49 protein-coding genes and 1 rRNA gene (1 of these 50 running past the window's edge) are annotated in these 57671 nt (G+C 63.0%); 23 read left to right on the forward strand and 27 right to left on the reverse strand.

Annotated elements, in window-relative coordinates:
- Window positions 1–67 (reverse strand): 16S ribosomal RNA (locus CD932_RS23630); the annotation flags it as partial.
- 631 nt (window positions 68–698) lie between these two features.
- Here CD932_RS23630 and CD932_RS23635 point away from each other — a divergent pair.
- The 3 genes from CD932_RS23635 to CD932_RS23645 all read left to right on the forward strand — a co-directional run bounded on the left by CD932_RS23635 (window position 699) and on the right by CD932_RS23645 (window position 4148).
- Entirely contained in the window at window positions 699–2015 is a 1317-nt protein-coding gene (locus tag CD932_RS23635) for a sensor histidine kinase (protein ID WP_094445362.1), read from the forward strand.
- A gap of 71 nt (window positions 2016–2086) precedes the next feature.
- Window positions 2087–2845: a LytTR family DNA-binding domain-containing protein gene (locus tag CD932_RS23640; RefSeq protein WP_094445832.1), complete on the forward strand. Its 759-nt coding sequence runs from the start codon at window positions 2087–2089 to the stop codon at window positions 2843–2845.
- 160 nt (window positions 2846–3005) lie between these two features.
- On the forward strand, window positions 3006–4148 hold the full coding sequence (locus tag CD932_RS23645) for a PAS domain-containing sensor histidine kinase (RefSeq protein WP_094445363.1): 1143 nt from the start codon (window positions 3006–3008) through the stop codon (window positions 4146–4148).
- 50 nt (window positions 4149–4198) lie between these two features.
- On the opposite strand, the gene CD932_RS23650 is transcribed toward CD932_RS23645, so the two are convergent.
- From CD932_RS23650 to CD932_RS23660, 3 genes are all read right to left on the reverse strand, one after another.
- Window positions 4199–5197: a porin gene (locus CD932_RS23650; RefSeq protein WP_094445364.1), complete on the reverse strand. Its 999-nt coding sequence runs from the start codon at window positions 5195–5197 to the stop codon at window positions 4199–4201.
- A gap of 169 nt (window positions 5198–5366) precedes the next feature.
- Entirely contained in the window at window positions 5367–6017 is a 651-nt protein-coding gene (locus tag CD932_RS23655; RefSeq protein WP_094445365.1) for a class I SAM-dependent methyltransferase, read from the reverse strand.
- Between the two features lie 55 nt (window positions 6018–6072).
- Window positions 6073–7014: a CysB family HTH-type transcriptional regulator gene (locus CD932_RS23660; RefSeq protein ID WP_094445366.1), complete on the reverse strand. Its 942-nt coding sequence runs from the start codon at window positions 7012–7014 to the stop codon at window positions 6073–6075.
- 154 nt (window positions 7015–7168) lie between these two features.
- Between CD932_RS23660 and CD932_RS23665 the strand changes: the two genes are divergently transcribed.
- From CD932_RS23665 to CD932_RS23700, 8 genes are all read left to right on the forward strand, one after another.
- Window positions 7169–7942, forward strand: coding sequence for a sulfite exporter TauE/SafE family protein (locus tag CD932_RS23665; protein ID WP_094445367.1), 774 nt, complete (start codon window positions 7169–7171; stop codon window positions 7940–7942).
- 52 nt (window positions 7943–7994) lie between these two features.
- A complete protein-coding gene (locus CD932_RS23670) occupies window positions 7995–9683 on the forward strand; it encodes a nitrite/sulfite reductase (RefSeq protein WP_094445368.1) in 1689 nt (562 codons plus the stop codon).
- On the forward strand, window positions 9676–10236 hold the full coding sequence (locus CD932_RS23675; RefSeq protein WP_094445369.1) for a DUF934 domain-containing protein: 561 nt from the start codon (window positions 9676–9678) through the stop codon (window positions 10234–10236). Before CD932_RS23670 ends, CD932_RS23675 begins: the two co-directional genes overlap by 8 nt.
- A 19-nt stretch (window positions 10237–10255) precedes the next feature.
- Window positions 10256–10972, forward strand: coding sequence for a phosphoadenylyl-sulfate reductase (locus CD932_RS23680; protein ID WP_094445370.1), 717 nt, complete (start codon window positions 10256–10258; stop codon window positions 10970–10972).
- A 44-nt stretch (window positions 10973–11016) separates the two neighbouring features.
- Complete coding sequence (gene cysD, locus CD932_RS23685; protein ID WP_065306711.1) at window positions 11017–11928, forward strand: sulfate adenylyltransferase subunit CysD; 912 nt, start codon at window positions 11017–11019, stop codon at window positions 11926–11928.
- The gene (locus tag CD932_RS23690; protein ID WP_094445371.1) at window positions 11928–13247 is read left to right on the forward strand and encodes a sulfate adenylyltransferase subunit 1; all 1320 of its coding nucleotides are present in this window, start codon (window positions 11928–11930) and stop codon (window positions 13245–13247) included. The genes cysD and CD932_RS23690 overlap by 1 nt, the downstream gene beginning before the upstream one ends.
- Before the next feature lie 26 nt (window positions 13248–13273).
- On the forward strand, window positions 13274–14038 hold the full coding sequence (gene cobA / locus CD932_RS23695) for a uroporphyrinogen-III C-methyltransferase (protein WP_094445372.1): 765 nt from the start codon (window positions 13274–13276) through the stop codon (window positions 14036–14038).
- 118 nt (window positions 14039–14156) lie between these two features.
- Window positions 14157–14804: a hypothetical protein gene (locus CD932_RS23700; RefSeq protein ID WP_094445373.1), complete on the forward strand. Its 648-nt coding sequence runs from the start codon at window positions 14157–14159 to the stop codon at window positions 14802–14804.
- Here CD932_RS23700 and CD932_RS23705 read toward each other — a convergent pair.
- Genes CD932_RS23705 through lptF form a run of 4 tightly spaced genes read right to left on the reverse strand, consistent with a single transcriptional unit; the run spans window position 14776 to window position 18477 of the window.
- Window positions 14776–15762: a Stealth CR1 domain-containing protein gene (locus CD932_RS23705; protein WP_254926745.1), complete on the reverse strand. Its 987-nt coding sequence runs from the start codon at window positions 15760–15762 to the stop codon at window positions 14776–14778. The genes CD932_RS23700 and CD932_RS23705 overlap by 29 nt on opposite strands.
- Window positions 15759–16166, reverse strand: coding sequence for a sirohydrochlorin chelatase (locus tag CD932_RS23710; protein WP_094445375.1), 408 nt, complete (start codon window positions 16164–16166; stop codon window positions 15759–15761). The genes CD932_RS23705 and CD932_RS23710 overlap by 4 nt, the downstream gene beginning before the upstream one ends.
- Window positions 16166–17335: an LPS export ABC transporter permease LptG gene (gene lptG / locus CD932_RS23715; protein ID WP_094445376.1), complete on the reverse strand. Its 1170-nt coding sequence runs from the start codon at window positions 17333–17335 to the stop codon at window positions 16166–16168. The genes CD932_RS23710 and lptG overlap by 1 nt, the downstream gene beginning before the upstream one ends.
- Window positions 17332–18477 (reverse strand): LPS export ABC transporter permease LptF, encoded by a 1146-nt coding sequence (lptF, locus tag CD932_RS23720; protein ID WP_094445377.1) that lies wholly within the window; start codon window positions 18475–18477, stop codon window positions 17332–17334. The genes lptG and lptF overlap by 4 nt, the downstream gene beginning before the upstream one ends.
- A 67-nt stretch (window positions 18478–18544) precedes the next feature.
- On the opposite strand from lptF, the gene CD932_RS23725 reads away from it, so the two are divergent.
- Window positions 18545–20041, forward strand: a complete 1497-nt coding sequence (locus tag CD932_RS23725) for a leucyl aminopeptidase (RefSeq protein ID WP_094445378.1) — start codon at window positions 18545–18547, stop codon at window positions 20039–20041.
- A gap of 80 nt (window positions 20042–20121) precedes the next feature.
- Here CD932_RS23725 and CD932_RS23730 read toward each other — a convergent pair whose 3' ends face one another.
- From CD932_RS23730 to CD932_RS23745, 4 genes are all read right to left on the reverse strand, one after another.
- Window positions 20122–20655 carry a hypothetical protein gene (locus tag CD932_RS23730; RefSeq protein ID WP_176461119.1) on the reverse strand — a complete coding sequence of 178 codons (534 nt, stop codon included), beginning with the start codon at window positions 20653–20655 and terminating at the stop codon, window positions 20122–20124.
- Between the two features lie 10 nt (window positions 20656–20665).
- A complete protein-coding gene (locus CD932_RS23735; RefSeq protein WP_094445379.1) occupies window positions 20666–21133 on the reverse strand; it encodes a CreA family protein in 468 nt (155 codons plus the stop codon).
- A 62-nt stretch (window positions 21134–21195) separates the two neighbouring features.
- Complete coding sequence (locus tag CD932_RS23740) at window positions 21196–21384, reverse strand: DUF1653 domain-containing protein (RefSeq protein WP_094445380.1); 189 nt, start codon at window positions 21382–21384, stop codon at window positions 21196–21198.
- 10 nt (window positions 21385–21394) lie between these two features.
- Window positions 21395–21766 carry a hypothetical protein gene (locus CD932_RS23745; protein ID WP_094445381.1) on the reverse strand — a complete coding sequence of 124 codons (372 nt, stop codon included), beginning with the start codon at window positions 21764–21766 and terminating at the stop codon, window positions 21395–21397.
- Window positions 21767–22319: 553 nt separating this feature from the next.
- On the opposite strand from CD932_RS23745, the gene xth reads away from it, so the two are divergent.
- Entirely contained in the window at window positions 22320–23084 is a 765-nt protein-coding gene (gene xth, locus CD932_RS23750) for an exodeoxyribonuclease III (RefSeq protein WP_094445382.1), read from the forward strand.
- Here the strand turns inward: xth and CD932_RS23755 are convergent.
- Window positions 23081–26371: an EAL domain-containing protein gene (locus CD932_RS23755; RefSeq protein WP_094445833.1), complete on the reverse strand. Its 3291-nt coding sequence runs from the start codon at window positions 26369–26371 to the stop codon at window positions 23081–23083. The genes xth and CD932_RS23755 overlap by 4 nt on opposite strands.
- Before the next feature lie 198 nt (window positions 26372–26569).
- Between CD932_RS23755 and prpR the strand changes: the two genes are divergently transcribed.
- The 5 genes from prpR to CD932_RS23780 all read left to right on the forward strand — a co-directional run bounded on the left by prpR (window position 26570) and on the right by CD932_RS23780 (window position 31884).
- Complete coding sequence (prpR, locus tag CD932_RS23760) at window positions 26570–28201, forward strand: propionate catabolism operon regulatory protein PrpR (RefSeq protein WP_094445383.1); 1632 nt, start codon at window positions 26570–26572, stop codon at window positions 28199–28201.
- Between the two features lie 9 nt (window positions 28202–28210).
- Window positions 28211–29128 (forward strand): phytanoyl-CoA dioxygenase family protein, encoded by a 918-nt coding sequence (locus CD932_RS23765; protein ID WP_094445384.1) that lies wholly within the window; start codon window positions 28211–28213, stop codon window positions 29126–29128.
- Window positions 29129–29236: 108 nt separating this feature from the next.
- Window positions 29237–30124 (forward strand): alpha/beta fold hydrolase, encoded by an 888-nt coding sequence (locus CD932_RS23770; protein WP_094445385.1) that lies wholly within the window; start codon window positions 29237–29239, stop codon window positions 30122–30124.
- Window positions 30125–30142: 18 nt separating this feature from the next.
- Window positions 30143–31180 carry a sensor histidine kinase gene (locus tag CD932_RS23775; RefSeq protein ID WP_094445386.1) on the forward strand — a complete coding sequence of 346 codons (1038 nt, stop codon included), beginning with the start codon at window positions 30143–30145 and terminating at the stop codon, window positions 31178–31180.
- Entirely contained in the window at window positions 31177–31884 is a 708-nt protein-coding gene (locus tag CD932_RS23780; RefSeq protein ID WP_254926746.1) for a LytTR family DNA-binding domain-containing protein, read from the forward strand. Before CD932_RS23775 ends, CD932_RS23780 begins: the two co-directional genes overlap by 4 nt.
- Here CD932_RS23780 and CD932_RS23785 read toward each other — a convergent pair.
- From CD932_RS23785 to clpS, 3 genes are all read right to left on the reverse strand, one after another.
- Complete coding sequence (locus CD932_RS23785; protein ID WP_094445387.1) at window positions 31881–35243, reverse strand: S41 family peptidase; 3363 nt, start codon at window positions 35241–35243, stop codon at window positions 31881–31883. The two genes, CD932_RS23780 and CD932_RS23785, sit on opposite strands and share 4 nt — an antisense overlap.
- A gap of 168 nt (window positions 35244–35411) precedes the next feature.
- A complete protein-coding gene (clpA, locus tag CD932_RS23790) occupies window positions 35412–37718 on the reverse strand; it encodes an ATP-dependent Clp protease ATP-binding subunit ClpA (RefSeq protein WP_094445388.1) in 2307 nt (768 codons plus the stop codon).
- Window positions 37715–38017, reverse strand: a complete 303-nt coding sequence (gene clpS / locus CD932_RS23795) for an ATP-dependent Clp protease adapter ClpS (protein WP_094445389.1) — start codon at window positions 38015–38017, stop codon at window positions 37715–37717. Before clpS ends, clpA begins: the two co-directional genes overlap by 4 nt.
- Before the next feature lie 323 nt (window positions 38018–38340).
- Here clpS and CD932_RS23800 point away from each other — a divergent pair, with 323 nt between their 5' ends.
- A complete protein-coding gene (locus CD932_RS23800) occupies window positions 38341–38544 on the forward strand; it encodes a cold-shock protein (protein WP_008446468.1) in 204 nt (67 codons plus the stop codon).
- A gap of 73 nt (window positions 38545–38617) precedes the next feature.
- Here the strand turns inward: CD932_RS23800 and icd are convergent, their stop codons facing one another.
- Window positions 38618–39871, reverse strand: a complete 1254-nt coding sequence (gene icd / locus CD932_RS23805; RefSeq protein ID WP_094445390.1) for an NADP-dependent isocitrate dehydrogenase — start codon at window positions 39869–39871, stop codon at window positions 38618–38620.
- A gap of 168 nt (window positions 39872–40039) precedes the next feature.
- Here icd and CD932_RS23810 point away from each other — a divergent pair, with 168 nt between their 5' ends.
- Window positions 40040–40600, forward strand: a complete 561-nt coding sequence (locus CD932_RS23810) for a pseudouridine synthase (protein ID WP_094445391.1) — start codon at window positions 40040–40042, stop codon at window positions 40598–40600.
- 68 nt (window positions 40601–40668) lie between these two features.
- On the forward strand, window positions 40669–41106 hold the full coding sequence (locus CD932_RS23815; protein WP_094445392.1) for a DUF192 domain-containing protein: 438 nt from the start codon (window positions 40669–40671) through the stop codon (window positions 41104–41106).
- Window positions 41107–41193: 87 nt separating this feature from the next.
- On the opposite strand, the gene rpsT is transcribed toward CD932_RS23815, so the two are convergent.
- On the reverse strand, window positions 41194–41460 hold the full coding sequence (gene rpsT / locus CD932_RS23820) for a 30S ribosomal protein S20 (RefSeq protein WP_010395935.1): 267 nt from the start codon (window positions 41458–41460) through the stop codon (window positions 41194–41196).
- 297 nt (window positions 41461–41757) lie between these two features.
- On the opposite strand from rpsT, the gene murJ reads away from it, so the two are divergent.
- Together murJ and CD932_RS23830 are read left to right on the forward strand one after the other, a co-directional pair.
- Window positions 41758–43305, forward strand: coding sequence for a murein biosynthesis integral membrane protein MurJ (murJ, locus tag CD932_RS23825; RefSeq protein ID WP_094445393.1), 1548 nt, complete (start codon window positions 41758–41760; stop codon window positions 43303–43305).
- Between the two features lie 304 nt (window positions 43306–43609).
- Window positions 43610–44311 (forward strand): PEP-CTERM sorting domain-containing protein, encoded by a 702-nt coding sequence (locus CD932_RS23830; RefSeq protein ID WP_254926747.1) that lies wholly within the window; start codon window positions 43610–43612, stop codon window positions 44309–44311.
- A 49-nt stretch (window positions 44312–44360) separates the two neighbouring features.
- Here CD932_RS23830 and CD932_RS23835 read toward each other — a convergent pair whose 3' ends face one another.
- From CD932_RS23835 to CD932_RS23875, 9 genes are all read right to left on the reverse strand, one after another.
- Complete coding sequence (locus CD932_RS23835) at window positions 44361–45392, reverse strand: TIGR03790 family protein (protein WP_094445395.1); 1032 nt, start codon at window positions 45390–45392, stop codon at window positions 44361–44363.
- A 15-nt stretch (window positions 45393–45407) separates the two neighbouring features.
- Window positions 45408–46640 carry a glycosyltransferase family 4 protein gene (locus CD932_RS23840; RefSeq protein WP_094445396.1) on the reverse strand — a complete coding sequence of 411 codons (1233 nt, stop codon included), beginning with the start codon at window positions 46638–46640 and terminating at the stop codon, window positions 45408–45410.
- On the reverse strand, window positions 46621–47931 hold the full coding sequence (locus tag CD932_RS23845) for a nucleotide sugar dehydrogenase (RefSeq protein ID WP_094445397.1): 1311 nt from the start codon (window positions 47929–47931) through the stop codon (window positions 46621–46623). Before CD932_RS23845 ends, CD932_RS23840 begins: the two co-directional genes overlap by 20 nt.
- 19 nt (window positions 47932–47950) lie before the next feature.
- Window positions 47951–49939 (reverse strand): alginate lyase family protein, encoded by a 1989-nt coding sequence (locus CD932_RS23850; protein ID WP_094445398.1) that lies wholly within the window; start codon window positions 49937–49939, stop codon window positions 47951–47953.
- A 9-nt stretch (window positions 49940–49948) separates the two neighbouring features.
- On the reverse strand, window positions 49949–51817 hold the full coding sequence (asnB, locus tag CD932_RS23855; protein ID WP_094445399.1) for an asparagine synthase (glutamine-hydrolyzing): 1869 nt from the start codon (window positions 51815–51817) through the stop codon (window positions 49949–49951).
- Between the two features lie 23 nt (window positions 51818–51840).
- Window positions 51841–52932 carry a glycosyltransferase family 4 protein gene (locus CD932_RS23860; protein ID WP_094445400.1) on the reverse strand — a complete coding sequence of 364 codons (1092 nt, stop codon included), beginning with the start codon at window positions 52930–52932 and terminating at the stop codon, window positions 51841–51843.
- A gap of 56 nt (window positions 52933–52988) precedes the next feature.
- A complete protein-coding gene (locus CD932_RS23865) occupies window positions 52989–54203 on the reverse strand; it encodes a glycosyltransferase (RefSeq protein ID WP_176461120.1) in 1215 nt (404 codons plus the stop codon).
- A gap of 122 nt (window positions 54204–54325) precedes the next feature.
- Window positions 54326–56581 (reverse strand): heparinase II/III family protein, encoded by a 2256-nt coding sequence (locus tag CD932_RS23870; protein ID WP_094445402.1) that lies wholly within the window; start codon window positions 56579–56581, stop codon window positions 54326–54328.
- A 185-nt stretch (window positions 56582–56766) separates the two neighbouring features.
- Window positions 56767–57671, reverse strand: partial view of a glycosyltransferase family A protein gene (locus tag CD932_RS23875; protein WP_094445403.1) — the 3' portion only. Its footprint extends 40 nt past the window's final position; the window shows 905 of its 945 coding nt (coding positions 41–945); its start codon lies beyond the right edge, outside the window; its stop codon occupies window positions 56767–56769.

Here is a 57671-nt window from a genome sequence, read left to right on the forward strand (position 1 = left end):
GTTCGACTTGCATGTGTAAGGCATGCCGCCAGCGTTCAATCTGAGCCAGGATCAAACTCTTCAGTTTAATCTCTGTTTAATGTCATTTCTGACAGGTCGGACAGTATCACTACCATCCACATCTTTTGCATGCAAAAGATGCGCTCACTCAAAAAACTGACAGGCTACTTTCGTAGCGCCTATTTCATTATTTCTTGTGAACATTTGATATTTTAAGTTTGACAGCGATCCGAAGACCACTGCTGCACTTCATCAAATGCCCACACTTATCGACTGTTAATTGTTAAAGAACGGTATTCGGTGTTACGTTTCGCGCTATCGACAAAGCGTTGTGTTTGTCAGCTGCGAAGAAGGAAGAGTATGAAGCATTTAAGCTACTTTGTCAACCCCGTTTTTCAGCGCATTGCGCTTAAAAACTTTCTCTACCTTACTCAGCATTTGCATGCATCGTTCAGCGAGGGGGAGAATTATAGCCCTGACCTGAAAGGCCTGCAAGGGGTATTTTTGAAGAGCAACAAAGCATGCTTACCGACTACCCGGCTTCCAGTTCACTTCAAGCGCTCTTTTGCGCAGCCTGTCGCAAGCGACTGGTGCGGCTGCGCTGCTTCAGGCACAGTGGCAACATCAGATTTTGACGCTTATCCGCATCAGTTACACTTGCCCACGCGTCGTTTCATTCATTGCCAAGAAAGCGTCCCATGTTTCCGAGTTCCAGCCTGCCCCAATTGCTGAAAACCCTGCTCGCCTGGATGCAAAAGGCATTCGACGCGACCACCACCTGGGTCACCCAATTATCCTGGTGGAAGTTTTTCCTGTTTGCCGCCCTGGCCCTGATCGCCGGCTCGATCCTGCAGGACGAGCTGTTTTCATCGGGCACCGATGAAGAAGTGGTGATCAAATCGCACAAACGCGCCAGCAAGAACAGCGGCGACACCAATATCCTGATCGACGATACGGGCATCCACTTCAATCCGCGCAGCAGCAAGAGCCGCCGCAATACGGACAGCGCCAGCGCCGACGCCACACCCGCCGACGCCAGCCCGGCAGATGCCACGCCCGAGGAGCCGGCGCAACCCGTGCCACCGGCAACACCAGCAACACCGGCAACACCAGCAACACCAGCCAAGCCCAGCTATCCCGTCACCACCAACGCCTCGGGCGAAGAAGTCCATATCGAGTTGCCGCCGCAAATCGGCGAAGAACTGTCGAACGCCATCGAGGAAGCGGTCGACGATGCCGCCGAACAAAAGGTATCGCGCTACCACCAGCAGGCATCGACCTGGTTCAAAAGCTTCGTGTCCCTGCTGGTACTGGCCCTGTTTGCGATGAAGGCCCTGGTCGGCGGCAAGAAGCGGGCAGAAGCGGAAACGGTGACGGCCAATGAGGCGGCCGAGCGCGCCTCGATGCAGCGCCAGCTCAGCGAAGCGAAGATGCAGATGATGCAGGCGCAAGTGGAGCCGCACTTCCTGTTCAACACGCTCGCTTCCGTCGAGCACCTGATCCAGGTCGATCCGCCGCGCGCGGCCAAGATGCAGCGCAGCCTGATCCAGTACCTGCGCGCCGTCTTGCCGCAAATGCGCGACAACGCCCTGATCACCAACCTGGGCCGCGAGGCGGACATGGTGCAAGCGTATCTGAACCTGCTGAAAATGCGCATGGAAGAGCGGCTGACGGTCGACTTCCAGATTCCGGACGGGCTGCGCACTGCCGCCTTCCCGCCAATGATGTTGCAGTCGATGGTGGAGAACGCGATCAAGCACGGCCTGGAAGTCAAACCGGAAGGCGGCACCCTGCGCATCGTGGCGGAAGTGGCGCACAGCAAGCTGCGCGTGATCGTCACCGATGACGGCCTGGGCTTTGGCGCCGTGCCCAGCGACGGCACCGGACTCGGTTTGCCGACCATCCGTGAACGCCTGAAACTGCTGCATGGCGACCAGGCCAGCCTGACGATTACGCCAAATCAGCCGAGCGGCGTGTGCGCCGTGATCGAAGTGCCGTATCAACTGTCGAAATAAGGCCACTCTGCAGTTGATAAAAACGCTAATTCATTGAATAATCAATCTTCGCCAGTTCACACTTGAAGACCATGCCTACCGCTATTATTGCCGACGACGAAAGATTGATGCGCGACCAGTTGCGCTTGCGACTGGGCCAGGCCTGGCCCGAACTGGACATCATCGGCGAAGCCAAGAATGGCGACGAGGCGATCGAACTGGTCGACCAGCTGAAACCGGACTTTACTTTTCTCGATATCCGCATGCCGGGCAAGACCGGCATGGAGGCGGCGCAAGTGATCGGCAACAAGAGCCGCATCGTGTTCGTCACCGCCTACGACAGCCACGCCGTCGAAGCGTTCGAGCGCGGCGCCGTCGACTATGTGCTCAAACCCCCCGAGCACGAACGCCTCTTGATCACGGTCGACCGCCTGAAGACGCACCTGAGCAAACCTGCGCTCGACGTCAACAGCAGCGTCACCGCCATGCTGTCGCAGCTGGCCGAAAAAATCACCGCCAAGCCCACCTATCTGCAATGGATACAAGCGAGCATCGGCCAGGACCTGCGCATGATTCCCGTCGAAGAAATCCTGTTCTTCCGCTCCGACGAAAAATACACATGCGTGCAGACGGCCAAGTATGAGGCGCTGATCCGCAAACCGGTACGCGATCTGGCAGAAGAGCTCGATCCATCGCTGTTCTGGCAGATCCACCGCGCCACCCTGGTCAATGTGAACGCCATCGAAGGCGTGACGCGCGATATCCGCGGCCGCCACCTGGTGCTGATCAAGGGCAAGACCGACAAGCTGGAAGTGAGCCGCAGCTTCCTGCACCTGTTCAAGCAGATGTAAATCCGATGTCATCGCGCCGTGCCGCCCGGCACAGCGCGGCCCTGCCCGGCGCCACTGTGCGCAAGATCAAGCCACGCCGCCTCAATCAGCCTACGCTGCATGAAGTCCCGCCCGCGCTTCCCCCGCCCGCCTTTCTTTGATCCGACCGCAAGGAGCGCCCATGCCCGGCCGTGCCAGAACAGGATTGTTGCGCATGCTGCCACTGGGCCTGGCCGCCGCCTATTGTTTGTGGCGTCGATTAAGGGCCGCCCGGCAACAGCTGGCAGCCATACCAGCGACCGAAGCCACGCTGACCATCGACAGCGAGCAAGCCATCGTGCATGCCAGCGCGGCGGCGGCCACCCTGTTCGGCAGCACGCCGGAAGCGATGCGCGGCATGCCGCTGGGCCACTTCATCCTGCGCGACTTGCGCAGCCTCGATCACACCCCCCCCTTCCTCGACCTTACCCAGCAGTTGCGCCTGAGCGGCAGGCGCGCCACCGACGCCACCCTGATGGGCCGCAGGATGGACGGCGCCATGTTTCCCCTGGAAGGCTCATTGATGGCGCACAGCGACCACGCGGGCGCCATCGATACCGTGCTGGTGCGCGATATCAGTGCGCGAAAGCAAGTACATGAGCAACTGGCGCGCTCGTTCGCGCAGTTGCGTGAACTGTCGAGCGCGCTGCAAACCATCCGCGAGGAAGAGCGCAAGCATATCGCGCGCGAGTTGCACGATGACCTGGGCCAGTTGCTGGCCACCTTGCGCGTTGACCTGACCCTGGCGCGCCAGCATGCCGACATGACGGCGCCTTTGCTGGGCCAGCTGCGCGAGATGGATGGCCTGCTGGTCACGGCGATTTCCTCGCTGCGCCGCATCGCCAGCAATCTGCGTCCGCGCGCGCTGGACGAAGGCGGCTTGTATTTTGCGCTGCAACGCTTGCGCCACGATTTCCTGCTGCGCCATGCCGTGCATTTCGAGCTGCTGGCCGACGAGGGCGACCTGGTGCTGGACGACGAGCGCAGCACCGCCATCTACCGCATCGTGCAGGAAGCGCTGACCAATATCGCGCGCCATGCCGAAGCGAGCCGTATCACCATCGCCCTGCACCGCATCGATTCCATACTGGCTATCACGATCCAGGATGACGGCAGGGGCATTACCGACCACGACCTGGAAAAGGCCGCGTCGCTGGGTCTGCTCGGCATGCGCGAACGGGTCTGGGGCTTGAACGGCAGCATACAGATCGGCGCCGACAACGAACTGGGCGGCACCCGCATCGACATCATGCTGCCCATGCATGGCGCCACACCCCCATATTGAAAAAGGCGCTCCAAAGAGCGCCTTGTGTCATATCCCGACAGTGGTGGTGCTTAGAACTTGTGGGTCATGCCCATCTGGTACATCGACTTGTCGCTGAACTGGTCGCGGCCAGCGTAGGCGTACACGGCGGTACGCTTCGACAGCGGGTAGTCGTAGCCCAGACCGAAGGCCTTGGCGGTTTCCTTGCCGCTGACCAGGCTGCTGTCCTGCTTCTGCTTCACATAGCTGGCCTTGATTGCGCCGCCGCCGATGTCATACGCCAGGCCGATCAGGTAGCTCTTGAATTCGCCGTTGACAGCCACATCGGTATCGGCCTTCGAGTAGTCGAACGTGATCTTGGCAGGACCGAACTTGTAGCCGCCGCCCACCAGCCACAAAGTTGGCTCGGCAGCGGTGTTGGCCGCTGCTTGCACTTTTTTCTGGTAGCCGGCGTGGGCGCTGGCCGGACCCATGTCATAGGTGGCGACCAGGCTGTAACCGGAATTGGCATCCTTGATTTCGCTGGCGACGACCTGGCCGCTGACGACGAAACCGCTGAAGCTCGGGCTGTTGTAGGTGACGGCATTGCTGACGCGCGAAGCGCCAACTACCGATGCGCTCGGTACTGCCTGCGCGCCGTTTGGCGACTGGCCGCCGCGCATGACTGGCTCATTGATCTTGCCGATCACGCCGTAGGTATTGAATGGATCGACGCGCGCCAGGGTGCCATCGATCAGGTCCTTGGTGCGGCCCAGGTACACGGTACCGAAGTCGCCGGTCAAACCTACCCATGCCTGGCGATCAAACAGGGTGTTGGCCGTCGCTTGCGCGCCCGTGTCGGTCTTGAATTCGCTTTCCAGGTTGAAGATGGCTTTCAGGCCGTTGCCCAAATCTTCCGTGCCCTTGAAGCCGAGACGCGAAGCCTGGTTTTCGCGCTCGAGCATTGCACCGCCGGTGGTCTTGGCGATACCCAGATCGACCACGCCGTAGACGACGACGTTCGATTGCGCCTGCGCCGTAGCGGCGGCGAAAGAAGCGATGATCAATGCTGCCAGAGTAATTTTTTTCACTTGAGATTCTCTACATTAGGTTGGATAAGTTGTTGCTGCTCAGCTGCTGAACCGAATCATGCCAAGCAAATGCTTCAACAATATGACATCGACAATCTGTTGTTTTTTGACACTATTTTTCTCAAGACGAAAAAAAACCGCCCGCAGGCGGCAGTACGGCGGGCGCCGCTTACTTCAGGCGGCAGCTCAGCAACCAGTAGTATTCGAGGCGCTTCATGCGGATCTCGCGCGCCGAATGGGCGAACTTCTTGCGCAGGTGACTGTCCGATGGGAAATTTTTCAGCACTTCATAACGCTCGCCCGACTCCGTGGTGCGGAACTGGTGGGTATTGCCTTGCAGATCGGTACGGGCGATCACGGTGCTGCTGCCGTCGACATAGGAATTGTCGATCAGCACCAGCAAAATGTCCTTGCCCAGCTTGCTGCGCAACTGCTTCAGGTATTTGTCCTGGTCTTCGCGCTTGACGTGCGACCACCAGAAACCGGCGAACACGGCGGTAAACTTGCCCACCAGGTCGTCCGACAGCTTGAACGCGTCGAGCTTGGCGAAGGTCACATTCTCGGGCAAGCCACGCGCCTGGGACAGGGCCAGCATTTCATCGTTGAGGTCGGTCGCCAGCACGGAGTCGGCCGTCTCGGCAATGACTTCGGTCCAGTAGCCGGTGCCGCAAGCCAGTTCCAGCACAGTATGGCCTTCGAGGACGTCGGCCACTTTTTCGCGCAGCACTTCCAGGTCTTCCTGGCGTTCGGGCTTGTCGTAGACGCGCTCGTACTGCTGCGCGATGGTGGCGTAATATTGGGCAAGCTGATCGGTAATCATAGTTCTTCTCTTAAGTAATCTTGCCGGACACATCGTCCGGCCGGTTCCTGCATGGTCATAGTTCGTAATGCTCCTTATCGCCGCTCATCGCCTGTTCGATCAATTTACGGTTCAGGGTCGGGGTCAGCAACTCGATAAAGGTATAAATATAGCTGCGCAGATAAGCGCCCTGCTTGACCGCCACGCGCGACACATTCATGCCGAACAGGTGGCCAACGGGGATGGCGCGCAAGCCTTTGTCGCGCTCGGCGTCGAAGGCCATGCCCGCTATGATACCAATCCCCATGCCCAACTCCACATAAGTCTTGATCACGTCGGCGTCGATGGCTTCGAGCAGGATGTCCGGTTTCAGGCCGCGCAACACGAAAGCGTGGTCGATCTTGTTGCGCCCGGCAAATGCGCTGTCATAGGTAATCAGGGGGAAGGCGGCGATCTCTTCGAGCGTCACCGACTTCGATTTGAGCAGCGGATGGTCGACCGGCACCACCACCACATGTTCCCATTGATAGCAGGGCAAGGTGATCAGGCCATCGATGGCGGCGATCGATTCGGTGGCAATGGCCAGATCGGCCTGGTCGCGTTGCACCATTTCGGCGATCTGGCGCGGGTTGCCTTGCAATAAAGACAATCTTACTTTCGGAAACTTCAGCATGAAGGCCTGCACCACCTTGGGCAAGGTATAACGGGCCTGGGTGTGCGTGGTGGCAATCGTGAAACTGCCGCTGTCCTGGGCCGCATATTCCTTGCCGATGCGCTTCATGCTGTCGATTTCCTGCATCACCAGTTCGACCGATGCGAGCACCAGCCGGCCCGGCTCCGTCAGGCCACGGATACGCTTGCCGTGGCGCGTGAAAATATCGACGCCCAGCTCTTCTTCCAGCTCGATGATGGCTTTCGAGACGCCCGGTTGCGAAGTAAACAAGGCCTTGGCCGCGTCCGTCAGGTTATAGTTCTGCCGGACCGCTTCGCGCACGAAGCGCAGTTGATGGAGATTCATTGCTGGTTTTGCCTTAGAGATAAGCCGCTGCTCCACCCTACCGATGATTTTACATTCATGCTTATACGCATATCGCATATAAGCAAATGCGTACTTAGTAGTTTGGAATAAACACTAAGTTTATTACTATTGCGGGTACTTTGGGGGTGCAAGCATGACTTTGTCTTATATAGTCTCAGGATTTGCCGTAGGTTTACTGGTCGGCATGACCGGTGTCGGTGGCGGCTCGCTGATGACGCCGCTATTAACCTTGCTGTTTGGCGTCTCGCCGTCGGTGGCCGTCGGTACCGACCTGGCCTTCGCCTCGATCACCAAAAGCGCCGGCACCCTGACGCATCGCGTGCGCGGCACCATCCGCTGGGATATCGTCAAGCGCCTGTGCATCGGCGCCCTGCCCGCTGCCGTGCTGGCGACACTGGCCTTGAAAGCGTTCGGCACCGTGTCACCGGCAATCGGCCAGATCATCCGCTACTCGATCGCCGGCTCGGTGATGCTGACGGTGGTGGCCCTGATCTTCAAGGGCCGCATGCTGAACTGGATCAATGCCCATCCTGAAAGACAATTACAAGGCAACAAGCTTTCCGCCGCTACCATTATTTCCGGCGCCGTGCTGGGCGTGCTGGTCACCGTATCGTCGATCGGCGCCGGCGCCATCGGCGCGACCTTGCTGGTGATGCTGTACCCGCGCATGAGCTCGGCCGAAGTGGCCGGCACCGATATCGCGTATGCCGTACCCTTGACGGCGATTGCCGCGCTGGGCCACTGGTGGCTCGGCTCCATCCACTGGGAACTGCTCATGTCGCTGTTGATCGGTTCCCTGCCCGGCATCACCCTCGGTTCCTGGGTGGCGCGCTCGGTTCCGGAAAAGTTTTTGCGCGTGCTGCTGGCGATGACCTTGACCACCGTGGCAGTAAAGCTAATCTATTAATCAAAGAACACCCAGGCAATCTTCCAGTACCCCGGCTTATTTAGGACTTGATATGTACCACTACGATCAGTATGACCACCTTATCGTCAAAGAACGCATTGCGCAGTACCGCGATCAGGTTGCGCGCCGACTCGCCAACGAATTGACGGAAGAGGAATTCATTCCGCTGCGCCTGCAGAACGGCCTGTACATGCAGCGCCACGCCTACATGCTGCGCATCGCCGTGCCGTACGGCCTGCTGTCGTCAAAGCAGATGCGCATGTTTGCCCATATCGCGCGCAAGTATGACCGCGGCTATGGCCACTTCACCACGCGCCAGAACATCCAGTTCAACTGGGTCGAACTGGAACAGACGCCCGATATCCTGACCGACCTGGCCTCGGTGGAAATGCACGCGATCCAGACCTCCGGCAACTGTATCCGAAATACAACATCAGATCCGTTCGCCGGCGTTGCAGCCGATGAAATCATCGATCCGCGCCCGTATGCCGAAGTGTTGCGCCAGTGGAGCACCTTCCACCCCGAATTCATCGCCCTGCCGCGCAAGTTCAAGGTCGCCATCAATGGCGCAGAGCAGGACCGCGCTGCCATCGCCGTGCACGACATTGGCCTGACGGCCGTGCGCAATGAAGCCGGCGAAGTGGGCTTCAAGGTGATGGCCGGCGGCGGCATGGGCCGCACGCCGATTCTCGGCAGCGTGGTGCGCGAATTCTTGCCGTGGCAGCACCTGCTGACCTACACGCAGGCCATCATGCGCGTGTACAACCTGCACGGCCGCCGCGACAACAAATACAAGGCGCGCATCAAGATCTTGTTGAAAGCCATCGGCGTGGAAGAATTCACGCGCCAGGTGGAAGCCGAATGGGTCGACCTGAAAGACGGTCCGGAAACCCTGACGACCGACGAAATGCAGCGCGTGGCGGACTTTTTCAATCCGCCCGCCTACCTCGAATTGCCCGACGTCGACTACGCGGCGCAACACGCCGACAACAAGGCCTACGCCAACTGGCTGCTGCGTAATGTGAAGCCGCACCAGCGCCCCGGCTATGTGGCGGTGGTGCTGTCGCTGAAGAAAACCGGCGTGCCGCCGGGCGACGCGACGGCCGAGCAGATCGACTTCGTGGCCGACCTGGCAGACCGCTACAGCTTTGGCGAACTGCGCGTCACGCACGAACAGAATCTGGTGCTGGCCGACGTCGAGCAATCGAAACTGTTTAAACTGTGGCAGGAAGCCAAGGCGCACGGCCTGGCGACGCCGAATATCGGTCTGCTGACCGACATGATCTGCTGCCCCGGTGGCGATTTCTGCTCGCTGGCCAACGCCAAGTCGCTGCCGATCGCCGCCGCGATTGCCGAGCGCTTCGACAATATCGACTTCCAGCACGATATCGGCGAAATCGAACTCAATATTTCCGGCTGCATCAATGCCTGCGGCCACCATCACGTCGGCAGCATCGGCGTGCTCGGTGTCGACAAGGACGGCAGCGAATGGTATCAGGTGTCGATCGGCGGCGCGCAAGGCAATCAGGCAGCCATCGGCAAGATCATCGGACCGTCGTTCTCCGCCTTGCAAATGCCGGAAGTGATCGCCCGCCTGCTGCACGTGTATGTGCGCGAACGCCATGAAGGCGAGCGCTTTGTCGACACGGCCCAGCGCCTGGGCTTGCCGCCCTTCAAGGAACATGTGTATGCAACGCCGATCACCGTCGGCAACCTGGTCGGAGAAGACGAATATGTTTGAAGTACGCGAAGAAATCATCAAGAACGCCGCCGTGGTGGCCAATGACTGGGGCCTGCTGCGCCTGGACGAGGGCGAGTTGCCGGACAGCGTAATCGTTCCCGAAGGCAAGGTCATCGTGCCGTTGACCGTCTGGCAAGCTCAGCGCGAGCTCCTTTCCGCGCGCCTGCCCGCGATCGGCGTCTGGCTGGCCGGCGACGAGCGCCCGGAAGAGCTGGCTGACGTGCTGCAACAGCTGCACGTGATCGCCATCGACTTTCCAAAGTTCACCGATGGCCGCGGCTACTCGATCGCCTTCAATTTGCGCGCCCGCCTCGGCTACCAGGGCGAACTGCGCGCCATCGGCGACGTGCTGCGCGACCAGCTGTTCTCGATGCACCGGGTCGGCTTTGACGCCTATGCCACGCGCCCGGACCGCAGCATCCATGATGCGCTCAAAGGTTTATCCGTGTTTTCGGAAACCTACCAGGCGTCGTGGGACCAGAAGTCGCCGCTGTTCCGCCGCCACCACCGCGAAGGCCAGAATCCCGACCTCGACAACGCGGCCGGCATCTGAACAGGGCAAAGGTAAAACCATGAGCGACCTTTCTACTTTAGTCACCGCCACCCTACAAACGCTGGCACGGATCGCGGCCGATTTTTCGCCGGCCGTGTTCGCGTCCAGCCTGGCAGCCGAAGACATGGTGCTGACCGACATGATTTTGAAGGCGAAGCTGCCGATCGGCATCTTCTCGCTGGAAACCGGCCGCTTGCACCAGGAAACCCTGGCCGTGCTGGACAAGGTCAAGCACCGTTACGGCCATGACATCACCCTGTACCGTCCGCAGCCCGAAGCCGTGGCGCAGTATGTGGAACAGAACGGCCTGAACGCGTTCTACAACAGCGTCGAGATGCGCCGCGAATGCTGCCGCATCCGCAAGGTCGAGCCCTTGGGCCGCGCCCTGGAAGGCAACCAGGCCTGGGTCACGGGCCAGCGCCGCGCGCAGTCGAGCACGCGCGCAGAACTGCATGTGCAGGAAGAGGACGCCGCGCACGCGATGACCAAATTCAATCCACTGGCGGACTGGTCGGAAGAGGATGTATGGGCCTATATCCGCGCCAACGACGTGCCCTACAATGCACTGCATGACCAGGGCTATCCGTCGATCGGCTGCGAACCGTGCACGCGTGCCGTGCAACCGGGCGAAGACGTGCGGGCCGGCCGCTGGTGGTGGGAAAACCCCGATTCCAAGGAATGCGGCCTGCATATGGTGGACGGCAAGCTTATTCGCATCAAATCCGTGGCCGCCTGAACCCAATCACAGAGAACAAGACAGAGAACAGGAAAGCATCCCCTATGAGCAATATTTTGAACCAGCGTCACCTCGACAGCCTTGAGTCGGAAGCCATCCATATCATGCGCGAAGTGGCGGCCGAATCGGCCAACCCTGCGCTGCTGTTTTCGGGCGGCAAGGATTCCGTTGTCCTGCTGCGCCTGGCTGAAAAAGCCTTCCGTCCGGGCAAATTCCCGTTTCCCCTGGTGCATATCGACACCGGCCACAACTTTCCCGAAGTCATCACCTTCCGCGACAAGAAGGTGGCGGAACTGGGCGAACGCCTGATCGTCGGCTCGGTGGAAGATTCCATCAAGCGCGGCACGGTGCGCCTGCGCAACCCGGCGACGGACTCGCGCAATGCGGCGCAAGCGGTCACCCTGTTGGAGACGATTGCCGAACACAAGTTTGACGCCTGCATCGGCGGCGCGCGCCGCGATGAGGAAAAAGCCCGCGCCAAGGAACGCATCTTCTCGTTCCGCGACGAATTCGGCGCCTGGGACCCGAAAGCCCAGCGCCCGGAGCTGTGGGACCTGTATAACACCCGCGTGCATCCCGGTGAAAACATGCGCGTGTTCCCGATCTCGAACTGGACCGAACTGGACGTGTGGCAATATATTGCCCGCGAAAAGCTGGAACTGCCGCCGATCTACTTTGCGCACGAACGCCAGGTGATCCCGCGCAATGGCCTGCTGGTGCCGCTGACCGATTTGACGCCGCCGCGCGACGGCGAAACGGTGGAAACGCAAGTGGTGCGCTTTCGCACCGTCGGCGATATCTCGTGCACCTGCCCCGTCTCGTCCGATGCGGCGACGGTCGACGCCATCATCGCCGAAACGGCAATCACGCAAATCACGGAGCGCGGCGCCACCCGCATGGACGACCAGACCTCCGAAGCCTCGATGGAAAAACGCAAGAAAGCAGGGTATTTCTAATGAACGCAGCAGTGCTTACCACCACCAATTCCACCGATATTCTCGAACGCGGCATGCTGCGCTTTATCACGGCAGGTTCCGTCGATGACGGCAAAAGCACCCTGATCGGCCGTCTGCTGTTCGACAGCAAGGGCATCTTCGCCGACCAGCTCGACGCCATGTCGCGCTCCAAGCACAAGCGCACCGTCGGCGATACGGTCGACCTGTCGCTGCTGACGGACGGCCTGGAAGCCGAACGCGAGCAAGGCATCACCATCGATGTGGCCTACCGCTATTTCGCCACGCCGAAACGCAAGTTCATCATCGCCGACACGCCGGGCCACGAACAGTACACGCGCAATATGGTCACGGGCGCCTCGACCGCCGACGCCGTCATCATTCTGATCGACGTGTCGAAAGTCAAACTCGGTGACGACGGCAGCGTGGAGCTGCTGATCCAGACCAAGCGCCATTCGACGATCGCCCACCTGCTGCAGATCGAGCACGTGGTCGTGGCTGTCAACAAGATGGACCTGGTCGATTACGACGAAACCGTCTACAACCGCATCGTTGCCGCCTACCGCGAGTTCGCCCAGTCGCTGGGCTTGAAAGACATCACGCCGATTCCGCTGTCGGCTTTGACCGGCGACAACGTGGTCGAGCGCGGCGACAAGCTGGGCTGGTACACCGGCCCGACCCTGATCGAGCTGCTCGAGTCGCTGTCCGTCTACGACGCCTCGCATGACGCGCCGTTCCGCTTCCCGGTGCAGCTGGTGGCGCGCCACAACGGCCACGAAGCGAACGACTTCCGCGGCTACATGGGCCGCATCGAGGCCGGCAAGGTCAGCGTCGGCGACACCCTGGTGGTGCAGCCGTCGGGCCAGAGCGCCACCGTCAAGGAGATCGTCACGCTCGACGCCTCGCTGCCGTCGGCGGTGGTGGGCCAGTCGGTGACATTGCTGCTCAACGAGTACCTCGACATTTCGCGCGGCGACCTGCTGGCGGGAGCCGACCGTCCCGCCAGCCTGCTCAAGCAGGTGGTGGCCGACGTGTGCTGGCTGTCCGAAGATGCGCTGGACCTGCGCCGCAAATACTGGATCAAGCACGGCACGCGCCAGACGGCCGCCAAGGTGACGACGATCGACTCCATCCTCGACATCAACACGCAGCAGCGCCATCCGGCCGAAGGGCTGAAACTGAACGATATCGCCCGCATCGGCCTGAACGTGCAGCAGCCGCTGGCGGCCGACTCGTATGACGCGATCCGCGCCACCGGCGCCTTTATCCTGATCGATGAAGTGACGCACCAGACTGTCGCAGCGGGCATGATCCGGATCTGATCCGGCATCGACTGAGGAAGGCAAACATGAACCATTCCACATCCCTGCCAGGCAAGGTCTATCTGATCGGCGCCGGCCCCGGCGCGCAAGACCTGATGACCTTGCGCGGCGCGCGCCTCCTGGCGCAAGCCGACGTGGTGCTGCATGACGCGCTCGTGACGGGCGAGATGCTGGAGCTGTGTCCGCAGGCGGCAAAAATCCTGGTCGGCAAACGCTGCGGCCAGCTGTCGACGGCGCAGGCCTTCATCAACAAGCAGCTGGTCGACCAGGCGCGCAAGCACGCCGTGGTGGTGCGCCTGAAGGGCGGCGACCCGATGCTGTTCGGCCGCGCCGACGAAGAACTGCGCGCGCTGGAAGACGCGGGGATCGCGGTGGAAGTGGTGCCCGGCATTACCACCGCGCTGGCCGCCGCTGCCGCCAGCAAGCAGCCGTTGACCAAGCGTGGCGTGGCGCGCAGCGTGGCCTTTTTTACCTCCAGCACGGCGCCAGACGAGTCGCAGCAGACGGCGCTGCCCGACTGTGACACCCTGGTGCAATACATGGGTGGGCGCGAAGCGTCGGCCACCGCCGGGCGCCTGCTGGCGCAAGGCCGGCGCGCCGACACGCCGGTAGTGATGATCGAAAACTGCAGCCGGCCGGAACAGCGCGTCGTGCGCTTGACCCTGTCGCAACTGGCGCTGGGCCTGGGCGAACAGCAAGGCCCCGTGCTGGTAATGCTGGGCGAGGCGATGGCGAGGCGCGCGCGGCAGGCGGCGGACGGTGCGTTGCAGGCGCGGGCGAGCCGGGCCTGACGCAAGGCCGCCCACCTTACCGACTACAAAGTCAGTAATTGTAGTACATTGCTGAAACATGGTAGGATGCTCGCGCCGCAATATCGCGCAGTCCCAGCACCTATCACGCCAAACACCCATGAAGCATACTTGCCTGCGCGCCGCGCTGCCCACCCTCAGCCGCAGCAACGGTGCTCTGTTTGCCACCATGGTGCTCGTTACCGTGGTCCAGATCGGCCTGTGGCTGGTGTTTCCCGCCATCGACAATGAAAACCATCTGCTCGAATGCCTGCAGGCGCTGTGCCTGGCGCTGGCCTGCAGCGTGCATGGACAAAAGGCATGGAACGAGCCGGACCGCGACTCGCTGCGTTTCCTGATCCATGCCGGCCTGTCGGCGCTGATGTTCGGCTTTTTGCTGCGCGAGCTGGAAATTCGCGAAATGGGCCAGGCCCCTGCGTGGAGCGTGCTGGAAAAATCCCTGCGCGTGCTGGAACTGCTGGTGCTGCTGCGCCTGCTGGTATTTTTCGTGCCGCGCGCGCGCGCCGTGCTGGCGAACGTGCGCGCCATCGTCGGCATGCGCGTGACCATCATCACCGTGACCGGTGGTCTGTTCATGGTGGCCGGCTGGCCGTTCGACAAGAAGGTGATCCACGCGCTGCCGGAAATGATCTCGGAGCTGCTGGAAGAAGTGTTCGAACTCGATGGCTATCTGCTGCTGTTCCTGGCCGCCATGGCCGATACCAGCGCAGCTGCACGCATCAAGCTGCGTGTGCCGAAGGTGCGCTGACTTCAAACTCGAAGCGCGATGGCTGCGGCAGCAACTGCTGCAGCATCGCCGCTACCAGCGCCAGGCGCGGATCATCGGCTTCAGCCTCGTCGCAGGTATCGTTAATACAGAAAAACGGCAAGCTGCCGAATTGCGCGCGCAACTGCGCCAGTTTCGCCGGTGCGTCCGCGTCGCCGCTGGCGACATGCAGCGGGTCGAGCACCTCGCTGCGCGCCAGGCCCTGCTCCACCATCCAGCGCGGCACCAGGTCGGGCAGCAGTGCCGGCGCGCGCCACGAACGAAATACTGTCGAGCGCACCTGGGCAAACAGTTCGGGGGCTTGCCGCTCCAGCGCCTGCATGGCGCCAACGAGCATCGGCCGCGGCGCATGCGCGTACAGGCGCGGCTCATGGCGGTAGCCAGGATCGCGCGCCGCCAGCCAGTCGCGCGACAGCACGGCGCAGTTGATGGGCGCGGCCACGTCGGCCCGCGCCCGTGCCGGCAAGTCGACCAATCCAGACTCCAGGCACACGCGCAGGCAGTCGCCAAACCAGCGATCGGCGTCGAAAGGCTGGCCCAGGAACACATCGTCGTTGAAATACAGGAAGCGCTCGGCCAGGCCGGGAATCTGGTGCAGATACGATTCGATATGGGCCGAGTCGAACACCGGCAAGGCCGACTGCGGCATCAGCCGGGAGTGGTCGATCACGCTCAGGCCGGGGCAGATGCGCAGCCAGGATGGCACTTGCCGGTCGGTCACCAGATAGATATGGCCATGCTCGGGAAAGAAGCGTTCGAGCGCACGCAGGTTGTAGCGCAGTTCGCCGTTGTCGCGGTAGCGCCCCGCCACATTGCCATGCAGCGCCAGCTGGCCAGGGTGTTGTACCGCCCACTGTGCATAGGCGGCGCGGTGACGCGCGCGCCAGGCCGGATCCTGCCCGTCCACCCACAGGTAGACGATATCGACCGGCCGCTTCAAGACTGGCCGGGTGCGGCCACGCAATAATCGGCAATCGCCGCCAGCACGCTGGCGTTTTCACCCACCGCCTCGACCACCTTCAGGCGCAGCTGCGGGTGCGCCTGGCGCAGTTCTTCGACCAGCAGCGGCAGGTCGCGCAGCACATGGCCGCCCTGTCCCAGGAAGACGGGCACCACGGTCGCTTCCAGCAAGGCGCCATCGGGCAGTTCGGCCAGCAAGGCCGGGATCAGTTCGGGCAGGCGCGGCGTCATCAGTTCCAGGAACGCCAGGTGCACGCCGGTAGCGGGCATGCGCGCCTGGGTCAGCTCGCGCAGGCGCTCGAACGGCGCGGCCCAGGAAGCGGCGCGCGCGCCATGGGCGAACAGGATCAGGGCCTGCTGTGGATTGGTATCGGTAGTCGTCATCAGTGTCGCTCCACCCACCACAGCATCACCAGCGCCGCCAACAGATACAGCACGCTGGGCGCGGCAGCCGTCAGGAACGCCGGCCAGGTACTGAGCAGGCCAAGGTGGGAAAACAGGGTATTGACCAGCATGAAGCTCACGCCGATCATGATGCCGATGAAAATCTTCAGGCTCACGCCGCCGCTACGCGTATGCATGTAGGCAAACGGCAGCGCCAGCGCCATCAGCACGAAGATGGCCAGCGGATCGATCAGTTTTTTCCAGAAGGCGATGCGAAAGCGCTCGGTCTCCTGCTTGTTCTCGGCCAGGTGGCGCGTGTAGACAGCCAGTTCGCTGGCCGACATGCGGTCCGGGTCCGAGGCCGACACCGTCAGGATCTTCGGCGTCACTTCCGACACCACGTCCTTGGTGGTGCTTTTCACGGTGCGCACCAGGCTCGTTTCCTGGCCGTAGTAATTTTCCAGCTTGGGTTCGTAGCCGGGCCTGGTGGCGGCGCTGTTCGAAAACGCGGTTTCCGTCACGTCAGACAATCGCCACACGTTATTGCCCTGGTACGTCGCACTGGCCGCCACCGTCAGGCTGCGCAGGCGCATGCCGGTGTCGAACTCGTACAGCTTGACGTTTTTCAGCTGGCCATCGGGACCTGCTTCGCCGACGTTGAAAAAGCGCGAACCGGTAACGCTGCCCGTCAGGCCTGCGCTCTTGATCATGTCCTTGGTCCACAGGCCCGAACGAAATTCGCTCGATACCGAGGTGCCGCGCGAAGTGAGCTTCAGGCGTTCGGCCAGCGGCTCGGTATAGGGCGTGATGAATTCGCCGAACAGGAAGGTAATGGCGACAAACACCACGCCGATGCGCAGCAGGAAGCCGGCCGCCATGCCGGTCGACATGCTCGATGCACGCATGATGGTGAATTCGGAACTGGCGGCCAATTGCGCCATCGTGTAGATGGTGCCGATCAGCGCGGCGATCGGCATGACTTCATACACGTGGCCAGGCACCAGCAACAGCACGTAAAGAAAGGCGTACTGAATGGTATAGCCGTTGCGGCCCACCTTGGGCAGCTCGCCCGTCAGGTCGATGAAGGCCTGCAGCGCCAGGAAGGCGAGCAGCACGAAAAACACGGCCTGAAATATCGAGACCGCAAAATAGCGCTGTAAGATCTTCATTTCGTGTCCGCTTTACTCGGTTTGCCGGCGCAGCGCGCGCGCTTGAAGGACGCCAGCAAGACCAGCGGATGATAGCGGTGATTCACGTTCAGGCGCCAGGCGAATAGCACCACCACGGCCAGCAGCGCCAGCAGGTGCAGCGGCCACCAGGCCATGCCGAAGCTCAAACGGCCCTGCTTCACGCTCGCTTCAAACACCTTGGTCAGGTTGCTGTAGCTGAAGAAGATCAGCAGCGCCACGATCAGATTGGCCGAACTGCCGGCGCGCGGATTGACAAAGCCCAGCGGAATGGCCAGCAGGATCAACAACAGCGCGATCAGCGGCGCGCTGACGCGCCACATCAGTTCGGCCATGGTGAACTGATTGTTGGCGGCGATCAGGGCCATGGTGCTCATGGCGCGCACGCCCAGGTCGGCGCCCAGCTCCTGCTGCCGGCTTTCGATGCGCATGATGTACTGCTCGAATTCCATGGTCTGGAAATCGGCCTGGGTCGGAATGCCCTGGTAGCGCCGCCCTTCCTTGAGCACCAGGAAGCGGCTGCCGGTGGCGTCGGTATTGATCACGCCTTCCTTGGCGACCACCACCACCGCACTGCCGTTGGCGTCGACCGTGTTGACGAAGACATTCTGCACCACGTTTTTCTCGCCGCTGACGCCTTCGACAAAGAAGATGCGGTTGCTGCCGGCCGATTCGCGGAACTGGCCGGGCGTGACTTTCTGCAGGTCCTCGCGCTTTTCAAAGCGCGCCACATAGGCGTCGCTTTTCTGCTGCGCCCACGGCGTGGCGTACAGGCTCAGGGCGGCAATGGCGATCACCAGCGGCAGGCCGAAACTGAGCACCGGCGCGATCCAGCGCGCCAGGCTCAGGCCCGAAGCGAACCACACCACCATTTCGGATTCCTTGTAGCTGCGCGTGACGACCATCAGCACCGAGATGAAACCGGTCAGTATCAGGATGGTGGGCAGCTGCATCAGCGAGGAAAACAGCATCAGCGACATCACGTCGGCCGACGCGACCTTGCCGCCGGCGGCCTTGCCGAGGATACCGATCAGCATCCAGGTGAGCAGGATACTGAATAAAACAGTGAAGGTGGCCCCGGCGGCACTAGCCAATTCACGTCGAAGGGCACGTTGAAAGATCATTCGGAGTTTATAATTCGGGTCAGTTAGTTGAGTAACACGTTACTAGTAAATGAAAACGGAGAACCAAATGGACTTTAGCATAAAAGCATTCGATACCAAGAGCACCCTCGGCACGGCCAAAAGCGGATGCATCGCGGTTGCGGTATTCGAAAACAAAAAACTGTCGCCAGCGGCACAAGCGCTGGACAGCAAGGGTGCCATTTCGGCTGCGCTGAAGTCCGGCGACATTACCGGCAAGCCTGGCAGCACCCTGCTGCTGCGCGCCGTTGACGGCGTCACCGCCGAGCGCGTGCTGCTGGTCGGCATGGGCAGCGAAGCCAGCGTCAGCGAGAAAAGCTTCGCCACCGGCGTGCAAGCGGCCTTGAAGGTTTTTGCTTCGCTGGGCGCAGCGGACGCCATTATCGCATTACCGCTGCTTGAAGTGAAAGAGCGCGATGTCAATTGGGCGATCCGCTGCGTGGTGCAGGCGGCGCATGACGGGCAATACCGCTGCGACTCGCAAAAAAGCAAGAAAGACCCGGCCCCTGCCGGCGTGCGCAAGATCGTGCTGTCGGCGCCGGCCACTGCCGGCACGCGCGGCGCACTGGCGCAAGCGGTCGCGATCGCCAACGGCTCGGACTTCACCCGCAACCTGGGCGACCTGCCGGCCAATATCGCCAACCCGACCTACCTGGCCAACACCGCCAAGCAACTGGCCAAGGACTACAAGTTCGACGTCGAAGTACTGGACCGCAAACAGCTCGAAGCGCTGAAAATGGGCAGCTTCCTGTCGGTCACCAACGGCAGCGAGCAGCCGCCGAAATTCATCGTCCTCAAGCACATGGGCGGCAAGGCCAAGGACGCGCCGGTGGTCCTGGTCGGCAAGGGCATCACGTTTGACACGGGCGGCATTTCGCTCAAGGCCGGCCCCGGCATGGACGAAATGAAATACGACATGTGCGGCGCCGCCTCGGTGCTGGGCACCTTCCGCGCCATCGGCGAAATGAACCTGAAGCTGAACGTGATCGGCGTGATCGCCGCCTGCGAAAACATGCCGTCGGGCCGCGCCACCAAGCCGGGCGACATCGTCACCTCGATGAACGGCCTGACCATCGAGGTCCTCAACACCGACGCCGAAGGTCGCCTGGTGCTGTGCGATGCGCTGACCTACGCCGAGCGCTTCAAGCCGGCTGCAGTGGTCGATATCGCCACCCTGACGGGCGCCTGCGTGGTCGCGCTGGGTCACCACAACACGGGCCTGTTTACGCGCTCGGACGCGGCGCACGACCAGCTGGCCAACGAACTGCTGGCCGCCGGCAAGCAGGCCAGCGATACCGCCTGGCGCATGCCGATCGAGGAAGCGTATAACGAGCAGCTGAAATCGAACTTCGCCGACCTGGGCAATATCGGTTCGCCAGGCGGCGGCGCCGTCACGGCCGCCGCCTTCCTGGAGAACTTCACGAAGAAATATACCTGGGCCCACCTCGATATCGCCGGCACGGCCTGGAAATCGGGCGCTGCCAAGGGTGCCACCGGCCGTCCGGTGCCTTTGCTGACGACATTCCTCCTCAATCGCGTCCAGTAACGCCAGACCAGGATCAAAAGCCGCCACGGTCAATCGACCCTGGCGGCTTTTTTCATGCGTATCGCGTTTGCCGCGTTTGTCTAATAGACGACGGGATCGGGGATCGGTGAAGGCACGGGCCTGGGCACGGGTGCGGCCGGCGGCATGGCGACGCTGGCCGGTTGCGCGGCGACCGGCGCCGGCACCGCTACCGGCGACTGAGGCGCAGCCAGACGCGCCGGTTCCTGCATGATCACGGTCAGCGTGGACGGATAGTCATAGGCGGCGCCCGTGTCACGGTCGACGAAGTAGCCCACGCCCAGGGTAAAGATGACATTACTCCAGGCACTGCCGCCGTTGACGGTAGCGTCGAAATTGTTATCCATGACGACGGCCGGCGAGCCGCTCTTCTTGCAGTCGACCTTGAGCGGCTGGCGGCTTTTGCGGATCATGATGCGGCCCGGCGTGGTGACGAACCACTTGCCCATGTCGTTGCTGAGGATGCAGCCGGCGCCGGCCAGCTGGCGGTTGTCGAGTATGGTTTGCACCAGCACCATCTGCTCGGTCGAACCGGTCAGGGTGGCGCAGCCGGCCAGTCCGGCGAGCAGCATCATGGCGGCGAGCGGGCGGCGCATGGCGGACGCGCTAACGCAAGGGAATCGGCAAGTTGGCCGGCACCGGTACGGCCGTCACGCTGTTTTTCGGACTGCCTTCGATCAGGCGGTCCGAATACACGAGATAGATCAGCGTGTTGCGCTTGGGATCGACCATGCGCACCACGCGCACATGCTTGAAGAAGATCGAGGCGCGTTCGCTGAACACTTCTTCCTGGCGCGGCAGCTTGCCGTTGAATTGCAGCGGCCCCACCTGGCGGCAGGCGACCGAGGCGTCGGCCTTGTCTTCGGCCAGGCCGACGGCGCCCTTGATGCCGCCCGTCTTGGCGCGCGACAGATAGCACGATACGCCGCTGACGCGCGGATCGTCATGGGCTTCAACGACGATCTTGTGATCGGGACCGATCAGCTTGAAAACGGTGTCGACGGAGCCGACGGTTTCAGCCTGCGCCGCAGCGCAGGCAAGGCCCAGCGTGGCGCAGGCCAGCACATGACGCATGATGTTACTTGGCATGAAGTTTTCCTGGGCACGCGCTGGCGCGTGCCATCAGTGATCGGTGATCAGTTAATGGGGGCAAACCGCTGCACCATGACGCCATCGACCTCGATCAGCTGAAAGAACACGTCTTTCGGCCGGGTCCAGATCGAGCCGTCGGCGGCGCGGTAGACGATCATCGGGGTCAGGTCCGATTCCAGCGTGGCTTCGCACACCAGTTCATAGATACCGCCCTTGTAGTGCCGATAACGCATCGCCGTCTCCTCAAGCCGTTGAATCTTCGCTCTTGTCGCCAGCCACTGCCTTCTGTTTCATCTTCAGGCCCTGGATGACTTTCAGGATGCCTTCCATGCCGGCGGCGCCGTCGGCGCTGCTGAAGGCGTCGAGCACCTCATTGAGCACCTTGTTGCGCACGGCGGCCTCGTCGGATGACATTTCCAGCGCACGCTGCGCCCTGGCAGCCTTTTCGGCAGCGCTCACGCGCGGCTTCGGCGTGGTTTTGCCATGGGTCAAGGCAGCCTGCCAGATCACCCAGCGCCGCTGGGTTTCGAAAATCAGATATTCGTCCGGTTTGTCTTCTCGTCGCCGAACGATGTGGCCGTCACGCTGCGCCCACGCTTCAAATGCAGTTCGCATTTTCTTCCTTTGCAAATGCTACGCGCAAGTCTCACTATTAAAACCGCAACATTTCCAGATAGTATCATTTCTTATCGAAAAAAAACAATGTTACCGGAACCATGCCGCAGTCCTATAACGAGACCGGCGGCGCCGTCAGCGGAACTTGCGATCCGCCTCTTGCGCAATGGTCTGTAATTCAGAATCACACACGGTGAATTCCAATTAGTTCATCACATGGTTGACTCAGCCTGTATGACAAGGCTGTCACAATATGCCATTTTAGTAGTGTTTATTGCCTTGTAGCGAGAAACTTTACACCTTTATCGCGTTTGGCTTCCAGCACATGTCAGCAACACAAGCAAATTTGGCAAATCAATCATGTGGCTTGATGAATCATACACAAAAACCGAAACGGCATGCGCCACGATTGGTTAAAAATATATACTTTTTTGAACCTTATCTTCCCGCAGGGCAAATAAACCACACCTGCCGGCCCGCCATCGCGGCGCACCCGACGGCGCCATGCGGTAAGATGCGCCGCTATCGCCCTCCTCCTTAAGGATCTTCTCTCATGAAACTAGCCACCTGGAACGTCAACTCGCTGAAAGTGCGCCTGCCGCAAGTGCTGCAGTGGCTGGCCGACAATCCGGTCGACATCTTGTGCCTGCAAGAGACCAAACTGACGGACGACAAATTCCCTGCCGCCGAGATCGAAGCGGCCGGCTACCAGGTGGTATTCAGCGGCCAGAAAACCTATAACGGCGTGGCCATCCTGTCGAAGCTGCCCATGGTGGACGTGGTCAGGAACAATCCGCGCTACGACGACGCGCAGCAGCGCATCCTGGCCGCTACCATCGATGGCGTGCGCGTGGTGTGCGCCTATGTGCCGAACGGCCAGAGCGTCGATTCGGACAAATATGAATACAAGCTGGGCTGGCTGGCCGCCCTGCACGACTGGCTGGCCGAAGAAGCGGCCGCCCATCCGCAGCTGGCAGTGGTGGGCGACTACAATATCGCGCCCGACGACCGCGACGTGCATGACCCGGTGGCCTGGGCCGGCCAGGTGCTGGTATCAGACAAGGAACGCGCCGCCCTGCAGCGCCTGTTCGACATCGGCCTGGTCGACTCCTTCCGCCTGTTCGAGCAGGCCGACAAGTCGTTCAGCTGGTGGGATTACCGCCAGCTGGGCTTTCGCCTGAACAAGGGCCTGCGCATCGACCATATCCTGCTGTCGCCCCAGCTGGCCGGCCGCTGCAGCGCCTGCGTGATCGACCGCGTGCCCCGCAAGTGGGAACAGCCGTCCGACCATGCACCCGTGGTTGCCACCATCGACTAAGATTCTATCGGACTGGCCCGGCGCTCCAGCAGCATCTGCGCGTTCGACGCCGGCATCGGCGCCGAGAACAGATAGCCCTGGGCGTAGCGGCAGCCCTTGCTTTGCAACAGCGCGAACTGCTGCTCCGTTTCGACCCCTTCGGCGACGGTCGACAATTGCAGGCTGTCGGCCAGCGCGATGATGGCCGAGACGATGGCGCGGTCTTCGGCGCTCGTTTCCAGGTCCTTGATGAAGGCGCGGTCGATCTTGACCTTCTTGACGGGAAAACGCTTCAGGTAGGCCAGGCTGGAGTAACCGGTGCCAAAATCATCGATCGACAGCCGCAAGCCCATCGCATTGATCTGGCGCAGGATCTCCAGCGTCTGCTCGCCCTGCTGCATCAGCGCCGTCTCGGTAATTTCAAACTCCAGCAAACCGGGCGCGATGCCGCTGTCCTCGAGCACCGCCCTGATCGCCGCCACCAGGCCCGTATGCATGAACTGGCGCGGCGACAGGTTGACCGCCAGCGGCACCGGCCGCAAGCCCTGGACCAGCCAGGCCATGCTCTGCTCGCAGGCCTTGCGCATCACCCAGGCGCCGACCGGCACGATCATGCCGCTTTCTTCAAGGATGGGAATGAAGCGGTCCGGCATCACCAGGCCATGGCCGGGCCGGCGCCAGCGCAGCAGCACCTCCATGCCGTGCAGGGTGCGCGTGGCGATATCGATCACCGGCTGGTAATACAGCTCGAACTGGTCCTGCGCCAGGGCCGTGCGCAAGCTGCTCTCCAGGTCGAAATGGATCGCCGCCGCCTGGTTCATCTTCTGCGTGAAGAACTGGTAGTTGTTGCGGCCATTGGCCTTGGCGTGATACATGGCCGCATCGGCATGGCGCATCAGCGCGTCGACGTCGGCGCCGTCTTCCGGATACAGGCAGATGCCGATCGACGGCGTGATGTGCAGCACATGGCCTTCGAGCGGAAACGCGGGCGTGAGCGACTCGATGATCTTGCCGGCCACGGTGGCCGCTTCTTCGGCGCTGCGAATACCCGGCACCAGCACCACGAATTCATCCCCGCCCAGGCGCGCCACCGTGTCGCTGGCGCGCACCGCGCGGCACAGCCTTGCCGCCACTTCCTTGAGCAGGATATCGCCCGTCATGTGGCCCAGCGAATCGTTGATGTTCTTGAAGCGGTCCAGGTCGATGAACATCACGGCCAGCTTGCGGCTCGAGCGCTGCGAGGCCAGCATGGCGCGCTCCAGGCGGTCGGCCAGCAGCGCGCGGTTCGGCAAGCCGGTCAGGCTGTCGTGGTAGGCCATGTGGTGCACGCGCGCCTCGGCCTGGCGCCGCTCGGCGATCTCGCCTTGCAACAAGGCGTTGGCGCCAGCCAGTTCGGCCGTGCGTTCGCGCACCCGCAATTCCAGTTCGTCGCGCGCGCGCAGCACCGCTTCGGCCGCCTCGCGGCGCGCCGTCACGTCGTCGACCAGCCACACCGAGCGGCCGTGCGCGTGCGCCAGGTCGAACGGGCGCCCCGACAGGCGCGCCCAGAAGCGGCTGCCGTCCTTGCGCACCAGCTGGTACTCCGACATGTGCACGCGGCCGGCCCCGAAGTCGCGCGCCGTCTCGCGCCGCGCCGCCTTCCATGACGCCAGGTCCGGATACAGCGCCTGCACCGACAGGCCGTTGATCTGGCCGGGACCGTAGCCGAACAGCTCTTCCATCTTGCTGTTGGCGTGCAGGTTGTAGCCGTGTTCGATCACCGAAATGCCCAGCACGGCGCTGTCGAGGATGGCCTGGTTTTCCAGCAGCGCGTTGCGCAGGGACTCTTCGGCGCGCTTGGCCTCCGTGCGGTCTTCGATGATCCAGATGGTACCGGCCGAGGCATCCTGTGGATTGACGACATAGGCGATCAACTGCCCCCACAAGGTGCTGCCGTCCTTGCGCTGCATCTCCACTTCGGTCTGGAACGGTTTGCCCACCGACAGGAAGGGAAAGGCGGCAGCACCCAGCATCTCGTAGGCGTCTTGCGACGAATACAGCGCGCGCCCCGGCATGCCGAGCGCCTCATCGCCCTGGTAGCCGAACATTTCGGCAAAGCCCAGGTTGTATCGCGTGACCAGGCGGTTCTTGGTAAACAGGATGCTGATCGAGGCGTTGGTCATGATGGCCGCCACTTCCATCTGCGTCTGGCGGCTGGCGCTGACGTCTTCCAGTATCCAGATCGTGCCCTGCTCGCTGCTTCCCTGGTCGACCGCCTTGGCGCGGATGCGGCACCAGAACAGGCTGCCGTCGCGGCGCCGGAACTGTGTCTCGTCCCGCGCGTAGGGCAGGCCCTGCCCCAGCAGCGGCGTAGCCTGCGCGCCGAATTCGGCATAGGCCTCGGGCGACGGGAACAACTCGCAGGCAGGCATACCCGTCATCTCCTGCTGCGCGTAACCGAACATCTCGGCAAAACGGGGATTGCAGCGCAGGACCTGGCGCGAGCGCGAAAACAGGATGCCGACCGAGGCGTTGTCGAGGATGGCCTGCTGCTCGACCAGGGCGCGGCGCAACTGATCTTCATCGCGCCGGTGGTCGCTGATGTCCTCGACGATCCACACCGTGCCGTCCTGCGTGTTGAGCGGATCGATGGCGCGTGCGTGCAGCCGGCTCCAGAACAGGCTGCCATCGAAGCGCCGCAGTTCCAGCTCGGTGCTGAACGAGCGGCCGATCGACAGCAGCGGGCTGGCCTCGCGGCCCAGCGCCTCGTAGTCTTCCCGGGAGCGGTACAACGCCACGCCGGGCTGGCCGGTCAACTGGTGGCGCGCATAGCCAAACATTTCGGCGGCGCGGATATTGCACTCCTCGATCACGCCATCGCGCGAAAACAGGATGCCGACGGCCGCGCTTTCCAGGATCGCCTGCTGCTCCAGCAACGACTTGCGCAGCGCCTGCTGGTCGCGCTGCTGCATGCTGATGTCGGCAAACACCAGGGTCGCGCCGGCCAGGCCGGCGCCATCGGCCGGCAGCAAGGGCCTGGCCCAGACCTGCACCGCGATATGCGCGTCGACACCCTGCAGGCAGCTGTCCCAGTGGCGCTCGCGCCCGCCTGGCCCCAGCGCACCGCGCAGCATGCTGGTGCTCGAGGCGCGATACGCGTCGCTGAAGCAGTCGGCCAGCAGCCGGCCAGCCACATCCATGCCCAGCATGTCGGCCAGTGCGCCATTGGCGGTCACCACCATGCCGCTGGCGTCGCAGGCGCAGGCCGGCAAGGCAATCAGCTGCAAGGCGTCGGCGATGAAATCTGGGCTGGTCGGAACGCGGTTCATGAACACCACAAAGTTAAGAAGAAGGCAAAAGTATATATTCAAGCAACAAGATGCTGACAGATCATAAACCAGTTTCGCCCAATTATTGCATCCGCACCCGCAGCGGCGCCGGCAAGCGGCGGCGCGTGCCGGCGATACAACAGGCCAGCCAGCCGTTTCGCCGTCAGGCGCGCCAACAAATGCTTTACAATCGTCCCCATGCACCGCCCCTCCCTGCCCATGCTGGACCATCGCGACAAGCCCGTCATCTGGACCGTTTCGGTGTCGCGCCTGTTCGACCTGTTGCGCGATATCACGCTCGAATACGACGACCTGGCCACCATCGAGCCGATCAACCTGGGCTTTGACGACGCCGTGCGCCATATCCGCGAACGCATGGCCGTCGAGCGCTGCGACGCCGTGATCGCGGCCGGCTCGAATGGCGCCTACCTCAAAGGCCGGCTGTCGGTGCCGGTGATTATCGCCAAGGCCAGCGGCTACGACGTGATGCAGGCGCTGGCGCGCGCGCGGCGCATCTCGCCGCAGATCGGCGTGGTGACGTACCAGGATGCCATGCCGGAACTGGCCGAATTTGCGTCCACCTTCGGCTTTCGCATCTTTCAACGCAGCTATGCCACCGAAGAAGACGCACGCGCGCAGATCAATGAACTCAAGGCGGCCGGCGTGAAAGCCATCGTCGGCGCCGGCCTGGTCACCGACCTGGCCGAGGAAGCGGGGCTGGCGGGCGTGTTCGTGTATTCGGCCACGTCGATCCGGCGCGCCTTCGACGATGCGCTGGAACTGGCGCGCCTGACCCAGCTGGAGTCGAACCGCAGCAGGCGTGCCCCCGTCGGCGAGGCGCAGCGCGCGCGCCACGGCCTGCACGACCTGCGCGGCGAGTCAGGCGCCATGGAAGCGCTGCGCCAGTCGGTCATCCTGTTCGGCAAATCGCCGGCGACGGTGCTGATCCAGGGCGAGACGGGCACCGGCAAGGAACTGGTGGCACAGGCGATCCACCGCGAAAGCCCGCGCAGCCTCGGTGCGAACCGGCCCTTTGTCGCCATCAATTGCGGCGCGATTGCCGAGTCGCTGCTGGAATCGGAACTGTTCGGCCACGAAGACGGCGCCTTTACCGGCGCGCGCCGCGGCGGCCACGCCGGCCTGTTCGAGGCGGCCAACCACGGCACCCTGTTTCTCGATGAAATCGGCGAAATGCCCTTGCTGTTGCAAACACGCCTGCTGCGCGTGCTCGAAGAGCGCGAAGTGGTGCGCGTGGGCGGCACGCGGCCGATCGCCATCCAGGTGCGCGTTATCAGCGCCACCCATTGCGATCTTGAACAACGTGTCCGCGAAGGACGTTTTCGGGCCGACCTGTTCTACCGTCTGGCCGTGCTGCGCTTGCAGCTGCCGGCGCTGCGCGAGCGCGCCGGCGACATTATCGGCCTGATGGAGTGGTCGCTGAAAAACGCGCTGGCCGCGCTGGGCGCGCGTCCGCAGCCGAATTTGCAGGCGCAGTTGCTGGCCTGCGCGCCGCTGCTGCGCCGCTACGGCTGGCCCGGCAACGTGCGCGAACTGCGCAACCTGGCCGAGCGGCTGGCGTTGTTCCTGGCGGCCGAGCCGCTGCAGGCGCTCACGCCCGCCTTCCTGCTGGCGGTGGCACCGGAGTTGAGCGCAGAGGCGGGCGCCGATGCCGGCCTGCCGCCAGCGCCGGCTCTGCCGGCGGCCAGCGTTCCCGCGCGCGCCGAAAGCGCGGCCGAGGTGCTGGCCCGTTTTGGCGGGCGGCGCGACGCGGCGGCGCACTATCTGGGCATCAGCCGCACCACCTTGTGGCGCCGGCTGCGCGCATCTTGAGGGGTCGTGATGGATGACCTGGCGTACCTGCGCAGCCTGTGGCAACGCTGTACCGGCAACCACGCCGCCGACAATACGCCGGCGCGGCACCAGGAGCAGATCAAGGCGCTGTACGCGCGCGGCATCTTCATGGACGAGGCCCTGCAACTGCTGTTTCATCAGCGCCCGACGTTCGACGCCTTTCTGGCCTGGATCGCGGCGCGCACGCGCGAGCGGGCAGCCCACGCCGCTACCGTCGTCGAGGACGTGCTGTCGGCGGCCGACCTGCAAGCGTGGGAGCGGCAAGGCTATATCGTGCTGCGCGGCGCCGTGCCGCAAGAGCAGTGCCAGGCCGCGCAGGCGGCGATCTGGGACTACCTGGGCGCCAGCCTGGACGACCGCGCTTCCTGGTACCGCGATCACCCGGGCAAGTCGGGCTTCATGCTGCAGTTTTCCGACCATCCGGCGCTGGAAGCCATCCGCCACCATCCGCGCATCCGCCGCGCCTACCAGCAGCTCTATCGCAGCGACGCCATCTATCCGACGATCGACAAGGTCAGCTTCAATCCGCCGCAAGCACCAGGCAGCTGTTTCGCGGGCAGCCCGCTGCACTGGGATACCAGCCTGGCCTTGCCGATTCCGTTCAAGCTGCAAGGCCTGCTGTACCTGGGCGACTGCGCCGGGCACCATGGCGCATTCCACTGCGTGCCAGGCTTCCAGCACCGCATCGGCGACTGGCTGGCGACGGTGCCGCCCGGCCAGCATCCGCGCGACTGGGCGCCGGCGCAGCTGCGTGCGCAGCCCGTCCCCGGCCAGGCCGGCGACTTCGTCATCTGGCACCAGGCCCTGCCCCATTGCGCCACGCCCAATTTCGGCGATGTGCCAAGGATGGTGCAATACCTGACCTACCATGCCGACGATGGCGTGGACCAGGATGAGTGGATCTGAGGGCGGCGCCGCCGCTTGTCCCGTGCAACAGCCGTTCATCATCTTGCGGTGGCCAAGCGCAGCGCGCTTGGCCAAGATAGGCGCATCGATCACTACACGGAGCCTGTCATGACCCTCTTTACGCTACGCCGCTGCGCCGCTTTTTTCACTACCCTGGCCATTGCCGGCACAGTCCAGGCCACGCCGGCGGCGTCGCATCCGGCCTTCCGGGTCGACGTTACCGGCAAGGGCGCGCCCGTGATCCTGATTCCCGGCCTGGCGTCCTCTGGCGAGGTCTGGCAAGCCACGGTGGCGCGCCTGTGCGGACCAGCGCAGCGACGCCAGTGCCATGTCTTGAGCCTGGCCGGCTTTGCCGGCGTGGCGCCGATAGCCGGCGACCTGCTGGCGCAAGCGGAAAACCAGCTGGCCGCCTATATCAGCGACAATCAACTGGGCCGGCCGGCCATCATCGGCCATAGCCTGGGCGGCTTTCTGGCCTTGAAACTGGCGATCGACCATCCGCAACAGGCCGGCAAGCTGGTGATTGTCGACGCCCTGCCGGCACTGGGCGCGGTGCAGCTGCCGTCCATCACGCCGGAGCAGCTGCAGGGCATGGCCGCGCAGATGCGCGGTGCCATGCGCGCCCAGGACGACGCCAGCTTTGCGCAAAACCAGCGCCGCAGCGTCGCCGGCATGGCCAGCCGGCCCGATGACGTGGCGCGCATCACCGACTGGGGCACCGTTTCGGACAGGAGCACGGTGATCGAGACATTAGCCACCATTATCGGCACCGATCTGCGCCAGGACGTGGCGCGCATCGCCTCGCCCACCCTGGTGCTGGGCACCTGGATCGCCTACAAGGACTATGCGCCGCGCGCCGCCACCGAGGCCACTTTCCAGAGCCAGTACCAGAAGCTGCCCGGCGTGCGCATGGCGATTGCCGACACGGCGCGCCACTTCATCATGTACGATGATCCCGACTGGCTGCATGCCAGCATCGAACAATTTTTGGAATAATTCCTGAGCCACCTTTGCATGCAAGCTTCGCCGCCCCTGCTCGTCCGTTTGCCCTGGTACTGGATCTTCCAGCTCGCCGGCTGGAATGTCGCCGCCCTGCTGACAATGCCGAGCCTCAGTTTTGCACCTGTCACCCGGGCCATCATCGGCGTGAGCTGGTGGGGTGCGGCCAGCGCCCTGCTGCTGTCGATGGCGTGGCGCCGCGTGCTGCAAAGGCGCGGCTGGATACACGGCCGCTTTGCGTGGCCGTATGTGCTGCCATCGTTGCTGCTGCTGACGCTGCTGCAGTGCGCGCTGGCGGGACTGGGCTACGTGGTGCTGCAGCCGTTCGGCCCCGTCACCAGCCTGCGCTGGCTGCCGTCGGCGCTGGTCTCGTGGTTCGGCCTGTTCCTGGTCTGGACCGTGCTTTATTCGCTGACACAGTCGCTGCGCCGCGCCAGCCGCTTCGAGGCCGAAACGCTGCGCCTGCAGGTGCTGGCCAAGGACGCCGAACTGCGGGCGCTGCAGGCCCAGGTCAACCCGCACTTCTTTTTCAACAGCTTGAACAGCGTGCGCGCGCTGGTGTTTGAAAACCAGGAAGCGGCCGCCGGCATGGTCGACCAGCTGGCCGCACTGATGCGCTACACACTGCAATCGAACCAGCACGAGACCGTGCCGCTCGGCGAGGAATGGCAGGCGGTGCAAACCTATCTGGCGATCGAAACGATCCGCTTTGAAGACCGGCTGCGCGTGACCATGGCGCTCGATGATGGAATCGAAGGTGTACGCATCGCGCCGATGGCCTTGCAGACGCTGGTGGAAAACGCCGTCAAGCATGGCGTCGAGCCGAACGTGGCCGGCAGCGACATCGCCATCAGTGCAAGGCGTCACGATGGCGTGGTCACCATCACGGTGGCCAATACGGGAGCGCTGCGCGCGCAGTCAGGCTCGACCCGGGTTGGACTGGCCAATGCGCGCCAGCGCCTGATGCTCGCGCTGGGACCGGCCGCCAGCTTGAACCTGCATGTACAGGCGGGCAGCGTGCACGCCGTGCTGCAATTGCCGCAGCAGCCATGACGACCTTGCGCGCGCTGCTGGTCGACGACGAACGCCTGGCGCGCGCCGAATTGCGCCGCCTGTTGAAAGCCCATCCCGGGGTGGAGATCGTCGGCGAGGCGGCCAGCGCCGCCGAGGCGATGGCGCAGATCGCGGCGCTCGCGCCGGACTTGCTGCTGCTCGACGTGCAGATGCCGGGCGGCTCGGGCTTCGACTTGCTGGCCGCGCTGGACGCGGCGCCTGAGGTGATTTTCTGTACCGCGCACGACCAGTATGCGCTGCGGGCGTTCGAAGTGAGCGCCCTCGATTACCTGCAAAAACCGGTGCAGGCGCAGCGCCTGGCCACGGCCTTGCTGCGCGCTGGCGCACGCGTGCAGGCGCTGCCGGCGGCATCGGCACCGCGCAAGATCTTTATCAAGGACGGCGAGCGCTGCTGGTTCGTGGCACTGGCCGACGTGGTGCAGTTTGCATCGGAAGGCAATTACGCGCGCGTGCATTTCGGTGCCGGGCAGCCGTTGATGCCGCGCTCGCTGAACCAGCTCGAAGAACGGCTCGATTCCTTGCAGTTCCTGCGCGCCAACCGGCGCCAGATCGTCAATCTGGCGCATGTCACGCAGGTGACGGCCAATGCGGCCGATGGCCTGGACCTGCTGCTGACCGACGGCACGCGGGTGGAAGTGTCGCGCCGCCGCGCGCAGCAGTTTCGTGCCGCAGCGAGCCTCTAGCGCTTCAGCGCCGGTATCGGCTGCGCCTGGAACTGGCGCAGCGGCTCCTCCTGCAACTTTTTGCCGAGCATGTCCAGCGCCACTTCCAGCTGGCGATCGCCGCCATTGAAGGTGGCGTGCGGCAAATTGTCCACCTCCACATCGGGCACCACGCCCACGCCTTCGATCAGCCACTGGCCGTCGGCGCCGAACTGGCCGTTTTCGGCCACGCGCGCCATGCCGTTATCAAGCAAGCGCGTATTGTCGCTCAGCCAGACACCGGCGCCGGCCGTGCGCTTGCCCACCAGCGGCGCGAGCTTCAAGGCCTTGACGCCGGCGGCAAAGGTCTCGCCATCGGAATAAGTCAATTCGTCGACCAGCACCACCAGATGGCCGCGGAAGGTGTTCTGCATGTTCGACGACGGCTGCACGCCGGGCGGCGCCCAGAAGGCCCAGGCCTTGCGCAGCAGTTTTTCGATGATCCAGCTGTCGATATTGCCGCCGTTATTGCGGCGCACATCGATGATCAGGCCCTCGCGGTTGATATTGGCGTAAAAATCGCGCGCGAACGAGGCGATATCGCGCGCCCCCATGGCGCGCAAGTGCAGGTAGCCGATGCGTCCTTGCGAGCTGGCAGCCACCTGTTCGGCGCGGCTCAGTTCCCAGTCGCCATAGCGCAGCGCCGTCTGTTTCGCCATGTCGACCGGCGTGACGATCACGGAACGCGGGACGGCTGCGCCGCGCCTGACCTGCAGCAGCACCTGCTTGCCGGCCTGGTTCAGCAGCAGGTCGCTGATATCGCGCGCGCCGAGCGCCGGCTTGCCGTTGACGGCCGTGATCACGTCGCCCTCCTTCACGTCCACTTCCGGGCGCGACAAGGGCGCGCGCTCGGACGGCAGTTCCGGCTCGCTGCGGTAGATATGCTCGACCACATAACCGTCCTTGCCGCGCGCCAGCACCGCGCCAAGGCCGGCCGGCGTGCCTTCCTGTTCCGTGCGGCGCAGTTCCCCGGGACGGATCTGCGAATGCAGGGCGCCCACTTCGGCCACCATCATGCCCAGCAAATCATTGAGTTCGGCGCGGTCGGTCACGCGTTCGACCAGCGGCGCGTACCTGGCGCGCGCCCCCGCCCAGTCGACGCCGCGCATCTTGGCGTCATACAGGAAATCGCGGTGCAAGCGCCAGGCGTCGTTGAACATCTGCTTCCACTCCAGGCGCGGATTCGACACAAAGGTCCAGTCGTCGACTTTCACTTTCGCCCTGGACAGGTCGGTCGGCAGCTTGATCCCCGCCTCGATCACCAGCATCTCGCCGGGGCCAGTGGCTGGCGCGGCCACGGCGCTGCTTGCGGTCCGGTAATACAAATGTTTTTTATCGAACGCCAGGTCGAATTCGCGCACATTGGCCACCAATAACTCGGGCTTGGAACCGGTGTTCCCAATGGCCACAGTCTTCAGGCTGGCCTTGTCGCCTGCACCCTCGCGTTCGAGAAAGTACAGGCGCTTGTCGTCCACCGCCAGCGCCGTGTAGTTGCCGGGCGCAAGCGGTACTTCATACAGGCGCGCGGCCAGGCCTGTGGTGACAATCGCCGGCAAGGTGGCCGGCGCCTTTTTCACGGTGCCCTTGCCACCGGCTTTTTCCAGCACTTTTTCGGCCGCCAGTTCGGCCGCCTTTTCATCGTCCGTCTCCGGTGGCTTGACGCCGGGGCGGCTCAGCTCATCGTCGGGCTGGAACGGAAAGCGGTTGCCCGGTTGCAGCGCCAGCGCATACACGCCGACTCGCTTGTCGAATACGGGGCCCATGTTGCGGTCGCCCCAGGGCGAGCCATTGGCCAGCTGGAAATTGCGCGCCGACAAAAAGTACAGCCAGCGGCCATCGGGCGAAAACATCGGCGAGCCCGAGGTATAGCGGTCGCTGGTGACAAAATGCAGTTCCTTGCTGGCCAGATTGTACAAGCCGATCTGTTCGCGCTGCTCGTTGCTGGCCACGCGCACCAGCGCCAGGTTGCGGCTGTCGGGCGACCATTGCACCTCGTCATGCTTGTCGACGCCGGCCTTGCCTGCGTCGTCGATCAGTTCATTCGCCCTGGTGGCCAGGTTGAGCAGCCAGAAACGGCCCTTCTTGTCGCTGTGCGCCAACCAGCGCCCGTCCGGCGACGGGTACAGCTTCCAGCGGTGGCTGTCGCCCTCGGTGGTCAGGCGCTCGCCGGGACCGGAACCGTCGGCGGCATAGCGCCAGATCTCGTTTTCGCCGCTGGTGTCGACGATGGCGTAGACGAATTTGTCATCGCTGCTGAACACGGCGTCGCGCGCGCGGGCGCCTTCGGGAATGGCGATATCGACGCGGCGCTGGTTGCCGGTGCCGGCGATGCTGACCCTGCCGCGCGCGGTGAGGATGATGCGCTCGTCCTTGCCGGACAATTGCACGTTGGACAGGGTATCGAGCGGCGAGCGTACCTGGCGCGCACGCTGCTGGTCGAAGTCCGACACCAGGCTGATCGGCAATGGTGGCGAGTCGGTGCCAGCCGCCAGGTCCAGCACCCGCAAGTCGGCGCCCAATTGATAGACGATCTTGCCGTCGCCGAGCTGCGCATTGCGCACATCCCATTGCGTGTGGCGGGTCATCGCGCGGCGGTCGCTGCCGTCGGGCAGCATGCTCCACAGATTGTCGCTGCCACTGTCATCGCTGATGTAATACACGCGGCCCTGCCACCACATGGGGCGCTTGTTGTTGCCGGCCCGAACTTGCGCGTCGTGATGCATGGGCACCGCTTCGCTCTTGCCGTCGAGTTCATAGCGCCACAGCTGGGCGTGTGCGCCGCCGCGGTAGTTGCGCACATTGTCGTTCGTCATGGCCAGGCCAAAACGCGTGAAGAACAGGGTCTTGCCCGCATCGTCGAGCACGCCGTCATTGGCGTCGGCGACGGGGAATATGCGCCGCGTCAGCTTGACGGGATCGATGGCGGCGACGATACGCCGCGAGGCGGGACCATCGGTGTTTTGCGTGCTGATCAGCACTTCGCCCTGCGCCGTCCAGCCCAGCACCAGCACGCCGCCATTGTCATACGAGATACGGCGCGGCAAGCCGCCCGCCAGCGGCATCACATAGGCATCCTGCGCCCCTTCGTACGAAGCGGAAAACGCCAGCCACTGGCCGTCGCGCGAGATCGCCGCATGGGTTTCATAGCCGGGATGGGTGGTCAGGCGCTGAGCGGGGCCGCCGCGCACGCTGCTTTTCCACAAATCGCCTTCGGCGGTGAAGACCACGGTGTCGCCGCGCACGGCAGGGTAACGGAAATAGCTGGTGGCGGCAGTGGCGGCGGCGCTGCCGAGCAGGCCGGCGCACAACAGCAGCAGGGAGAGTCTACGGGAAATGGTCATGGGGGCATCCAGAAACGGTCAGGGCGGCAGCATGGACATCATGTCGATACCGGACAACAATTCTGGCATAACTACGACCGAAGAAAAGCTTCTTTATTGCCCATAAGGATGTAAAAAAACCCGCTCCATTTGCATGGGCGGGTTTTTTTGCTCAAGCCGGAGAAGCGCTTATTCCACTTCCACCGTTTCCGGTGCAGCCGTCGGCGCCGCGTCGGGCGGTTCCGGGAATTCCAGCAAGACCTGGTCCTTGTCGTCGAGGTCGACCGTGATCTTGCCGCCGGACACCAGGCGACCGAACAGCAGTTCGTCGGCCAGCGCCTTGCGGATCATGTCCTGGATCAACCGCGACATCGGCCGCGCACCCATCAAGGGATCGAAGCCTTTCTTGCCCAGGAAGGCGCGCAGCTTCTCGGTGAAGACCGCTTCGACTTTTTTCTCGTGCAGCTGCTCTTCCAGTTGCATCAGGAACTTGTCGACCACGCGCAGGATGATTTCCTGGTCCAGCGCGCGGAAGCTGATGGTCGCATCGATACGGTTGCGGAACTCCGGCGTAAACATGCGCTTGATGTCGGCCATCTCGTCGCCTGCCTGCTTGGAGTTGGTGAAGCCGATCGAGGCCTTCTGCAAACTCTCGGCGCCCGCATTGGTGGTCATGATGATGATCACGTTGCGGAAGTCGGCCTTGCGACCGTTGTTGTCCGTCAGGGTACCGTGATCCATCACCTGCAGCAGGATATTGAAAATGTCCGGATGGGCTTTTTCAATTTCATCGAGCAGCAGCACCGCATGCGGCTTCTTGGTGATCGCTTCGGTCAGCAAGCCGCCCTGGTCGAAACCGACATAGCCCGGCGGCGCGCCGATCAGGCGGCTGACCGCGTGACGCTCCATGTATTCCGACATGTCGAAACGGATCAGCTCGATGCCGAGGATAAACGCCAGTTGCTTGGCCACCTCGGTCTTGCCGACGCCGGTCGGACCGGAGAACAGGAAGGAGCCGATCGGCTTGTCCGTCTTGCCCAGGCCGGCGCGCGCCATCTTGATGGCCGAGGCCAGCGCATCGATGGCCGGGTCTTGCCCGAACACCACGTTGCGCAGATCGCGGTCGATGGTCTGCAGCTTGCTGCGGTCGTCCTGGTTGACCGTTTGCGGCGGAATCCGGGCGATCTTGGCAATGATGTCCTCGATCTCGGCCTTGCCGATGGTTTTCTTCTGCTTCGACTTCGGCAAGATGCGTTGCGCCGCGCCCGCTTCATCGATGACGTCGATCGCCTTGTCGGGCAAATGGCGGTCGTTGATGAAGCGCGCCGCCAGTTCCGCCGCCGTCGACAGGGCCGAGGCCGAGTATTTCACGCCGTGGTGCTCTTCGAAGCGTGATTTCAGGCCGCGCAGGATCTGCACGGTCTGCTCGACGGTCGGCTCGTTGACGTCCACTTTCTGGAACCGGCGCGACAGCGCATGGTCTTTTTCGAACACGCCGCGAAATTCCGTGTAAGTGGTCGCACCGATGCATTTCAATTGGCCATTGGCCAGTGCCGGTTTGAGCAGGTTGGACGCGTCCAGCGTGCCGCCCGAGGCCGAGCCCGCACCGATGATGGTGTGGATCTCGTCGATGAACAGGATGCCGTTCGGATTGTCCTTGAGCTGCTTGAGCACCGCTTTCAGGCGCTGCTCGAAGTCGCCGCGGTATTTGGTACCGGCCAGCAAGGCGCCCATGTCCAGCGAATACACGACGGCATTTTGCAGGATTTCCGGCACATCGTTTTGCGTGATGCGGTAGGCCAGGCCTTCGGCGATCGCCGTCTTGCCCACGCCGGCTTCACCGACCAGCAGCGGATTGTTCTTGCGGCGACGGCACAGGATCTGGATCACGCGGTCGACTTCGTCCTCGCGCCCGATCAGCGGGTCGATCTTGCCTTCGGCCGCAGCCTTGTTCAGGTTTTGCGTGAACTGGTCGAGCGGGCTTTCCTTCGGTTGGCCTTCAGCCCCGGATGCGCCCTCTTCCACGCCTTCCGACGCTTTCGCGCTTTCGGTCGACTGGTCCTTGCGCACGCCGTGGGAAATGAAATTGACCACGTCCAGGCGCGTGACGCCCTGCTGGTGCAGGTAATAGACCGCGTGCGAATCTTTTTCGCCGAAGATGGCCACCAGCACGTTGGCGCCGGTGACTTCCTTCTTGCCATTCGATGCAGACTGAACGTGCATGATGGCGCGCTGGATCACGCGCTGGAAACCCAGCGTCGGCTGGGTATCGACCTCGCCCGTGCCAGGCACGGTCGGCGTGTTATCGCCGATAAAGTTGGTGAGGGTCTTGCGCAGGTCGTCAATATTGACCGCGCAGGCACGCAACACCTCGGCTGCAGAGGGATTGTCCAGCAACGCCAGCAGCAGATGTTCAACCGTGATGAATTCATGCCGTGCCTGCCGAGCTTCGACAAACGCCATGTGCAAACTTACTTCCAATTCCTGCGCAATCATACTTCCTCCATCACGCACTGCAGGGGATGCCCCGCCTTGCGCGCATGCGTTAAAACGAACTCCACTTTGGTACACGCTATATCTTTAGAGAACACGCCGCACACTCCTTTGCCGTAGCGGTGAACACTGAGCATGATTTGCGTCGCCGTTTCACGATCCTTGTTGAAATACTCCTGAATGACGGCGACCACGAACTCCATCGGGGTGTAATCATCATTGAGCAAGGCTACCTGATAGAGCGGCGGCGGCTTGATGGCTTGCCGCTCCAGCAGGGCTTCTGTGTCGTGCTTGGTTGCCATACGCTTATTCTAATGCTTTCACAGTGGTTGTCATGCGCAATATCTGCGCCTTTCCAATTGTTTTCAATCTTACGCGTTTTCTCACTACAGCGCAGATGGCGTCCCTGTCGCCAAAATCAAGAGTTGCTTTTTTGGCGGCCATGAAGAATTTGGCAAGATGAGTGCAAAAGCGCTTGACTTCAATATTTATTCCGCCAACAATGCGGTATCGACTGTTGCAGTAATATGTACAGCTTGATAAGAAGTGAGACGTCGAGGAGGGGGCAAGAAGCTTCTTGCTTTTATGGCTCGTGTGATTTGTTTTAATTTTGAAAGTTCTTTTTATGGCAACAGGTACAGTTAAGTGGTTCAATGATTCCAAAGGTTTTGGCTTCATCACTCCAGATGATGGCGGCGAAGATTTGTTTGCTCATTTCTCCGCAATCAACATGAACGGTTTCAAGACCCTCAAAGAAGGTCAAAAAGTTCAATTCGAAGTCACGCAAGGCCCTAAAGGCAAGCAAGCTTCCAACATCCAGTCCGCCTAAGCTTCTTTCGGCCCTCAGATGTGAAAAACCCCGCCAGTGGCGGGGTTTTTTTCGTCCGCGCTTTTCCTGCCCCTTACATGTTCTCGACCATCACCTGGCCAAAGCCCGAGCACGACACCTGCGTCGCGTCTTCCATCAGGCGCGCAAAGTCGTACGTCACGCGTTTCGAGGCGATCGCCTTCTGCATTGCCGCGATGATCAGCCCGGCTGCCTCGACCCAGCCCAGATGGCGCAGCATCATTTCCGCCGACAGGATCAAGGAGCCCGGATTGACCACGTCCTTGCCCGCATACTTGGGCGCCGTGCCATGGGTGGCCTCGAACATGGCCACCGAATCGGACAGGTTGCCGCCCGGCGCGATGCCGATGCCGCCCACCTGGGCCGCCAGCGCGTCGGAAATATAGTCGCCATTGAGGTTCAGGGTGGCGATCACGCTGTATTCGACCGGACGCATGAGGATTTGTTGCAGGAAAGCGTCAGCGATCGAATCCTTGACCGTGATGTCGCGCCCGGTACGCGGATTCTTGAACTTGCACCACGGGCCGCCATCGATCAGTTCGGCGCCGAATTCCTTTTGCGCCAGCGCATAGGCCCAGTCGCGGAAACCGCCTTCCGTGTACTTCATGATGTTGCCTTTGTGAACAATCGTCACGGAAGGCTTGTCATTGTCGATCGCATATTGCAGCGCCTTGCGCACCAGGCGCTCGGTGCCTTCGACCGACACGGGCTTGATGCCGATGCCCGAGGTTTCCGGGAAACGGATCTTGGTCACGCCCATTTCATTCACCAGGAAATCGATCAGCTTTTTCGCCTCATCGGTGCCCTGCGCGTATTCGATGCCGGCGTAGATATCTTCCGAGTTCTCGCGGAAGATCACCATATCGGTTTTTTCGGGCGCCTTCAGTGGCGACGGCACGCCCCTGAAGTAGCGCACCGGGCGCAGGCAGACATACAGGTCGAGCTGCTGGCGCAGCGCCACATTGAGCGAACGCATGCCGCCGCCCACCGGCGTCGTCAGCGGTCCCTTGATCGACACCACATAGTCTTTCAGCACGTCCAGGGTTTCCGGCGGCAGCCAGGTGTCGGCGCCATACACGCGGGTGGCTTTTTCACCGGCAAAAATTTCCATCCAGCTGATCTTGCGCGCGCCGCCATAGGCCTTGGCCACGGCCGCGTCGACCACCTTGATCATCACCGGCGTGATATCGCTGCCGGTGCCATCGCCTTCGATAAAGGGAATGATGGGCTGGTCGGGCACGTTCAGTGAAAAATCGGCATTGACGGTGATTTTTTGTCCGTCAGCAGGTACTGTAATATGTTGGTACATCAAAATCTCCGAATGGGACTGCTTCACAAAACAAATCAGGGACAGAGCTAGGGCATCCAAAGGTCTTCTATAAGATAGAAGACGGCTGCGTTTCTCATTATGCACCACTATAGTACACGGCGCCACGCTACACCGGCGGCGGCATCTCTTTTGCATCAAGATAACACCATGCCACTCATACTCTTTAACAAACCGTTCCAGGTCCTGTGCCAGTTTTCGCCGCAGGACGGCCGCACCACCCTCGCCGACCATCTCGATATCCCCGGCATCTACCCGGCCGGCCGGCTCGACGCCGACAGCGAAGGCCTGCTGCTGCTGACCGACGACGGCCAGCTGCAGCACGCTATCAGCCACCCCGACCGCAAGGAAGCGAAAACCTACCTGGTGCAGGTCGACGGCGTGCCGGATGCGGCCAGCCTGGCGCGGCTGCAGGCGCCGCTGGACCTGGGCGACTTCATCACCAAACCGTGCCAGGCGGTGCGCATTGCCGAGCCGGACTGGCTGTGGCCGCGCCATCCGCCGATCCGCGCGCGCCAGGACCAGCCCACCTCGTGGCTGGCGATCACCCTGAAAGAAGGAAAGAACCGGCAAGTGCGGCGCATGACGGCGGCCGTCGGCCTGCCGACGCTGCGCCTGGTGCGCAGCAGCATCGGACCGTTCTCGCTGGCCAGCCATCCCTTGATGCCGGGCCAATGGTGCGAAGTCCCAGCGTCAGCACTGGCCAAATAAGCAAGCTTGCTTGACGGCTGGCGCGCCTGCATGGCTTAATCGCCGCTTCCACCGCTACCGTCGTGCACATGAAAAAATTGTTGATCTGCGCCAGCCTGGCCCTGGCGACGGCGGCGCAAGCGCAAAATCCGCCGCTCAAGACGGCGCAACTGTTGGTCGGCAAGCATGTGATCGTGGCCGAGGTGGCAGCCACGCAAGAGCAGCGCGAACTGGGCCTGATGTACCGCGACAGCATGGCCGTCAATGGCGGCATGCTGTTCGCGTTCGGCGCGCAGGGCGCGCAGTGCATGTGGATGCGCAACACGGCACTGCCGTTGTCGGTGGCCTTTCTCGATGCGGCAGGCAGCATTATCAATATCGAAGACATGCTGCCGCACACGCTCGACAGCCATTGCCCGACCAGGGCCGTGCCCGCGCGCTATGCGCTGGAAATGAACCTCGGCTGGTTTCGGCTGCGCAATATCAAGCCGGGCATGGCGATTGCCAATCTGCCCGCCGAAAAATAGCCGGCGCAACGCGACAAAACCCGCCAGAACAAGTCTGCGGGTTTTTGCTTTTCATCCAACGCCAGCGAACTGGCGTACGGGCGAATATTAAGCGGACAGTGCTTTCAAAGCAGCTGCCAGACGGCTCTTGTGACGAGCTGCCTTGTTTTTGTGGATGATCTTCTTGTCAGCGATACGGTCGATGGTCGACACGGAAGCCTGGAAGATTGCAGCAGCTGCTGCCTTGTCGCCGCCCTGGATCGCTTTGCGAGCAGCTTTGATAGCTGTGCGCAAGGTCGAACGCTGGGACGAATTGTGTGCGTTTTGCTTAACTGCTTGACGAGCGCGTTTGCGCGCTTGTGCGGTATTTGCCATGGAATTTCCTAAAACAGGGTCAAAGTGCGTTTGCAAACATTAGTGTTTGCCAACCGGTGCGTTCTGTGCGTCTGCCGAACCATGTGTGCCAAACCAGTGCCTGTCAAACATTAGTGTCTGCGTAACAGAATTCTGTACAGCCTTCGATTATAACGATATTTTCCGGCGAGGGCAATTCAAAAAAACCGCTATCGGCATCGGCAGGGCGAAAAACGGCACAGCGTGGGGGCTTGCCGCCGTGATTATTACGACATGTTAACCGTTTGCACGGGGCGCACCCAGCTATAATCTGCCCCCATGAACTTGCTCAGAACCCTCGCCGCCATTTCCAGCATGACCATGCTGTCCCGAGTCACCGGATTATTGCGCGAGAGCCTGTTCGCGCGCGCCTTTGGCGCCGGCGCCTATACCGATGCCTTTATCGTCGCCTTCCGCATCCCCAACCTGCTGCGCCGCCTGTTCGCCGAGGGCGCGTTCTCGCAGGCCTTCGTGCCGATCTTGTCGGAGTATAAGAACCAGCATGGCCAGGACGCCAGCAAGCAGCTGGCCGACCATGTCGCCACCACTCTGGTGTGGGCCACCTTGCTGGTGTCCATCATCGGCATCGTCGGCGCGCCGTGGTTTGTGTATGTGATCGCCACCGGCCTGAACAAGGACCCGGGCGCCTTCGATGCGGCGGTCTGGATGACGCGCTTGATGTTTCCCTATATCAGTTGCATGTCCTTTGTCGCGCTGGCCGGCGGCATTTTGAACACCTGGCGCGAATTCAAGATTCCCGCGTTCACGCCAGTGCTGCTGAACCTGTCCTTTATTGCCGCCTCGCTGTTGCTGGCGCAGCACCTGGCGCAGCCGATCTATGCGATGGCCATTGCCGTGTTCGTCGGCGGTCTGCTGCAGGTGGCGATCCAGATCCCGGCATTGATCAAGATCGGCATGCTGCCGCGCCTGTCGATCAACCCGGCCGTCGGCCTGTCCGACGGTGGCGTGCGGCGCGTGCTGAAAAAGATGGGACCGGCCGTGTTTGCCGTCTCGGCCGCACAGATCAGCCTGATGATCAACACCAGCATCGCCTCGCGCCTGGCCGAGGGCAGCATTTCCTGGCTGTCGTATGCAGACCGCCTGATGGAGTTTCCAACCGCCATGCTGGGCGTGGCCCTGGGGACCATCTTGTTGCCCAGCTTGTCGAAAGCCAATGTCGATGGCGACAAGGCGGAATACTCGTCGCTGCTGGACTGGGGCCTGCGCCTGACCTTTTTGCTGGCCCTGCCGGCGGCGGTCGGCATGGCGACCCTGGCCACGCCGCTGATCGCCACACTGTTTCATTACGGCAAATTCTCGGCAGAATCGGTCACCATGTCGACTGAGCCGCTGGTGGCCTACAGCCTGGGCCTGCTCGGCATCATTCTGGTGAAAACCCTGGCGCCGGCGTTTTATGCGCGCCAGGATATCCGCACCCCCGTCAAGATCGCCATTGGCGTGCTGATCGCCACCCAGTTGATGAACTGGCTGTTCGTGCCCTACCTGGCCGTCGCCGGCCTGGCCCTGTCGATCGGCCTGGGCGCTTGCCTGAACGCCAGTTTTCTCTACTGGGGCCTGCGCCGCCGCGGCATCTACACACCGAAACCAGGCTGGCTCAAGTTCTTCCTGCGTCTGCTGCCGGCACTGGCCGTGATGGGCGGCGTGGCCGCGTATGGCGCCACCCGCATCGACTGGATCGCCATGCAAGCCCATCCGCTGTTGCGGGCCGGCACCCTGGGCCTGCTGATCTGCCTGTGCGGCGCAGCCTACTTCGGCACCTTGTTGTTGGCCGGCTTCCGCTTCCGCGATTTCAAGCGCACGGCCTGATCGGCGCTGGCGTCATGGGCGCGCTTGCAACAGAATGCGCCGGCAACGAAAGCAGAAACCAAAGCAGGCTCGACACTAGACATCAAAATATGATACATTTCCTACAAATAAGTTTAATTCCTGATAACAATTAAACAAGACGCACTCGATACGGCTGCAGGCCTCATCCACACCGGGCCTTGAAAGGCCCGCTGCTCCATGCGCACAGCGGTCGCATGGAAAAAGTGGCTGCAATAGTGGCGGCAATATATGCAATATCAGCGTCGGCAGTGACGCGGCACACCCGCTTTTTGAGAGAATGATCATGTCCACATCGATTTCCCGCTTGCTGGTCACACGTCCCTTGCTGCTGGCCGCTGCCATGATGGCGTTTGCCGGCAGCGCCCTGGCGCAAACGCAAGCACAGCCGCGCGACAATCAGAAAAGCTGCCAAGCCAGCACGAAGGACGCCAACGGCAATGCCAAGGACGGCAACCTCGACGGCACCTACAGCGCCTGCAGCCTGGCCGACGGCTTTATCAGTGGCAGCACGCGCGCCAACGACGGCAAGAAGCCGACGCCGGAGTTTGCCGGCAAGGTGTCGGACCAGGAACTGCGCAAGTTCGATTTCGACGACGGCACGCACCGCCTGGCGATCAAGACCATTCCGGGCAAGAGCGCGACGACATCAGGCGGCAAGCTATTGTCCACCGATGACAACGGTTTTCGCTTCGGCACGCGCGATTTCGTCGCTGCCGAGCAAATCTATCCACTTGACGAGCTGGGAGCAAATGGCGCGGCCGGCCGGGCCCAGAACGGCCGCGCCGTCAGTACCAGCAGCAACGCCGACAGCGAGACGCCGCTGGGCAACGCCAGCGGCGTGGGAACGGGCGGCGCCGGTGGCGGCCTGATCCCCACGGCACCGGCGGTACCGGCCGTGCCGGAACCGGAAACCTGGGCCATGCTGCTGGCCGGCCTGGGCCTGGTGGTCCTGGCCGGGCGCCGCAAGCAAGCGCTCAAGGCATAAAACAAAAAGCTCGCAAGAGCTTTCGTCGGGAGATGGGCAGCGCCCGCTGTCAGCGCCGGAAACGTGCATACGGCGCGGCCAGCGGATCGCCGATAAACAGGCCCTGCGCCGGCCACAGCACGCTGCCCCAGTAAGCTTCGAGGGCGGTGCTGCCCGACAGGTAGCGGCGCAGCAAGACGCTGGGCTGGGGGAACTTCTGCCAGTAACTGCACGGCTCGCTCACCGTGCCATAGCTGGCCGTGGCGCCCGCTTCCAGCCAGCGCTGGCTGCTCATTTGCTGCGTACCCTGCAAGTCGCCGCCAAACGAGGTCAGGTGGTCGGCCAGCGCGCCGGGCAAAAAGCGCAAGGTGTCGAGCTTGGCCACCTTGGCCAGGCCGGTCTGGTAGACCATGATGTCCTGCGCGCCTTCCAGGCTGTCCGCCTTCAGGTGCCGGATGGCCAGCTTGCGCTGGGCCAGCATGCCGGCCGGCGGAAACAGCAGCGCGCGGGTGTTGCGCGCCGCATCCGAGGTCGTCAGGTAATAGGCGCTGGCCGCTGGCGGCGAAAAGCCGCTGACGGCGCCCCGGTCGGCCACCGCCTTGGCTTCCTCGACGAAATCGATGGGCAGCAGCATCGCCAGGCGCAGGCCCAGCTGGGTGTAGGGCTGCTCCACATTGCTGTTGAAATACGGGCTAGGCTTGCCCGGGTCGCAGGTCCTCGTGCACTGGCCCGCGTCGTAGCCGAGGGTAAAGGCCGAGGTGATGGAATTGCACTCGACGGCATATGGCGCGCTCCATACCATCAGCACGGCCTGGATGCCTGGCTTTAACTGGGCGTCGATACGCTCCTTGAGCTGGGCAAACTGATCCATGCTCAGCTTGCGCGGCCGGTTCGGGATATTGACGTGCACCACGTTGGCGGCGGCAATCGCATGGACCTTGCGATAATATTCGCCCACTTCAATGCTGTTCGGCTCGGCGTCGTTGATGACGATGGCCAGTTGCGACGGCTGCAGGCCGGCGGCGGCAACGGGCGCATCGGCGCGGGCGCCAGTGGCAATACCGGCGGCCAAGGTCAGGGTCAGACTTAGAAAAATACGCAATGGTTCTCCCTGTATTTATTTGCTCGCTTGCGGCACGGGCGCCGCACCGGGAAACAGGCGCGCATAAGCGGCCAGCAACTTCGGCGCCTCGTATTCCCACTCCAGCTCGTTGATCACGCGGTGGCGGCCGAACGCCCCCATCTGTTCGCGGCGGGCCGGGTCGTCGAGCAGCTCGACGATCTTGCGCGCCATGTCGACGGGGTCGTTCTTCAGCGCATACAGCGAGGCATCCTGGGCCGAGACCTTGCCCTCGGCCAGGTCGAACTGCACGATCGGCTTACCCAGCGCCATGTATTCCATGATCTTGTTCATGGTCGACTTGTCGTTCATGTCGTTGGCCACGTCCGGGTTGACGCACACGTCCGCCGTATTGAGCATTTCCAGCAGTTGCTGGTCAGGCACCCGGCCCGTGAACGTCACGTAGTCGGCGATGCCCATGTCCTGCGCCATCTGTTTCATCTGTTCCAGCGAGGTGCCGCCGCCGACCAGGCCGAACTGCACATCCTGGCGCCCCAGCGTCCGCACGATGTAGTGCGCCGCCTGCAGCAGCAGGTCGATGCCTTCCTGGGCGCCCATCACGCCGACATAGCCGACCAGGTAAGCACGGCCTTGTTTCAGTGTCGGCACCGGCGGCAGCACGCGCAGGCGGTCGAGCTTGGGGCCGCTGCGCACCACGTAGACGTCGCCGGGCGGCATGCCGCCGCGTTCGATGGCGATCTTCTTGTACGACTCGTTGGTGGCGATCGACACGTCGGCGCTCTGGAACGACCAGCGCTCGAACAGCACCATCAGCTTGTAGAAAAAGTCGCGCCGGCCGAACTTGGCTTCGTACAGTTCCGGGTTGATGTCATGATGGTCGAACAGAAAGCGCTTGCCCATGGTCAGCTTGAAAAAACCGCCGATCAGGAACAGCAGGTCGGGCGGATTGCAGGCGTGAATCACATCGAAGCCGCGCGCGAAATGCACCTTCCACGCCAGGCGGAAGGTGTGAAACAGCGCCAGCGAATATTCCACCAGATAACCCTTGGCGCCCTGCGCTTCCAGCGGCAGGTGGTAGCGGTAAATATGGATGCCGTCGATGGCTTCGTAGCGCGACTCATAGCCCTTGCCGGTGGGGCAGATGATCGACACGGCATAACCGTTCGCTTGCAGCGTGGTCGCTTCCTGCCACACGCGCCGGTCGAATGGCGAGGGCAGGTTTTCCACCAAAATCAATACCCTGCGGGCTTTACCAGCAGATGCCGTCATATTGCTCTCCACTTTGCTCCTTGCTGATACGTACCAGGTCGACAATATGCTGGTGCGGCTTGAGGCTGCCTGGCACGGTCTTGAATTCGGCCGCGCCGTTGCCGATGACGATAGTGTCGGCAAAGTCGAGCACGTCCTGCATCGACGTGACCATCAATTTGGAGATATGCGGGATATGGTTGAGGATGTAATCCTGGTTGGCGCCCGTCAGCGCGGCCAGGTTGACGTTCTTGTCGTACAGTTTCAGCTCATACCCCTTGCCCAGCAGGTACTCGATCACGTCGACCAGCGGCGACTCGCGCAGGTCATCGGTGCCGGCCTTGAACGAGAAGCCCAGGATGCCGACCTTGCGCGCGCCCTTGTCGACGATCATCTTGATGCCCTTCTCCACCTGCTTGTGGTTCGACGGCAGAATCGAATTGAGCAGCGGCAAGTCCAGGTCCAGCGTACGCGCCTTGTAGGTCAGCGCGCGCACGTCTTTCGGCAGGCAGGAGCCGCCAAACGCAAAGCCCGGCTTCATGTAGTACGGCGACAGGTTGAGCTTGGTATCCTGGCAGAAGATCTCCATCACCTTGTGGCCGTCGATGCCGACCGCCTTGCAGATATTGCCGATCTCGTTGGCAAACGCCACTTTCACGGCATGCCAGGTGTTGTCGGTGTACTTGACCATCTCGGCAGTTTCCACATCGGTGCGCACCAGCGGCGCGTCCATTTTTTCGTACAGCTGCACCAGCAGCGTGCCGGCCTTTTCATCGGACTCGCCGATCACGGTCTTGGGCGGATGGTAGTAGTCGTGGACGGCCGTGCCTTCGCGCAGGAATTCCGGGTTGTTGCACACGCCGAAGTCAACCCCGGCCACCTTGCCCGAGGCCGCTTCCAGGGTCGGGATCACCAGCGAACGCATCGAGCCGGGCAGCATGGTGGAACGCGCGACGACCACGTGGAAAGTGTCTTTTTCGGCAATCGCCGCGCCGATTTCCTGGCACACCTTGCGCACATGGCTCAGGTCCAGGTTGCCATTGAGCTGGGACGGCGTGCCGACGCAGATCAGCGACATGTCGGAACCGAACACGGCGTCGCGCACGTCCGCCGTGGCGCGCAGATGGCCGCTCTTGACTGTGGCGGCGATCATCTCGCCGATGTCTTTTTCGATGATGGGCGTGGCGCCCTGGTTGATCAGGTCGACCTTGGTCTTGTTCGGGTCGACGCCGATCACCTGATGACCGTCGGTGGCCAGGCAACCGGCGGAGACGGCGCCGACATAGCCCAGACCAAAGATACTAATTTTCATGTTTTTCCTCGTTAATTTTCTACAGGACCGATGTCGTCAAGTGTAATGTGGTGCGCAGCCTGGCTGCGCCGGTTAGCCGCGCGCGCCAGGCCAAAGTGGGCGCGGCCTGTTTTTCATCAAAGCGATGCGAGATCCAGCCCAGCACCGGCTGCTCGCCGCCGCGCACCAAGGTCATCGTGGCGCCGGGCGCGTCCGGCAAGTGCATTTCAAGCGAGAAAGCAGCGCCTTGCACCTGCAGCACACCACCGTCCAGCGCCACCTGGCATTGCTGATCGAGATGCCAGAACAGCTCCACTTCATGCGCGCCGCGGCATTCGAGCACGTCGTCGATGACGATGCGCGCCGCGTCCGGCGTCACGCTGACCTCGCGCCGGTGCAAAACAGGATCGTTCAAGGCCATATAGCCGTCGTGGCTGGCGCTCCAGAACTGCCCTTCGGCATCCTCGCGCCAGGCCTGGCAGCTTGCCCTGGCCTTGCGCAGCCATAAAAAATTGCCGCCCGATTCGGACTGGTCGCGGCCATCGATGCGCACGCAATTGTGCGCGCTGGTGCCACGGAAATAATCGCGCCACCGCTTTTGCGTGTGATAGGCGTAGGTGCCGGGGTCGACCAGCACCGCCTGGCCGGCCACCGACAGGCTCAAGGCCAGCGCGTCGGCGTGGCCATGGGCGGCGATGCCCAGGTAGCCAAGCGGGCCGGCATCGAGCACCAGCCGCACCTCGGTGGGCGTATCGAGACGCGCGCCCATGATGTAATAGCCGCCATCGGCGAAACTGCGCGGCAAATTGATGGCCGCAGCGGCCGGCAAGGCCTCGAATGCCTGCCGGCCCGCCTCGCCCAGCAGCCAGGCGCTCTTGTCGTCAAAAGCGCCCGCCTTGCGCTTGAAATCGCTGCGCGCGAACAGCGCCGCGCCGCTGGCCAGCAGCGAGCGATACTCATTGGCGCCCGGCGACTTGTCCCAGTTGGCCAGGCGGGCATCGTCGGCGTCGCCGATCATCGGCAGCTCGCCCGCCACATTCATGATGGCGGCAATAAACTCCAGCATGGCCTCCAACTGTTGCAGGAACGCCGGCGAACGGGGCCGGCCATTGGCGCGGCCGGCCAGCACGCACAGCAGCATTTCGTCGGCCAGCGTATGCTGATAATAAATTGCCTGCTCGCGGTTGACGCCGTCCGGGCCGTTCTGCAGCAAGGCCTGCTGTTCCAGTTCGCGCGCCGTTTGCGCCAGCCACACCACACTTTCCGGCCAGCAGGGCCAGGTCAGCGCCGCCACGTGCAAGCCCGTCAGTTCGCCAAACAGATGGTTGTTGGCCGACGAGTGGCGCGAAAAATGGCCGGCAATAAAATGGCAATGCTGGTAGATGCTGGCCAGCCAGCGCTGCAGGAAGGCCTGGCCGGCGGCACCGTGAAACAGCGGACACTCGACGCCGCCCAACAACTGCCAGGCATGCGACCAGCTGACCAGGCGCAAGGCCAGTTCCAGCGCGCTGCTCCAGTTCGCTCCAAGCGGATACGGACACTGTTGCCACCACGATTCCAGCAGCGTCTGCACGGCCTGGGCGTAGCGCATCTCGCCGCCGAGGCGGTACGCCATCGCCAGATCGGCGATGCACAGGTGCCGGTTCGGCTCCCACAGGCATTTGATATCGCCGACCACCGCTTCATCGCGGTAATCGAGGGTCTTGCCAAAGGTGAGCGGCGCCACGATGCCGGTCTTCGGGTCGCGGTTCCACTGGGGCGGACAGCCGAGCGCCATGTCGCGCAGCGCGAACACATTGTAGCGGCCGGCCAGGATGCGCTCGGCCGCCGCCAGGTGCGGCGCGCCATCCGCTGGCAAGCCCAGCCAGGGCTGGCCGAAGCACGCCAGCGACGGCGGCGGCGGCACATGCGCCAGACCGATGCCGCGCGCCTGCAAGCGGTGCCGCACGGCGTCGCACACGCGGTGCGCCACTTCCGGCGCCCCCATGGCGCGCAGACGGTTCAGTTTCCAGGACAGATTAGCCAGCATGGTGGGCGCTCACAGATACTGGCGATGCCAGATTTCCAGGGTCAGCAAGCTCCACAGCAGCTTTTCATGGTTTTGCCGCCCCTTTACATGCTCGGCCAGCACCTGCCCGAGCGCGTTTGCATGGTAGTAGTGGCGCGTGCGCGAGGAGGCGCCCGTCAGGTGTTCGTACAGATAGTCTTTCATGGGACCGCGGAACCATGCATTGACGGGCACGCGAAAGCCCACTTTCGGCCGCGCCAGGATCGCCGGCGGCAGCAGCTGCTTCATCGCTTCGCGCAGAATCCACTTGGTGGTGCGCCCGCGCACGCGGTAGTGGTCCGGCAGGGTCGAGACATAGGCGGCCAGCTCGTGGTCCATGAAGGGCATGCGCGCTTCGAGCGAGGCGGCCATGGTCATGCGGTCGCCGCGCTCGAGCAGGTTGTCGGGCAGCCAGCTGTGCTGGTCGAAACACAGGATGCGGCGCAGCGCGCTGTTGTCGCCGCCGCCACAGCCGAGACCTGTTTCGCGCGGGCGCCGTGGCGCCGGCATGGCCACCAGGCGCGCGCGTTCCTGGTCCGACATCATGCCGAACCAGCGCGGCATGCGCTCGTCGAACGCCTCCAGGCCCAGGTTGACAATGGCCGTCTTGGCGCGCCGAAAACGATACGGCAAGGCGCCGATGGCCGGCTCGATCAGGCCGCGCCGCAACCAGCCCGGCAACTGCTGGTAGCTGCCCGCGTAGCGCTCGTACACATGCTTGGGATAGCCACCTAAAATTTCATCGGCGCCCTCGCCCGTGAGCACCATCTTGACCGTCTTGCGCGATTGCTTCGCCAGCAGATAGATGGGAATGTCGGACGGTTCGGCCACGGGGGCGTCGCGAAAGCGCACCAGCTCGGGCAGCAGCGCGATCACCTGGTCGACCGACACTTCCAGCGCATGGTGGTCGGTGGAAAACTGGCGCGCAATGTCAGCCGCATAGGCCAGCTCGCTGAAGCCGCCCTCCCTGAAGCCGACCGAAAACGTTTTGACGGGCACGCCGGCATGGCGCGACATCAGGGCCACCACGGCCGAGGAATCGATGCCGCCGGACAAAAACGCGCCGAAGGGCACATCGGCAATCATGCGGATGCGCACCGACTCGTCGAGCTTGTCGAGGAAGGTGGCGACCGGGTCGGCCGGCACGCGGCAGGCCACGCGCGGGCGGCTATCGGGCGCAATGTAGTACACGCGCTCGCGCAGCACGCCGTTGTCCCAGGTGGCGCTCGAACCGGGGGCGAGTTTCCTGATGCCCTGGAACAGGGTGGCCGGACCGGGCGCGTAGCGGTAGGCAAAATAATCCCAGACCGCGCCTGCGTCGGCCTGCGCCGTCACGCCCGGCAAGGCCAGCAGCGCCTTGATTTCCGAACCGAAGGCAAGCCGGCCTTCGTGCTGCCACAGGAACAGCGGCTTCTTGCCAAACGGGTCGCGCGCCAGGAACAGGCGGTTGTGGCGCGCATCCCAGATGGCAAAGGCAAACATGCCGCGGAAGTGGCGCACGCAGTCCTCGCCCCACTGCACATAGGCATGGACAATGGTTTCCGTATCGGAGGCGGTGCGAAAACGGTGCCCCAGCGCAATTAACTCCTCGCGCAGCAGCTGGTAGTTGTAGATTTCGCCGTTGAAGATGATCTGTACGTCGCCCGCCTCGTTGCCCAGCGGCTGGTGGCCGGTGGCGATATCGATGATGGACAAGCGCCGGTGCAGCAAGCCGACCCGCCAGGCGCCGTCCAGCGTGGCGGCCTGCAGCACGCCGGTGTCATCGGGGCCGCGGTGCGCGATGGCGCGCCCCATGGACTCGAGCGCGGCCAACTGGCCGGCGTCGGACGAGGGAAAGATCAAACCGGCAATACCGCACATAATAGCTCGCTTGAAAAAACGGTTTACGCCACCGGCGGCGCCAGCATGGCGCGGTAGACGCGTCCGAAATCGTGCGCCAGGCGCTCGACCGCGTAGTGACTGTCGATGCGCTCGCGGCAGGCCTGGCCCATGCGCCGCAGCAGCGCGCGGTCGCCATCGAGCCGCGCGATGGCCTCGGCCAGCGCCTGCGGATCGCGCGGCGGCACGAACAGGCCGTGCACGCCATCTTGCACCACGTCGGGAATCGCGCCCACCGGGCAGATCAGCACCGGTGTGCGCGCGGCCATGCTTTCCAACAAAGCATACGGCAATCCTTCATGATGCGTGGGGAAACCGAACACATCGGCGCCGCGCCACAAGGCTTGCTTGGCCGCCCCAAACACCGGGCCCAGGAAGCGCACCTGCGCCTGCAGCCCCAGCGCCGCCACCCTCGCCCGCAAGGCCTTTTCGGCAGGGCCGCTGCCGGCCAGCGCCAGGGTCGCGGAGCTGCCGGCCGCGCGCGCCAGCGCCAGCGCCTCGACCAGTTCGAACAGGCCCTTGCTTTCGGCCAGGCGCCCGACATAGACCAGCGACAGCGGCAACTGCGGCAGCGACGGTTTCTCACCAGCATCAAGCCCGGCATCGATAGCGTTAGGAATCACTTCCAGCGGCAGGGCAGGATCGAAACTGCGGTAGCCGCGCAATTCGCATTGCGCCAGCAGCACCACCGCATCAGGCAGGCGCAGCACCCGGCGCAGCAAGCCCGTCAACAAAGGCTTGCCACCAAAAAACACCTGCGGCAAGGCGCCGCCATGCACCTGGTACAGCACGCGCTTGCCCATGGCCTTGGCCACCAGCAAGTAGACCAGGTCGCGCCAGTAGCTTTTCTGCTCCATCGAGGTATTGATATGCACAATCTGCGGCCGCGCCACGCGCAAGGCACGCAAAAACTGGAACGGGCTGCAGGCAAAGCGCAACAGCTTGTGCGGGCGCGATTCGCGCCGCCCTTCGCTGCCCACCTGGAAATGCACGAGTTGAAAGTCGCGCGCCAACGAACAATGGAACAATTGATTCAGATGCGTGGTCACGCCACTGACGGCATCGAGGGCGGGGCCAAGCAACATTACTGTAGTCATATTGGCATTATATTTTATAAATATGTAATTGTGCGATGGGAAACTGTTTTTCCGCCTCAGGATGCAACAGTGCCGCTCAAGCCGTGATAGCGCGCCGCCAGCTGGCGCGCCAGCACGCGGTAGCTGCGCTCGGCTTCGATATAGGCCGCGCCGCCGTTCGCGCGTGCGCGTGCCGAAGGCAAGTCGCGCAGGATCGCCACCATCGCGCCGGCCATGGCCGCCGGCTCGCTGGCCGCCAGCCAGCCGGCATTGCTGCTGGTGAGCACATGGACCTGGTCCGGGCTGTCGTTGCCGACGGAAGGCATGCGCAGGGCCAGGTATTCGAGCAGCTTGGTGGGCGAGCAGACGTCATGCACCAGGCCACGCGGAAAATACGACACGGCCACATCGGCGCCGGCCAGCAGCTGCCAGGCCTGGCTGGACGGCAACCAGCCCGTCACCCGCACGCAGTCGGCCAGGCCGGCGCGGCGCGCGTAGTCGAGCAAGGCATCGACATCGGACGGCGTATCGGACGCACCGATCAGCAACAGACAGGCATCAGGCACGTCGCGGCGCACGATCAGCAGCGCGTCGAGCACGCGTTCGAGCTGGCGCGACTGGTCCAGGGTGCCGAGGTAGGCCAGCAGCGGCACGCCTTGCCAGCCCTCGGGACGCTGCGGCGTAACGGTTTGCGGGCCCAGCACTTCCGTGTCGACGCCCATCGGCACGGCCGTCATTTTCCGCGCCGCGACGCCGTGCTCCTGCATCATGCGCAGCATGGCCTCGCTTTGCACGAACACATGGTCGGCGCGCGGCAGCAGCACGCGGTACAGCAGCCAGCGCTCGACCAGCCCTTTGCACAGCACGAGGCGGCTGCGCATGGTCGATTGCCGCGCCAGGTCGGCGCGCGCGCGTTCGACGCGCCCTTCGCTGATCAGGTAGGAGACCCAGTAATAGAAGGGAATGCCCTTGATGCGCGACGCCAGCAGCGCCATCAGGCCGGTCGGCACCATGTCGCGTACCTGGATCGCGTCGCAGTCGGCGCGGCGCGCCTTGAACAGGGCGCGCACGCACGTGGCCTGATACGCCAGTTCGCGCCGCAGCCGGCCTGCGTGAAAATGCGGCATGCGCACGGAGCGGAAGCCCTGCTCCCGCAGCGCCTCTTGCGCCGGCATGCCGACGATATCGCATTCGACGCCGTGGCGCGGCAGGTATTTGCCAAACAGCACCGCCACGTCGGGACGAAAGGTGGGCAGGCTTTCGGGCACAAATTGCAGGAGCTTCAAGGGCATGGGCGACGACATGTAAAATAATTAATCATCTTACCTGAACAGCATGGTTTTAGCGGCACGCCAGAGTCGAAAAAAAAAGCAATACCAGGCGGTATTGCTTTTCTCGACCTGAGGTGCCGCGATTACTTTGGCAGTGGCAGTGTCAACGTTTGCGCGCCAACGACCAGCTTGCGCAGGCCGTTGCTGGTGTCGAGCGTGACAGCGGTGCCCTTGCAGCCGACGTCGATCACGGTCAGGAATTCGCCGCTGGTGGCGGCGTTGGCCTTGACGAACACGCCATGGTCTTCAACCATGCCGCTTTGTGGCGGCGGGCCGGCGCGGCGCTCGAAACGCTGCGCCGTGGTGGCCAGCGGCACCACGCAGACCTGGCGGCCCTTGTTGCTCACGGAAATATTGCCGGCCGCATCAGTAACGATGGGAGCGTAGGCATGGAAGTTCCACTCGAACACGCGCGGCGTGGCCGACGCGAACTGGTCGAGGATGACGGCGGTGTCGCTGCCGCGCACATACCAGATCTTGCGCGTGGCCGATTGCAGCAGGCCGGCATACGCGGCAGTAGCGTCGCCTTCCACGTAATCGAGCGCCGGCGTGGTCGAGAAGGCATTGATGCGGCCATTGCGCGACAGCGGCTCGGCATAGCCTTCCACCACCTGCCCGACGCCGCCGTCAAAGGTCAGCGCATTGTGCGACTTCGACTGGCGGTACCAGGTATTCCACATCGGCGAATCGTACCAGTCATACCAGCCCGTTTCCGTCAGCAGCGGCACGCCGCCGCTGAACAGCACGAAACCGTTCTGGTCGCCATGACTGTGGTTGAACGAACCGTAGGGGCTGGCCTTGAAGTACAGCGAAGTGCGGCCATTGTCGGCCAGGTTGCTGTGCATGGCGGTCCAGCCGATGCTCGGATAGTAGGCGGCATTGGCCGGCGCCGTGGCGGCGGCCGTCACGGTCGCGACCGGCAGCGGATACGGCGCCTGCAAGGTGGCCAGCACGTCGTCGGGACGGCTCAGGTTTTTCACGTACCAGGCCGCCTGCGGCGTGGCGTAGCGCGAAGCAAAGCCTTTCATGAAGCGGTATTCGGGCGCATTTTCGTGGCCGTCGCCAAACACGTGGGTCTGCTGGCCGGGCGGCACGAAATGCATCAGGAACTGCGCAAAGCCGCGCGACCAGGGCTTGTCGAACATGTTCACGCCAGTCGCCTGCGCCAGCGCGGGCCAGATCTGCAAGGCAAAATCGGCTTCGTATTCGGCGTAGGCGGTGCCGTTGGCAAAGCCGCCTTCCGGACCGCTCCACACGCTGAACGAGCTGACAAAGGCGCGGAACGAGAAATCGAACCAGGCGGCCGCTTCGGGAATGTCGCCCAGCGCCAGGGTCGAGGTCAGGGTCAGGAAAGCCATGCTGGTGGCCGCATGCGAATCGAACGGCAACTGGTCAAGGCGCCCGCCGCCGGCCGACAGGTCGGCATACAGATCGCGGGTGCGGGAAGCCACCACCGACAGCCATTTGTCGCGGCGGGTGGTGTCGCCATTGACCACCAGCGCGCCGGCCAGCATGTCGATCGCCTTCATCAGGCTTTGCGCGATCATGCGGCTGCCCATGTCCTGGTTGGCAAAACTGGTCGGGCCGTTGACGTCGAGCGCGGCGAACTGGTCGCCGCGGCGGATCGCCTCGTCCAGGTAGGACTGCTGGCCGGTCAGGCGGTACATGGTGGCCGCGCCTTCCAGCTGGCGCGCATTCGGATTGACGCGCTGCATGATGTTCGCCTGCTGCGCCACCAGCGCCGCCGTACGGATCTTGCTTGGCGGCAGAGGCCATTCACTGTCGGACACGGTATTGAGCGAGCCGACATAGTAGTTCACTTCATACGCCAGGCTCGTCAGCGCAGCCTGGCGATCGGCGCGCATGGCGGCGCTCCATGACGAGAAAGGCTTCAGGCCGCTGGGCATCGCGCGTGGCCGCGCCTTGCGCATGACGGTGTTGCGCAGCGCCAGGTTCTCAGGCACTTCAAACAGCTGCGAGTTACTGGCGATCACGAAGCTGCGCGGGGTCGACCACTCCTGCGAGGTCGACGGCCGCACCCGCCAGGTATAACTACCAACAGGCAAGGCACGCGGCGGCAGATACCAGTTGCGGTTGCTGTTGTAGCTACGGTTCAGCACCCCGTTCAGGAATACCTGGATCACATAACCGGGCGGCGCCGACGCATGGCGCGACCACGAAAAGGTTGGCGGGTTTTGCGCCTGGGTCTGCAGGTTGTCCGGCAGTGCGCGGATGACCAGCGGATCGGTCGCCTGTACCCAGTCCGCCTGGGCGACACCGCACCATGGCAACAGCAATAGCAGGGCGGAACGCAACAGCGGGCGTTTGCTTGATTTCATGGCGGAGTTCCTTCGACGGGTATCAGATTGGGCCTGGATCAGAGCTGACCATCAAGGTTGCGCGGCGCTACCTTAACGCAAGAGAAATGGTCTTTTGGTGCAACAGCATGAGGTGTTTTTGTAACCAAGAAGAAACTTGGCTGACGCACGCAATTATACCGAAATGCCCATTGGCAACGACGATATTAAGAGGCAATGCGTGATTTTCGCCACAACGTCCAGCGTCTTGTCATGGACGGCGTAAACAGCATGCACATGACGGCCGTGCTCCACCAGTGGCGTGTGACGCCGTCGCGCAGGGCGCGCCCCATTTCGGCCACGGCCGCGCCACGGCGCCCCGCTTCAAGCAGTTCGCGCGCCACCACCACGCGCGCATTCGACACCAGCAGCAAGGCTGGCTGCCGGGCCCGGTTACTCGCCGGCCAGCCGCGCGCGCGCTGTTCCAGGCGCGCAAATACGGGCAGCACCTGGTCGCGGCGGTGGGTCGAGGTCAGGCTGCCGCCCACTTCCAGCCGGTACGCCACCAGTGGCGCCGGCGCCAGCACCAGGCGATGCCGCTCGGCCAGCCGGAACCAAAGGTCGAGGTCTTCGCCGAACTGTTCGCCCTCGGGAAAACACGGCTGCAAGGCCCACAGCGCGGTGCGCCGGACGGCGACCGAGCTGGTAAAGAAGGGGATCCAAGTCCGATTGCAACGCGCAAAGAAATCGTCGATCAGCAGCGCCTGCCCGGGCGCTGCCGGCGCCTCGGCCAGCGCCGTATCGCCGCCTGGCATGACGCCCTTGAAACCGGTGGCGAAGTACGATTCGGCGGGATAGGCCTGCGCCATGGCGACCTGCGTGCGCAGGTAGTCGGGCGCGTACCAGTCGTCGGCGTCGAGGAAGCACACCAGCTCGCCCCGTGCTTCGGCGATGCCGCGATTGCGCGCCCGCGACACGCCGCCATTGGCCTGACGCACCAGGCGCACGCGCGGATCGCGGCAGGCTTCCACGCGCGCGGCGCCATCGTCGGTGGAGCCATCGTCGACCACCACCACTTCCCAATTCTCATGGGTCTGCGCCAGCACCGACGCCAGCGTCGCATCGATATACG

This window comes from Janthinobacterium sp. PC23-8 (genome assembly GCF_002250505.1).
Lineage (GTDB): Bacteria > Pseudomonadota > Gammaproteobacteria > Burkholderiales > Burkholderiaceae_D > Janthinobacterium.

Bases quoted from the DNA above. Each gene is read 5' to 3' on its own strand.
- CD932_RS23840 (WP_094445396.1), bottom strand. From the start codon at position 46,640: ATGACGGCATCTGCTGGTAAAGCCCGCAGGGTATTGATTTTGGTGGAA.
- clpS (WP_094445389.1), bottom strand. From the start codon at position 38,017: ATGGCAACCAAGCACGACACAGAAGCCCTGCTGGAGCGGCAAGCCATC.
- rpsT (WP_010395935.1), bottom strand. From the start codon at position 41,460: ATGGCAAATACCGCACAAGCGCGCAAACGCGCTCGTCAAGCAGTTAAG.
- CD932_RS23725 (WP_094445378.1), top strand. From the start codon at position 18,545: ATGGACTTTAGCATAAAAGCATTCGATACCAAGAGCACCCTCGGCACG.
- CD932_RS23845 (WP_094445397.1), bottom strand. From the start codon at position 47,931: ATGAAAATTAGTATCTTTGGTCTGGGCTATGTCGGCGCCGTCTCCGCC.
- cobA (WP_094445372.1), top strand. From the start codon at position 13,274: ATGAACCATTCCACATCCCTGCCAGGCAAGGTCTATCTGATCGGCGCC.
- CD932_RS23640 (WP_094445832.1), top strand. From the start codon at position 2,087: ATGCCTACCGCTATTATTGCCGACGACGAAAGATTGATGCGCGACCAG.
- CD932_RS23780 (WP_254926746.1), top strand. From the start codon at position 31,177: ATGACGACCTTGCGCGCGCTGCTGGTCGACGACGAACGCCTGGCGCGC.
- icd (WP_094445390.1), bottom strand. From the start codon at position 39,871: ATGTACCAACATATTACAGTACCTGCTGACGGACAAAAAATCACCGTC.
- CD932_RS23815 (WP_094445392.1), top strand. From the start codon at position 40,669: ATGAAAAAATTGTTGATCTGCGCCAGCCTGGCCCTGGCGACGGCGGCG.
- CD932_RS23870 (WP_094445402.1), bottom strand. From the start codon at position 56,581: ATGAAATCAAGCAAACGCCCGCTGTTGCGTTCCGCCCTGCTATTGCTG.
- CD932_RS23740 (WP_094445380.1), bottom strand. From the start codon at position 21,384: ATGCGTTATCGGCACTACAAGGGCGGTATCTATGAACTGGTGTGCGAA.
- CD932_RS23690 (WP_094445371.1), top strand. From the start codon at position 11,928: ATGAACGCAGCAGTGCTTACCACCACCAATTCCACCGATATTCTCGAA.
- CD932_RS23635 (WP_094445362.1), top strand. From the start codon at position 699: ATGTTTCCGAGTTCCAGCCTGCCCCAATTGCTGAAAACCCTGCTCGCC.
- CD932_RS23670 (WP_094445368.1), top strand. From the start codon at position 7,995: ATGTACCACTACGATCAGTATGACCACCTTATCGTCAAAGAACGCATT.
- CD932_RS23755 (WP_094445833.1), bottom strand. From the start codon at position 26,371: ATGAACCGCGTTCCGACCAGCCCAGATTTCATCGCCGACGCCTTGCAG.
- CD932_RS23680 (WP_094445370.1), top strand. From the start codon at position 10,256: ATGAGCGACCTTTCTACTTTAGTCACCGCCACCCTACAAACGCTGGCA.
- clpA (WP_094445388.1), bottom strand. From the start codon at position 37,718: ATGATTGCGCAGGAATTGGAAGTAAGTTTGCACATGGCGTTTGTCGAA.
- cysD (WP_065306711.1), top strand. From the start codon at position 11,017: ATGAGCAATATTTTGAACCAGCGTCACCTCGACAGCCTTGAGTCGGAA.
- xth (WP_094445382.1), top strand. From the start codon at position 22,320: ATGAAACTAGCCACCTGGAACGTCAACTCGCTGAAAGTGCGCCTGCCG.
- CD932_RS23830 (WP_254926747.1), top strand. From the start codon at position 43,610: ATGTCCACATCGATTTCCCGCTTGCTGGTCACACGTCCCTTGCTGCTG.
- murJ (WP_094445393.1), top strand. From the start codon at position 41,758: ATGAACTTGCTCAGAACCCTCGCCGCCATTTCCAGCATGACCATGCTG.
- CD932_RS23660 (WP_094445366.1), bottom strand. From the start codon at position 7,014: ATGAATCTCCATCAACTGCGCTTCGTGCGCGAAGCGGTCCGGCAGAAC.
- CD932_RS23645 (WP_094445363.1), top strand. From the start codon at position 3,006: ATGCCCGGCCGTGCCAGAACAGGATTGTTGCGCATGCTGCCACTGGGC.
- CD932_RS23665 (WP_094445367.1), top strand. From the start codon at position 7,169: ATGACTTTGTCTTATATAGTCTCAGGATTTGCCGTAGGTTTACTGGTC.
- CD932_RS23800 (WP_008446468.1), top strand. From the start codon at position 38,341: ATGGCAACAGGTACAGTTAAGTGGTTCAATGATTCCAAAGGTTTTGGC.
- CD932_RS23655 (WP_094445365.1), bottom strand. From the start codon at position 6,017: ATGATTACCGATCAGCTTGCCCAATATTACGCCACCATCGCGCAGCAG.
- CD932_RS23810 (WP_094445391.1), top strand. From the start codon at position 40,040: ATGCCACTCATACTCTTTAACAAACCGTTCCAGGTCCTGTGCCAGTTT.
- CD932_RS23865 (WP_176461120.1), bottom strand. From the start codon at position 54,203: ATGCCCTTGAAGCTCCTGCAATTTGTGCCCGAAAGCCTGCCCACCTTT.
- CD932_RS23710 (WP_094445375.1), bottom strand. From the start codon at position 16,166: ATGACGACTACCGATACCAATCCACAGCAGGCCCTGATCCTGTTCGCC.
- CD932_RS23735 (WP_094445379.1), bottom strand. From the start codon at position 21,133: ATGCGTCATGTGCTGGCCTGCGCCACGCTGGGCCTTGCCTGCGCTGCG.
- CD932_RS23745 (WP_094445381.1), bottom strand. From the start codon at position 21,766: ATGCGAACTGCATTTGAAGCGTGGGCGCAGCGTGACGGCCACATCGTT.
- lptF (WP_094445377.1), bottom strand. From the start codon at position 18,477: ATGATCTTTCAACGTGCCCTTCGACGTGAATTGGCTAGTGCCGCCGGG.
- CD932_RS23770 (WP_094445385.1), top strand. From the start codon at position 29,237: ATGACCCTCTTTACGCTACGCCGCTGCGCCGCTTTTTTCACTACCCTG.
- CD932_RS23765 (WP_094445384.1), top strand. From the start codon at position 28,211: ATGGATGACCTGGCGTACCTGCGCAGCCTGTGGCAACGCTGTACCGGC.
- CD932_RS23730 (WP_176461119.1), bottom strand. From the start codon at position 20,655: ATGCGCCGCCCGCTCGCCGCCATGATGCTGCTCGCCGGACTGGCCGGC.
- CD932_RS23775 (WP_094445386.1), top strand. From the start codon at position 30,143: ATGCAAGCTTCGCCGCCCCTGCTCGTCCGTTTGCCCTGGTACTGGATC.
- CD932_RS23675 (WP_094445369.1), top strand. From the start codon at position 9,676: ATGTTTGAAGTACGCGAAGAAATCATCAAGAACGCCGCCGTGGTGGCC.
- CD932_RS23700 (WP_094445373.1), top strand. From the start codon at position 14,157: ATGAAGCATACTTGCCTGCGCGCCGCGCTGCCCACCCTCAGCCGCAGC.
- CD932_RS23785 (WP_094445387.1), bottom strand. From the start codon at position 35,243: ATGACCATTTCCCGTAGACTCTCCCTGCTGCTGTTGTGCGCCGGCCTG.
- CD932_RS23850 (WP_094445398.1), bottom strand. From the start codon at position 49,939: ATGCTGGCTAATCTGTCCTGGAAACTGAACCGTCTGCGCGCCATGGGG.
- asnB (WP_094445399.1), bottom strand. From the start codon at position 51,817: ATGTGCGGTATTGCCGGTTTGATCTTTCCCTCGTCCGACGCCGGCCAG.
- prpR (WP_094445383.1), top strand. From the start codon at position 26,570: ATGCACCGCCCCTCCCTGCCCATGCTGGACCATCGCGACAAGCCCGTC.
- lptG (WP_094445376.1), bottom strand. From the start codon at position 17,335: ATGAAGATCTTACAGCGCTATTTTGCGGTCTCGATATTTCAGGCCGTG.
- CD932_RS23860 (WP_094445400.1), bottom strand. From the start codon at position 52,932: ATGACTACAGTAATGTTGCTTGGCCCCGCCCTCGATGCCGTCAGTGGC.